The sequence below is a fragment of the Paraburkholderia sp. XV genome, assembly GCF_020177535.1.
Taxonomy (GTDB): Bacteria; Pseudomonadota; Gammaproteobacteria; order Burkholderiales; family Burkholderiaceae; genus Paraburkholderia; species Paraburkholderia caribensis.
The window spans coordinates 1-55,773 of the sequence record NZ_JAGUUD010000054.1 but is presented as its reverse complement, the minus strand read 5'-3'; the positions used below and the strand labels follow the sequence as shown (position 1 = coordinate 55,773).

The 55,773-nt window shown below is 63.3% G+C and carries 50 protein-coding genes; 28 read left to right on the top strand and 22 right to left on the bottom strand.

The features are described 5' to 3' along the window. Window positions 1-301: 301 nt before the first annotated feature. Window positions 302-1,576: an SGNH/GDSL hydrolase family protein gene (locus KFO72_RS23590; RefSeq protein ID WP_225033160.1), complete on the bottom strand. Its 1,275-nt coding sequence runs from the start codon at window positions 1,574-1,576 to the stop codon at window positions 302-304. A 160-nt stretch (window positions 1,577-1,736) separates the two neighbouring features. Between KFO72_RS23590 and paaA the strand changes: the two genes are divergently transcribed. From paaA to KFO72_RS23550, 8 genes are all read left to right on the top strand, one after another. Next, the gene (gene paaA / locus KFO72_RS23585) at window positions 1,737-2,735 is read left to right on the top strand and encodes a 1,2-phenylacetyl-CoA epoxidase subunit PaaA (protein WP_054929174.1); all 999 of its coding nucleotides are present in this window, start codon (window positions 1,737-1,739) and stop codon (window positions 2,733-2,735) included. Window positions 2,736-2,774: 39 nt separating this feature from the next. Next, window positions 2,775-3,059 (top strand): 1,2-phenylacetyl-CoA epoxidase subunit PaaB, encoded by a 285-nt coding sequence (gene paaB, locus KFO72_RS23580; RefSeq protein ID WP_007733491.1) that lies wholly within the window; start codon window positions 2,775-2,777, stop codon window positions 3,057-3,059. Between the two features lie 9 nt (window positions 3,060-3,068). Further along, window positions 3,069-3,872, top strand: a complete 804-nt coding sequence (gene paaC / locus KFO72_RS23575) for a 1,2-phenylacetyl-CoA epoxidase subunit PaaC (RefSeq protein ID WP_060599587.1) — start codon at window positions 3,069-3,071, stop codon at window positions 3,870-3,872. Between the two features lie 28 nt (window positions 3,873-3,900). Next, window positions 3,901-4,464, top strand: coding sequence for a 1,2-phenylacetyl-CoA epoxidase subunit PaaD (gene paaD, locus KFO72_RS23570; protein ID WP_054929176.1), 564 nt, complete (start codon window positions 3,901-3,903; stop codon window positions 4,462-4,464). Window position 4,465: 1 nt separating this feature from the next. Further along, window positions 4,466-5,554 carry a 1,2-phenylacetyl-CoA epoxidase subunit PaaE gene (paaE, locus tag KFO72_RS23565; RefSeq protein ID WP_054929177.1) on the top strand — a complete coding sequence of 363 codons (1,089 nt, stop codon included), beginning with the start codon at window positions 4,466-4,468 and terminating at the stop codon, window positions 5,552-5,554. Between the two features lie 191 nt (window positions 5,555-5,745). Further along, window positions 5,746-6,561 (top strand): DUF1835 domain-containing protein, encoded by an 816-nt coding sequence (locus KFO72_RS23560; protein ID WP_225033159.1) that lies wholly within the window; start codon window positions 5,746-5,748, stop codon window positions 6,559-6,561. Window positions 6,562-6,578: 17 nt separating this feature from the next. Then, the gene (locus KFO72_RS23555) at window positions 6,579-7,208 is read left to right on the top strand and encodes a TetR/AcrR family transcriptional regulator (RefSeq protein WP_035991658.1); all 630 of its coding nucleotides are present in this window, start codon (window positions 6,579-6,581) and stop codon (window positions 7,206-7,208) included. Between the two features lie 261 nt (window positions 7,209-7,469). Then, window positions 7,470-8,135, top strand: a complete 666-nt coding sequence (locus KFO72_RS23550) for a GNAT family N-acetyltransferase (RefSeq protein WP_054929179.1) — start codon at window positions 7,470-7,472, stop codon at window positions 8,133-8,135. Window positions 8,136-8,209: 74 nt separating this feature from the next. On the opposite strand, the gene KFO72_RS23545 is transcribed toward KFO72_RS23550, so the two are convergent. After that, window positions 8,210-8,725: an Lrp/AsnC family transcriptional regulator gene (locus KFO72_RS23545; protein WP_035991654.1), complete on the bottom strand. Its 516-nt coding sequence runs from the start codon at window positions 8,723-8,725 to the stop codon at window positions 8,210-8,212. Between the two features lie 150 nt (window positions 8,726-8,875). Here KFO72_RS23545 and hppD point away from each other — a divergent pair, with 150 nt between their 5' ends. Then, complete coding sequence (hppD, locus tag KFO72_RS23540; protein WP_054929180.1) at window positions 8,876-9,973, top strand: 4-hydroxyphenylpyruvate dioxygenase; 1,098 nt, start codon at window positions 8,876-8,878, stop codon at window positions 9,971-9,973. A 148-nt stretch (window positions 9,974-10,121) separates the two neighbouring features. Here hppD and KFO72_RS23535 read toward each other — a convergent pair whose 3' ends face one another. Further along, window positions 10,122-10,307: a hypothetical protein gene (locus KFO72_RS23535; RefSeq protein WP_225033158.1), complete on the bottom strand. Its 186-nt coding sequence runs from the start codon at window positions 10,305-10,307 to the stop codon at window positions 10,122-10,124. Window positions 10,308-10,651: 344 nt separating this feature from the next. On the opposite strand from KFO72_RS23535, the gene KFO72_RS23530 reads away from it, so the two are divergent. After that, complete coding sequence (locus KFO72_RS23530) at window positions 10,652-14,257, top strand: indolepyruvate ferredoxin oxidoreductase family protein (protein ID WP_225033157.1); 3,606 nt, start codon at window positions 10,652-10,654, stop codon at window positions 14,255-14,257. A gap of 70 nt (window positions 14,258-14,327) precedes the next feature. Here the strand turns inward: KFO72_RS23530 and KFO72_RS23525 are convergent, their stop codons facing one another. After that, a complete protein-coding gene (locus tag KFO72_RS23525; protein ID WP_054929183.1) occupies window positions 14,328-16,613 on the bottom strand; it encodes an NADP-dependent malic enzyme in 2,286 nt (761 codons plus the stop codon). A 297-nt stretch (window positions 16,614-16,910) separates the two neighbouring features. Then, on the bottom strand, window positions 16,911-18,143 hold the full coding sequence (locus KFO72_RS23520) for an MFS transporter (protein ID WP_225033156.1): 1,233 nt from the start codon (window positions 18,141-18,143) through the stop codon (window positions 16,911-16,913). Window positions 18,144-18,486: 343 nt separating this feature from the next. Here KFO72_RS23520 and KFO72_RS23515 point away from each other — a divergent pair, with 343 nt between their 5' ends. Next, complete coding sequence (locus KFO72_RS23515; protein ID WP_035991642.1) at window positions 18,487-19,173, top strand: orotate phosphoribosyltransferase; 687 nt, start codon at window positions 18,487-18,489, stop codon at window positions 19,171-19,173. Window positions 19,174-19,290: 117 nt separating this feature from the next. On the opposite strand, the gene KFO72_RS23510 is transcribed toward KFO72_RS23515, so the two are convergent. Then, the gene (locus KFO72_RS23510) at window positions 19,291-19,998 is read right to left on the bottom strand and encodes a response regulator transcription factor (RefSeq protein WP_225033163.1); all 708 of its coding nucleotides are present in this window, start codon (window positions 19,996-19,998) and stop codon (window positions 19,291-19,293) included. A 264-nt stretch (window positions 19,999-20,262) separates the two neighbouring features. On the opposite strand from KFO72_RS23510, the gene KFO72_RS23505 reads away from it, so the two are divergent. The 6 genes from KFO72_RS23505 to KFO72_RS23480 all read left to right on the top strand — a co-directional run bounded on the left by KFO72_RS23505 (window position 20,263) and on the right by KFO72_RS23480 (window position 27,008). Next, window positions 20,263-20,889 (top strand): YbhB/YbcL family Raf kinase inhibitor-like protein, encoded by a 627-nt coding sequence (locus KFO72_RS23505; RefSeq protein ID WP_224099444.1) that lies wholly within the window; start codon window positions 20,263-20,265, stop codon window positions 20,887-20,889. Between the two features lie 129 nt (window positions 20,890-21,018). Further along, on the top strand, window positions 21,019-21,594 hold the full coding sequence (locus tag KFO72_RS23500; RefSeq protein ID WP_054929187.1) for a flavodoxin family protein: 576 nt from the start codon (window positions 21,019-21,021) through the stop codon (window positions 21,592-21,594). Between the two features lie 179 nt (window positions 21,595-21,773). Further along, entirely contained in the window at window positions 21,774-22,721 is a 948-nt protein-coding gene (gene argC / locus KFO72_RS23495) for an N-acetyl-gamma-glutamyl-phosphate reductase (protein ID WP_054929188.1), read from the top strand. 485 nt (window positions 22,722-23,206) lie between these two features. Beyond that, window positions 23,207-24,616 carry a DUF2957 domain-containing protein gene (locus KFO72_RS23490; protein ID WP_225033155.1) on the top strand — a complete coding sequence of 470 codons (1,410 nt, stop codon included), beginning with the start codon at window positions 23,207-23,209 and terminating at the stop codon, window positions 24,614-24,616. Between the two features lie 133 nt (window positions 24,617-24,749). Continuing rightward, the gene (locus tag KFO72_RS23485) at window positions 24,750-25,997 is read left to right on the top strand and encodes a DUF2957 domain-containing protein (RefSeq protein WP_054929190.1); all 1,248 of its coding nucleotides are present in this window, start codon (window positions 24,750-24,752) and stop codon (window positions 25,995-25,997) included. A 174-nt stretch (window positions 25,998-26,171) separates the two neighbouring features. Further along, a complete protein-coding gene (locus tag KFO72_RS23480; RefSeq protein WP_098021574.1) occupies window positions 26,172-27,008 on the top strand; it encodes an OmpW/AlkL family protein in 837 nt (278 codons plus the stop codon). Between the two features lie 209 nt (window positions 27,009-27,217). Here the strand turns inward: KFO72_RS23480 and KFO72_RS23475 are convergent, their stop codons facing one another. Further along, window positions 27,218-28,147 carry a LysR family transcriptional regulator gene (locus tag KFO72_RS23475; RefSeq protein WP_225033154.1) on the bottom strand — a complete coding sequence of 310 codons (930 nt, stop codon included), beginning with the start codon at window positions 28,145-28,147 and terminating at the stop codon, window positions 27,218-27,220. Window positions 28,148-28,242: 95 nt separating this feature from the next. Between KFO72_RS23475 and KFO72_RS23470 the strand changes: the two genes are divergently transcribed. Next, on the top strand, window positions 28,243-29,550 hold the full coding sequence (locus tag KFO72_RS23470; RefSeq protein ID WP_225033153.1) for an MFS transporter: 1,308 nt from the start codon (window positions 28,243-28,245) through the stop codon (window positions 29,548-29,550). Between the two features lie 55 nt (window positions 29,551-29,605). On the opposite strand, the gene KFO72_RS23465 is transcribed toward KFO72_RS23470, so the two are convergent. Beyond that, complete coding sequence (locus KFO72_RS23465) at window positions 29,606-30,253, bottom strand: LysE family translocator (protein ID WP_060599576.1); 648 nt, start codon at window positions 30,251-30,253, stop codon at window positions 29,606-29,608. Between the two features lie 126 nt (window positions 30,254-30,379). Then, a complete protein-coding gene (locus KFO72_RS23460; protein WP_054929194.1) occupies window positions 30,380-31,249 on the bottom strand; it encodes an NAD(P)-dependent oxidoreductase in 870 nt (289 codons plus the stop codon). A gap of 101 nt (window positions 31,250-31,350) precedes the next feature. Between KFO72_RS23460 and KFO72_RS23455 the strand changes: the two genes are divergently transcribed. Together KFO72_RS23455 and KFO72_RS23450 are read left to right on the top strand one after the other, a co-directional pair. Next, window positions 31,351-32,106: a Mut7-C ubiquitin/RNAse domain-containing protein gene (locus KFO72_RS23455; RefSeq protein WP_225033152.1), complete on the top strand. Its 756-nt coding sequence runs from the start codon at window positions 31,351-31,353 to the stop codon at window positions 32,104-32,106. A 100-nt stretch (window positions 32,107-32,206) separates the two neighbouring features. Continuing rightward, window positions 32,207-32,494 (top strand): hypothetical protein, encoded by a 288-nt coding sequence (locus KFO72_RS23450; RefSeq protein ID WP_054929196.1) that lies wholly within the window; start codon window positions 32,207-32,209, stop codon window positions 32,492-32,494. Between the two features lie 148 nt (window positions 32,495-32,642). On the opposite strand, the gene KFO72_RS23445 is transcribed toward KFO72_RS23450, so the two are convergent. Then, the gene (locus tag KFO72_RS23445; protein ID WP_009769951.1) at window positions 32,643-32,852 is read right to left on the bottom strand and encodes a hypothetical protein; all 210 of its coding nucleotides are present in this window, start codon (window positions 32,850-32,852) and stop codon (window positions 32,643-32,645) included. 338 nt (window positions 32,853-33,190) lie between these two features. Between KFO72_RS23445 and KFO72_RS23440 the strand changes: the two genes are divergently transcribed. Then, entirely contained in the window at window positions 33,191-34,147 is a 957-nt protein-coding gene (locus KFO72_RS23440) for a DMT family transporter (RefSeq protein WP_060599575.1), read from the top strand. Between the two features lie 48 nt (window positions 34,148-34,195). On the opposite strand, the gene KFO72_RS23435 is transcribed toward KFO72_RS23440, so the two are convergent. Together KFO72_RS23435 and KFO72_RS23430 are read right to left on the bottom strand one after the other, a co-directional pair. Further along, on the bottom strand, window positions 34,196-34,462 hold the full coding sequence (locus KFO72_RS23435) for a hypothetical protein (protein ID WP_042314100.1): 267 nt from the start codon (window positions 34,460-34,462) through the stop codon (window positions 34,196-34,198). A gap of 460 nt (window positions 34,463-34,922) precedes the next feature. After that, on the bottom strand, window positions 34,923-36,245 hold the full coding sequence (locus KFO72_RS23430) for a YbfB/YjiJ family MFS transporter (RefSeq protein WP_405083843.1): 1,323 nt from the start codon (window positions 36,243-36,245) through the stop codon (window positions 34,923-34,925). 500 nt (window positions 36,246-36,745) lie between these two features. Between KFO72_RS23430 and KFO72_RS23425 the strand changes: the two genes are divergently transcribed. From KFO72_RS23425 to KFO72_RS23415, 3 genes are all read left to right on the top strand, one after another. Then, window positions 36,746-37,696, top strand: a complete 951-nt coding sequence (locus tag KFO72_RS23425) for a GGDEF domain-containing protein (protein ID WP_060599574.1) — start codon at window positions 36,746-36,748, stop codon at window positions 37,694-37,696. A 296-nt stretch (window positions 37,697-37,992) separates the two neighbouring features. Continuing rightward, entirely contained in the window at window positions 37,993-39,183 is a 1,191-nt protein-coding gene (locus KFO72_RS23420; protein WP_225033151.1) for a phytanoyl-CoA dioxygenase family protein, read from the top strand. 30 nt (window positions 39,184-39,213) lie between these two features. After that, window positions 39,214-40,365, top strand: a complete 1,152-nt coding sequence (locus KFO72_RS23415) for a Gfo/Idh/MocA family protein (protein ID WP_225033150.1) — start codon at window positions 39,214-39,216, stop codon at window positions 40,363-40,365. A 601-nt stretch (window positions 40,366-40,966) separates the two neighbouring features. Here the strand turns inward: KFO72_RS23415 and KFO72_RS23410 are convergent. Then, window positions 40,967-41,233, bottom strand: coding sequence for a hypothetical protein (locus tag KFO72_RS23410; RefSeq protein WP_225033149.1), 267 nt, complete (start codon window positions 41,231-41,233; stop codon window positions 40,967-40,969). Between the two features lie 697 nt (window positions 41,234-41,930). Between KFO72_RS23410 and KFO72_RS23405 the strand changes: the two genes are divergently transcribed. Beyond that, a complete protein-coding gene (locus KFO72_RS23405; protein ID WP_107203195.1) occupies window positions 41,931-42,743 on the top strand; it encodes a class I SAM-dependent methyltransferase in 813 nt (270 codons plus the stop codon). Window positions 42,744-42,883: 140 nt separating this feature from the next. Here KFO72_RS23405 and glmS read toward each other — a convergent pair whose 3' ends face one another. From glmS to KFO72_RS23380, 5 genes are all read right to left on the bottom strand, one after another. Beyond that, window positions 42,884-44,701 (bottom strand): glutamine--fructose-6-phosphate transaminase (isomerizing), encoded by a 1,818-nt coding sequence (gene glmS / locus KFO72_RS23400; RefSeq protein WP_225033148.1) that lies wholly within the window; start codon window positions 44,699-44,701, stop codon window positions 42,884-42,886. Window positions 44,702-44,761: 60 nt separating this feature from the next. Next, window positions 44,762-46,123 (bottom strand): bifunctional UDP-N-acetylglucosamine diphosphorylase/glucosamine-1-phosphate N-acetyltransferase GlmU, encoded by a 1,362-nt coding sequence (gene glmU / locus KFO72_RS23395; protein WP_054929204.1) that lies wholly within the window; start codon window positions 46,121-46,123, stop codon window positions 44,762-44,764. A gap of 130 nt (window positions 46,124-46,253) precedes the next feature. Next, window positions 46,254-47,258, bottom strand: coding sequence for a tRNA 2-thiocytidine(32) synthetase TtcA (gene ttcA, locus KFO72_RS23390; RefSeq protein WP_107203192.1), 1,005 nt, complete (start codon window positions 47,256-47,258; stop codon window positions 46,254-46,256). A gap of 3 nt (window positions 47,259-47,261) precedes the next feature. Continuing rightward, window positions 47,262-47,657 (bottom strand): dihydroneopterin aldolase, encoded by a 396-nt coding sequence (locus tag KFO72_RS23385; RefSeq protein ID WP_035991590.1) that lies wholly within the window; start codon window positions 47,655-47,657, stop codon window positions 47,262-47,264. A gap of 109 nt (window positions 47,658-47,766) precedes the next feature. Beyond that, window positions 47,767-48,597, bottom strand: coding sequence for an SDR family oxidoreductase (locus KFO72_RS23380; RefSeq protein WP_107203191.1), 831 nt, complete (start codon window positions 48,595-48,597; stop codon window positions 47,767-47,769). Window positions 48,598-48,610: 13 nt separating this feature from the next. Between KFO72_RS23380 and KFO72_RS23375 the strand changes: the two genes are divergently transcribed. Further along, the gene (locus tag KFO72_RS23375) at window positions 48,611-49,804 is read left to right on the top strand and encodes a class I SAM-dependent methyltransferase (protein WP_225033147.1); all 1,194 of its coding nucleotides are present in this window, start codon (window positions 48,611-48,613) and stop codon (window positions 49,802-49,804) included. A 22-nt stretch (window positions 49,805-49,826) separates the two neighbouring features. After that, on the top strand, window positions 49,827-50,021 hold the full coding sequence (locus KFO72_RS23370; RefSeq protein WP_007747914.1) for a DUF2905 domain-containing protein: 195 nt from the start codon (window positions 49,827-49,829) through the stop codon (window positions 50,019-50,021). A 1-nt stretch (window position 50,022) separates the two neighbouring features. On the opposite strand, the gene KFO72_RS23365 is transcribed toward KFO72_RS23370, so the two are convergent. The 4 genes from KFO72_RS23365 to KFO72_RS23350 all read right to left on the bottom strand — a co-directional run bounded on the left by KFO72_RS23365 (window position 50,023) and on the right by KFO72_RS23350 (window position 54,982). Then, window positions 50,023-51,282 (bottom strand): multifunctional CCA addition/repair protein, encoded by a 1,260-nt coding sequence (locus KFO72_RS23365; RefSeq protein WP_225033146.1) that lies wholly within the window; start codon window positions 51,280-51,282, stop codon window positions 50,023-50,025. Next, window positions 51,279-51,926 carry a glutathione S-transferase family protein gene (locus KFO72_RS23360; RefSeq protein ID WP_054929209.1) on the bottom strand — a complete coding sequence of 216 codons (648 nt, stop codon included), beginning with the start codon at window positions 51,924-51,926 and terminating at the stop codon, window positions 51,279-51,281. The genes KFO72_RS23365 and KFO72_RS23360 overlap by 4 nt, the downstream gene beginning before the upstream one ends. Window positions 51,927-51,960: 34 nt before the next feature. Further along, window positions 51,961-52,917 carry a complex I NDUFA9 subunit family protein gene (locus KFO72_RS23355; RefSeq protein WP_060599565.1) on the bottom strand — a complete coding sequence of 319 codons (957 nt, stop codon included), beginning with the start codon at window positions 52,915-52,917 and terminating at the stop codon, window positions 51,961-51,963. Window positions 52,918-53,008: 91 nt separating this feature from the next. Further along, a complete protein-coding gene (locus KFO72_RS23350; protein WP_054929211.1) occupies window positions 53,009-54,982 on the bottom strand; it encodes a lytic transglycosylase domain-containing protein in 1,974 nt (657 codons plus the stop codon). A gap of 31 nt (window positions 54,983-55,013) precedes the next feature. Here KFO72_RS23350 and KFO72_RS23345 point away from each other — a divergent pair, with 31 nt between their 5' ends. Further along, on the top strand, window positions 55,014-55,613 hold the full coding sequence (locus KFO72_RS23345) for a 5-formyltetrahydrofolate cyclo-ligase (RefSeq protein WP_412101798.1): 600 nt from the start codon (window positions 55,014-55,016) through the stop codon (window positions 55,611-55,613). Window positions 55,614-55,773: the final 160 nt, after the last annotated feature.

The following is a 55,773-nucleotide window of genomic DNA, read 5'->3' as shown; positions in this document are numbered from 1 at the left end:
GCCTCGTCATCGAGCGCCCACACTTATCGGCTGTTGATTGTTAAAGAACATTCGCGGGAAGCGCCTTGCTTTCACCACGTTGCTGCGTCAGCAGCAGAGAAACGAGATTATGAAGAACCTTTTTCGTTTCGTCAACCGGTTTTTTTAGCATCGCCTGAAAAACCTTGCTGACTTCACGACCGCGCCGTCTCTGCCGCGGCCCCGCTGCGTCGCATCCAACTGACTGCTGCTCAACGAGGACGCGAATCTTAGGCCATCCCGCGCCACGTGACAAGGGTGAGATGCAAAGTTTTTTCGGCCGTCATTTCTTCGCAGCGTTCACCACCGGCTGCAGCGGGATCGCATCCGCCATCGCTGAATAGCCTGCGTCGCTGGGATGGATCTGGTCCCCACTGTCGAACAAGCGGCGCAAGCGCGTCGCATCGGCCGGGTCGCGAAGCGCGGCGTCGAAATCCACGACGCCGTCGAACGCATGGCCTGTCCGGATCCATTGATTCACCTCCGTGCGAATCGCCTCGCGCTGCGGCGGCAGCGCCGCCGGCGTCAAGGTGGCGCCGAAAATCCGCACCCCACGAGCGTGCGCCGCCGCAATCACGCGCTTGTATCCCGCGATCAGGCTATCCACGGTCACTTGCGTATGCGGCGCATCGCAATCCAGGCCGCCATGCGCCGGCATCGCTGCGAAGTTGATGTCATTGATACCGATCAGCAGGATCACCGTCTTCACGCCCGGCTGAGCCAGCACGTCCCGCCCGAAGCGCGACGCGAGCGCGTCACCGTAGCAGGGGGAATCCGTCAACAGCCGGTTTCCGCTGATACCCAGATTCACGACCGCCACCGACCGGTCGCCGCTCTGCGCCACCCTGTGCGCCAGCGCGTCAGGCCAGCGCCGGTTCTCGTTCAGGCTCGAGCGCATTCCGTCTGTGATCGAATCGCCAATCGCCGCAATCGTCGTCGACGATGGGGCCTCGACCTGCACGCCCGTGACCCACGCGAACTGGGTGATCCGCTGCCGGTAAGCATCGGCGGACGCGTCGCCGGCATGGTTGCCCGGCATCGACAGATAGTTGACCTGGCTCGACACGCGATGCCACGCGATCAACTTTTGCTCGCGCCCCATATAACTGCTGACTGCGTACGGCACGCCGGCCGAAATCCCGACACGGACGGGGTCGCTATCGACCTCTCCGCCCGGCGGCACGCTAACCATCGGCTTTCCGCCGAAAGTCACCCGCGCCTCTGTCCCGGCCTGAACGGTCGCGCGCGCGCCGCCACCCGACCGCGCGATCCGCAGATCCTCTATGACGAGCGGCGCTTTCCCATACGCATTACTTATATGGATGCGCGCGACCTCACCCGACAGCGTCGGATACACGATCTGCCGAAGCGTCCGCCCCGCGACGTCAGGCGCCCGGTACAACGGCGGCGGGTTGGATATTTGCGGAATCGGCTGGAGCGCGGTCGCCCACGCGGTCACCCAGGGCGACGCGCTATCGGCAGCGGCAACGGGAGCCGACACCAGCAGACAGGAAGACAGAACCGCGCCACACACGACGGCGAGAGAACGAATGGTCATTGCGACTGATCGGTGAAAAATGGTTGAGAACGCGAGTCGCCCATTGTGCACGATTGCATAGTGCAAACCCCTACCGGCTCATCTCGAAAAATTTATTAACCGACCGGACGGTTGGTTTATACTGCCGAACACACCCTTACTCATGACGAGAGCGTTCGACATGTACACGCAATCCCTCGACATCCCGGGCAACGTCGCCCCGCTCGACACGGCTGCCAGTTCGCCCGAGCAGGCGCGTTTCGATGCAGTCATGGCCGCCGACGGCAAGATCGAACCGCAAGACTGGATGCCCGACGCGTACCGCAAGACGCTGGTGCGTCAAATCTCACAGCACGCGCACTCGGAAATCGTCGGCATGTTGCCGGAAGGGAACTGGATCACGCGCGCGCCTAGCCTGAAGCGCAAGGCGATCCTGCTGGCAAAGGTGCAGGACGAAGGCGGCCACGGTCTCTATCTGTACAGCGCGGCTGAGACGCTCGGCGTGTCGCGCGACCAGATGATCGACGGGCTGCACTCCGGCAAGGCGAAGTACTCGAGCATCTTCAACTATCCGACACCGACCTGGGCGGACGTCGGCGTGATCGGCTGGCTGGTCGACGGCGCGGCGATCATGAACCAGATTCCGCTGTGCCGCTGCACGTACGGTCCGTATGCGCGCGCGATGATCCGTATCTGCAAGGAAGAGTCGTTCCATCAACGCCAGGGCTTCGATGCGCTGATCGCGATGATGAAAGGCACCGACGCCCAGCGCGAGCTGGTCCAGCAAGCCGTGAACCGCTGGTGGTATCCGGTGCTGATGATGTTCGGCCCGAGCGACAAGGATTCCGTCCACAGCAACCAGTCGGCGAAGTGGGGCATCAAGCGCATCACGAACGACGACCTGCGTCAGAAATTCGTCGACGCGACCGTCGAGCAGGCGAAAGTGCTGGGCGTGACGCTGCCGGACCCGAAGCTGAAGTGGAACGAAGAACGCGCCCACTACGACTACAGCGACCTCGACTGGGATGAATTCTGGCGTGTCGTCAACGGCGACGGCCCCTGCAACAAGGAACGCCTCGCCACGCGCGTAAAGGCGCACAACGACGGCGCCTGGGTCCGCGAAGCCGCCCTCGCCCATGCCGAAAAACAGCGCCAGCGCGCGCAGCAACACGCCGCCTGAGTGGCGCCCCAAATCTGGAAGGACTGGTAGGAGATAGCGATGAACAAGGAATGGCCGATCTGGGAAGTCTTCGTGCGCAGCAAGCAGGGACTCGACCACAAGCATTGCGGCAGCCTGCACGCCTCGGACGCGTCGATGGCGCTGCGCATGGCGCGCGATGTCTACACCCGCCGGCAGGAAGGCGTGAGCATCTGGGTGGTGCCGTCGTCGGCGATCACGGCATCGGCGCCTGACGACAAGGCAGAACTGTTCGAACCGGCGGCGGACAAGATCTATCGCCACCCGACGTTCTATCAGTTGCCCGACGAAGTCAACCACATGTAAGCGCGCGTCATGACCACTACGCCTCAACACCTTGCCTACGTGCTGCGCCTCGCCGACACCGCGCTGATCCTCGGTCAGCGCAATGCGGAATGGTGCGGACACGGACCGATTCTCGAAGAAGACATCGCGCTGTCGAACATGAGCCTCGACCTGGTCGGCCAGGCACGCCTGCTGTACACGCACGCCGCCGATCTCGAAAAAACGCTGACGGGCAAAAGCCGCACGGAAGACGACTACGCGTTCTTCCGGGTCGAGCGCGAATTCGCGAACTACACGCTGGCCGAGCTGCCGCATGTCGGGCCTCTCGCCGGCACGGCGCGCGCCGACAAGGATTACGCGGTCACGATCGTGCGCAACTTCCTGTACTCGACGCTGATGCTGCACGTGTGGTCGGCTTTGACGGGTTCGTCGGATGACCAGTTAGCCGCCATCGCCGCCAAGTCGATCAAGGAAACGCAGTACCACGTGCATCACTCGCACGAGTGGCTCGTGCGTTTCGGCGACGGCACGGACGAATCGCATCGCCGTGCACAGGCTGCGCTCGATTATCTGATGCCGTACACGCGTGAATTCTTCAGCGCGGACGCGACGGAAGACGCGATCGCCGCTGCCGGTATCGGTCCGAAGACGTCCGAACTGGAAGCGCTGTGGCTCGAAGACGTGCGCGCCGCGCTCGACGAAGCGACGCTGAAGCTGCCCGAACCCGTCAAGCACATCACGACGGGTAAGCACGGCGAGCATTCGGAGCACATGGGCTTCCTGCTTGCCGAAATGCAAAGCCTCGCGCGCCAGCATCCAGGCGCAAGCTGGTAATCCGTCGATCCAACAGGTGAGTCCAACGATGACGTCGACCGCTCAAACCGCCGCCGTGGCCCCGGATCACGCGCTCGCCCAGGCGTGGGCCGTGCTCGAAGCCGTGCCCGACCCGGAAATCCCCGTCGTGTCGATTCGCGAACTGGGCATTTTGCGCGACGTGCGCCGCGCCGCCGACGGCGCGCTCGAAGTCGTCATCACGCCGACTTACTCGGGCTGCCCGGCGATGTCGCAAATTGCGGAAGACATCGGCCATGCGCTCGACGCAGCGGGTTTCGCGCCGTATCGCGTCGAAACCGTACTCGCGCCCGCCTGGACCACCGACTGGATCACCGACGACGCCCGCGACAAGCTGCGCGCCTACGGCATCGCACCGCCGACGGGCAACTGCGGCAGCGGCGACGCCAGTGCGAACGGTGGATCGAAAGAAAAAGTGATCCGCTTCGTTCCCCGCTCGCTGCCCGCGCCCGCCTGCCCGCGCTGCGGCTCGAAGCACACCGAGCGCCTCGCGCAATTCGGCTCGACAGCCTGTAAGGCGCTGTACCGCTGCATCGACTGCCGCGAACCCTTCGACTATTTCAAACCGTACTGATATGGCCACCCCGCAATTTCATCCGCTGCGCATCCGGGAAGTGCGGCCCGAAACCGCCGATGCGGTCTCCGTCGCCTTCGAAGTCCCCGCCGAACTGCGCGAGCAGTATCGCTTCACGCAGGGCCAGTTCGTCACGCTGAAGACGCATATCGACGGTGAGGAAACGCGCCGTTCGTATTCGATCTGCGTCGGCGTCACCGATTACGACCGCGACGGCGAGTTGCGCATCGGCATCAAGCGCGTGCGCGGCGGCCGCTTCTCGAACTTCGCGTTCGATACGCTGCAACCCGGCCATATGCTCGACGTGATGACGCCGGACGGGCGCTTCTTCACGCACCTGAACGCCGATCACGGCAAGCAGTACGTCGCGTTCTCGGGCGGTTCCGGTATCACGCCCGTGCTGGCCATCGTCAAGACAACACTCGAAATCGAGCCGCGCAGCACGTTCACGCTGATCTACGGCAACCGCAGCGTCGATCAGATCATGTTCGCCGAAGAGCTCGAGGATCTGAAGAACCGGTTCATGAACCGCTTCGTGTTGTATCACGTGCTGTCCGACGATATCCAGGACGTCGAGCTGTTCAACGGCGTGCTCGACCAGGCGAAGTGCGAGTCGTTCCTCCAGACCTTGGTGCCTGCGGACTCGATCGACGAAGCCTTCATCTGCGGCCCCGGGCCGATGATGGATGCCGCCGAAGCGGCGCTGAAGGCAGCGGGCGTGCCGCAGGCGAAGGTGCACGTCGAGCGTTTCGGCACGCCGCTGCCGCAAGCCGGGGTGCCCGTCGCGGAAATCACCGACGATACGCCGACCGCCGACCTCGAAATCGTCCTCGACGGCAAGAAACGCAAGCTGAAGTTGCCGTATCAGGGTTTGAGCGTGCTCGACGTGGGGCTGCGCGCCGGACTCGCGCTGCCGTATGCGTGCAAGGGCGGCGTCTGCTGCACCTGCCGCGCGAAGGTGCTCGAAGGCGAAGTGAAGATGGAAAAGAACTACACGCTGGAGGAACACGAAATCCGCGACGGCTACGTGCTGACCTGTCAGTGCCATCCCGTCAGCGACAAGGTCGTGGTTAGCTACGACGAACGCTGATGTCCGCATGGCGCAGTGCGCCATGCACCGTACGTGCGCATCGTCGCTTTCGGCACACACGCGATCCGCTTACACTAGGGGCCGCTCGTCATGGGAAACGCATTCCCTGGACGAGCGGCCTTTTCCGTTACTTGACCAACCTGCGCGACCGAGCTGCGCTCAAAGGGCGCACGAACCGCCCGTCAATGACCATGAGCACGATCCACATCACCAATGGCGACGTCGCCGCCGATTCTCTACGCGAGGCGCTCGATCAGGCGCGTCGCGCAGACATCGTGCTGGCCCTGCGCGACGATCTGGCCGTTGGTCCGCTGCATGGCATCGACGAAGCGCCGCAGATACGCGCCGACTTCTGGCGCGGCGTGACCGGCGACACCACCCGCGATTTCCTCGCCGAGCTGGAACAGCAGGCGAAGGAGCTGAAAGCGGTGGTCGACGGTACGGCGCATGTGGTCGTCTGGCACGGTCAGAGCGCCGCCGATCAGCTGACGCTGCGCCGCGTGTGCTTCCATCTGCGCGAGTTGCCGCAGCGGCTCAACGAAGTGCGCCTGTCGATCGACGACCTGACGGGCGACGCAAGCGCCCCGCTCCGCCGTTCCGATCGCGCGACGTCAGTCGGCATGTTCGCCCCCGATCTGTTGCAAAAGTACCTGCCCGAGGCCGCGCCTGTTTCGGTGCTGCGCATCGGCAGGCTCGCGCTCGAATGGCAGGAAGTGAAACTCGTCGATGCCGAACTGCGCCGCTGGCACGACGACACCTTGACGACCGGCACGTTCGCCGAACTGGACGCGCTGGTCCTCCAGTACGCCGTCGACGGCTGGCAGGCCGCCGGGCGCGTCGCGGCTTGCGTGATGGCGGCGCACAACGGCTTGCTGGTCAGCGACAAGCTCGTGCTGTGGCGGATGCGCGAGCTCGCGGCCGCGGGCCAGTTGCAGTTGCGCGGCGACGCGGATAACTGGCGTTCGCTCGAAATGCACGTCACGCGCACCACCCTTTCTCCCGTATAAGACCAAACAGAACAATCATGGCCCGTACACGAGCCCCAGACCATGAAAGCCAGCGCGACCAGATCCTCGATCTGGCCGCAGAGAAATTCGCTCAAACGAGCTATCCCAGCACGTCGATGGCCGATCTGGCTGCGGCGAGCGGCACGTCCAAAGCGCGCCTCTATCACTATTACGAGAGCAAGGAAGCGATTCTCTTCGACCTGCTCGACCGCTACACGAAGCGACTGATGCTGATCATCGCCGAGGTCGAAGGCGCGAGCCAGCGCCGCGGACTCACTGAACGCGAAACCTTCGCCGAGCTGATCCGCGCGTTCCTTTCCGAGTACGAGACGTCGCACAGCCGGCACGTCGCGCTGTTGAACGACGTCAAATATCTGGTCGAGTCGCAGCGGGAGATCATCCTGAACCGCCAGCGCGACGTGGTCGCCGCGTTCGCCCGGCAACTGGCGCGCGCGTACCCCGAACGCGTGGCGCGCGAAAACCAGACGGCCCTCACGATGATGGTCTTCGGCATGATCAACTGGACGTTCACCTGGCTCAAGCCGGGCGGCCGGATGGGTTATCGGGAATTCGCGGAACAGGTGGTCGCGATGGTGGATCACGGGCTGGCCGCAAGTGCATCGGATGGGGACGCTGGCGGTCGCTGAGATCCGCGCCGCCGCTCGCAGGGCCCCGTGCGGATGCTGTCGTGCAGCAATAACCGTGCCGTCGTTGTGACAACACGACGCAGTCCAAGCACGTAGCCATTTAAAATATTTTACTTAAAAATCAATAACATAATCAAAGCCGAGCATAATTTTAGACGTCGTGCTCGGCTTGTCTCAGGGTTTTCCCCAGTAAGACCTCGGGTTTTCCATTAGAATGCTTATTGCGGCGCGTCATGCCGCATAGCTAAAGGAGAACCCACCATGAATCTGCAAACTGTCCGCGCCGCCGAGCCGATCGTCGTCGATCGCTCGTTGAACGTCGCTGGCCGCGCGCCTGTTCTGATCCGGGAACTCAGCGAGAAAGACCGCGAGCGTCTGCTCGCTCACTTCCTCGAACTCGACGAAGACGATCGCCTGCTGCGCTTCGGTCAGGTCACGCCGAACCACGTCATCGAAAACTACGTTCGCATGCTGGATTTCAGCCGCGATACCGTGTTCGGCGTGTTCGACCGCCATCTGCAACTGGTCGGCGTTGGCCATCTGGCTTATCTGCCCGCTGAGGGCGACACGCGCACCGCTGAATTCGGCGTGTCGGTGTCGGAAAGCGTACGCGGCCAGGGAATCGGTACGAAGCTGTTCGAGCGCGCCGCCATCCGCAGCCGCAACACGCACGTCACAACGCTGTATATCCACTGCCTGTCGCGCAACACGACAATGATGCACATCGCCAAGAAGGCTGGCATGAAGATCGAGTACGCGTACGGCGAAGCCGACGCCTACCTGACGCTAGCGCCTGCGGATCAGAACAGCATCATCTCCGAGATGCTGCAGGAACAGGCCGCCGTGTTCGACTATGTGCTCAAGCGCCAGGCGCGTAACACGTCGAAGCTGATCGAATCGTTCATTCCGACCGCAATCGCCGCGTAAACTTCAGCGAAACGGAACATCCAGAAAGGGCGGCTCTTCACGGAGCCGCCCTTTTGTTTTGTCCAACGCAGGCGTCAAATCGGCAGCGCGGTCGTCTCCTTGAACTTCTCCAGCGAGAAGCTCGACTTCACATCGATCACCGACGGATGCCGCAGCAACTGGTCCTGCACAAATCGCGAAAAGTGCGCCATGTCGCGCACCTGCACGCGCAGCAGGTAATCCATATCGCCCGTCATCGCGTAGCACGCGACCACCTCTGGCCAGCCCTGCACAGCCACGCGGAACAGTTCCGAATGCGTCGCGCCCGCACGCCCCGGCGTGCCGTCGGCGCGTGCGCTGAGTGCCGGACCGCCACGCTTTTCCAGCCGCACATTGACGTAGGCGAGCAGATCGAGCCCGAGCATTTGGGAATCCAGCAGGGCGACATAACCGCGAATCACACCGATTTCCTCCAGCCTGCGGATGCGCCGCAAGCACGGACTCGGCGACAGGTTCACCCGCTCGGCGATCTCCTGATTCGACAGCCGCCCGTTTTCCTGAAGAATCGCGAGAATGCGCCGGTCGATCGCGTCTATCTCAATTTGAGCCATGTTCTGCCATCCAAGGCGTATCGCACGCCAGAAAATAGCCCGAGCGTAGTGTTCGCCGATTAATTTCGCAAGTTTTCTTCCTGAACCGGCAACTACACTGTTCTTCATCAGATCGCGCGATGCGCCCCGCACATAGTCGAGGAGACAGACATGAAGGTTTCTACCTGGGAAAATCCCGTCGGCACCGACGGCTTCGAGTTCATCGAATACACCGCGCCGGACCCCGTCGCGCTCGGCAAGCTGTTCGAGCGCATGGGTTTCACGGCGATAGCGAAGCATCGTCACAAGAACGTGACGCTGTACCGTCAGGGCGAGATCAACTTTATCGTCAACGGCGAGCCCGACTCGTTTGCACAGCGCTTTACGCGCCTGCACGGGCCGTCGATCTGCGCGATCGCGTTCCGCGTGCAGGACGCGGCGAAGGCGTATCAGCGCGCGCTCGAACTCGGCGCATGGGGCTTCGACAACAAGACGGGCCCGATGGAACTGAACATTCCGGCCATCAAGGGGATCGGCGACTCGCTGATCTATTTCGTCGACCGCTGGCGCGGCAAGAACGGCGCGGCGCCGAACAGCATCGGCGACATCAATATCTATGACGTCGACTTCGAACCGATTCCGGGCGCGAATCCGAATCCCGTCGGCCACGGCCTCACCTATATCGATCACCTGACACACAACGTCCATCGCGGACGCATGCAGGAATGGGCCGAGTTCTACGAGCGTCTGTTCAATTTCCGCGAAGTGCGCTACTTCGATATCGAAGGCAAGGTGACGGGCGTCAAGTCGAAGGCGATGACGTCGCCGTGCGGCAAGATCCGCATTCCGATCAATGAGGAAGGTTCGGAAACAGCGGGCCAGATCCAGGAATACCTCGACGCGTACCACGGCGAAGGCATTCAGCATATCGCGCTCGGCACGAACGACATTTACGCAACCGTCGACGGCCTGCGCGGCGCGAACATTTCGCTGCTCGATACGATCGACACGTACTACGAGCTCGTCGATCGCCGCGTGCCGAATCACGGCGAGCCGCTCGATGAACTGCGCAAGCGCAAGATTCTGATCGACGGCGCGCGCGAAGACCTGCTACTGCAGATTTTCACCGAGAACCAGATCGGACCGATCTTCTTCGAGATCATCCAGCGCAAGGGCAACCAGGGCTTCGGCGAGGGTAACTTCAAGGCGCTGTTCGAATCGATCGAATTGGATCAGATTCGTCGCGGTGTCGTGCAGGACAAGGCCTGACACGCTGCGCAAGGGTTAGAGCCAAATAAGAAAAAGGCGAGGAACGTACGTTCCTCGCCTTTCGCATTTTGGAACCGGCGCTCCTAACTCAACCGGCTCTCGACTGTCACGCGCCGCGGATGATCATCCGATCACCCGCCAGAGCGCGTCAGCCACGCTGCTCCGTTTCGTCGGACTCACGCCGCTGTTTCACGGCGGCCGTCGTCGCGGCGACCTGCGTGGTGCGCGTGACGGCATTCGCGAGCGCATTGGCGCTGTTCGGGCGCATCGGCGCGCTCATCGCGAAGAATGCCGCCGAGACCATCAGGAAGGTCTGGATGTGTTTCGTGTTCATGCGTACTCCTTGTTCGACTGCACAGCGAAGCTCCGCAGCATGCGGAACGTTGCGATTCGTGCAGATGGGGAGTTTAGACCGACGTTTCAAGCCCGGTTCCAAGCGTTTCAAGCTTTTACACCCTGTAACACCATCAAATGAAAAAGCTCGCGCGCGGTCATACGGGTGACATTTTGTTCGTTCGCGGTCTCGCATCGTGGTGTTTTCGACGATAGGCGGCGGGTTTTCACCAGTGCTACCATCGAACGAAAGCCGTCAACATGGCGACCCCGGCCGAAGCATTCACAAGATGCCGAGGCCAAGCAGATTTTGGTGATCCCAAACTGGGTGGAGGAGTACACATAATGAATGCCCCGCTAGACGCCGGTCAGCGAGCCTCGCTCGAAGCCGCGCTGACGTCCGTCACGCTCGACGACAAATACACGCTTGAACGCGGCCGCGCGTACATGAGCGGCATCCAGGCGCTGGTCCGTCTGCCGATGCTGCAGCAGGAACGCGACCGGGCCGCCGGGCTCAACACCGCCGGGTTCATTTCCGGCTATCGCGGATCGCCGCTCGGCGGTCTCGACCTGTCGCTGTGGAAAGCGAAGAAGCATCTCGCCGCGCACCAGGTCGTATTCCAGCCGGGCGTCAACGAAGACCTCGCCGCCACCGCCGTGTGGGGCTCGCAGCAGGTCAATCTCTATCCCAGCGCCAAATACGACGGCGTGTTCTCGATGTGGTACGGCAAAGGCCCCGGCGTCGATCGCTCGGGCGACGTGTTCAAGCACGGCAATTCGGCCGGTTCGTCGCGACACGGCGGCGTCCTGGTGCTCGCCGGCGACGATCACGCCGCCAAATCGTCGACGCTCGCGCATCAGTCGGAACATCTGTTCAAGGCCTGCGGCCTGCCCGTGCTGTTTCCGTCGAACGTGCAGGAATATCTGGACTTCGGCCTGCACGGCTGGGCGATGAGCCGCTACTCGGGCCTGTGGGTCGCGATGAAGTGCGTGACCGACGTGGTCGAATCATCGGCTTCCGTCGATATCGACCCGCACCGCACGCAAATCATTCTGCCAACCGACTTCGCGATGCCCGAAGGCGGGCTCAACATTCGCTGGCCCGATCCGCCGCTCGTGCAGGAAGCGCGTCTACTCGACTACAAGTGGTACGCCGCGCTCGCTTACGTGCGCGCGAACAAGCTCGATCGCGTCGAGATCGATTCGCCGAACGCGCGCTTCGGCATCATGACGGGCGGCAAGGCGTATCTCGACGTGCGCCAGGCGCTGACCGACCTCGGACTCGACGACGAAACCTGCTCGCGCATCGGCATCCGGCTGTACAAGGTCGGCTGCGTGTGGCCGCTCGAAGCGCAAGGCGCGCAGGCATTCGCGCGCGGGCTCGAAGAGATTCTGGTGGTCGAAGAGAAGCGGCAGATTCTCGAATACGCGATCAAGGAAGAGTTGTACAACTGGCCCGATGCGCAGCGTCCGCGCGTGTTCGGCAAGTTCGACGAAAAGGACGGTGCAGGCGGCGAATGGTCGGTGCCAATGGGCAACTGGCTGCTGCCCGCGCACTACGAACTGTCGCCCGCGTTGATCGCGAAGGCGATTGCGACGCGGCTCGACAAGTTCGACCTGCCGTCCGACGTGCGCGCGCGCATTGCCACGCGCATCGCTGTGATCGAAGCGAAAGAAAAGGCGCTCGCGCGCCCGCGCGTTCAAGCGGAGCGCAAGCCCTGGTTCTGCTCCGGCTGTCCGCACAACACGTCGACGAATGTGCCCGAAGGCTCGCGCGCGATGGCGGGCATCGGCTGCCACTACATGACCGTGTGGATGGACCGCAGCACCAGCACGTTCAGCCAGATGGGCGGCGAAGGCGTCGCGTGGGTCGGCCAGGCGCCGTTCACGAACGACAAGCACGTGTTCGCCAATCTCGGCGACGGCACGTACTTCCATTCGGGCCTGCTCGCGATTCGCGCGGCGATCGCGTCGAAGGCAAACATCACGTACAAGATTCTCTACAACGACGCCGTCGCGATGACGGGCGGCCAGCCCGTCGACGGTGTGCTGACGGTGCCGCAGATCACGCATCAGCTCGCCGCTGAAGGCGCGAAGAAGATTGTGATCGTCACCGATGAGCCGGAGAAGTACCACGCGAACGTCGGCCTTGCGCCCGGCATCACGATTCATCATCGCGACCAGCTCGACGACGTGCAGCGCGAACTGCGCGAGATCGAAGGCACGACGATCCTGATCTACGACCAGACCTGCGCGACGGAGAAGCGCCGCCGCCGGAAACGCGGCGCCTATCCCGATCCGGCGAAGCGCGTCGTGATCAACGAGGCGGTTTGCGAGGGCTGCGGCGATTGCTCGGTGCAGTCGAACTGCCTGTCCGTCGAGCCGCTCGAAACCGAGTACGGCACGAAGCGGCAGATCAACCAGTCCACCTGCAACAAGGACTATTCGTGTCTGAAGGGCTTCTGCCCGAGCTTCGTGACGGTCGAAGGCGGGCAACTGCGCAAGCCGAAGGCGTCGGGCGTTGCGGGCGACGCGATGCCGCCCGTTCCCGATCCCGAGATTCCGGCGATCGCGCGGCCATATGGCGTGCTGGTGACGGGCGTCGGCGGCACGGGCGTCGTGACGATCGGTGCGTTGCTCGGCATGGCGGCGCATCTCGAAAGCAAAGGCGTCACCGTACTCGACGTGACGGGCCTGGCGCAAAAGGGCGGCGCCGTGATGAGCCACGTGCAGATCGCGAACCAGCCCGCCGACATCCACGCAACCCGTATCGCGATGGGCGAAGCGGATCTGGTGATCGGCTGCGACTCGCTGGTGACGGCCAGCGACGAATGCGTGTCGCGGATGCAGGCCGGTCAAACGCACGTCGTGCTGAACAGCGCGCCGACCCCGACCGCGGAATTCATCAAGAACCCGAACTGGCGCTTCCCCGGCGCGAGCGCGGATGCGGACGTGCGCGCGGCGGCGGGCGACGAGCATGTGGCCGCCGTCGATGCGAATCACTTCGCGGTTGCGCTGCTCGGCGACGCGATCTACACGAACCCGTTCGTGCTCGGCTACGCATGGCAAAAGGGTTGGTTGCCGCTCACGCACGAGTCGCTGATTCGCGCGATCGAGCTGAATGCCGTGCAGGTCGAGAAGAATCGCGCAGCGTTCGAATGGGGCCGTCGCGCGGCTCACGATCTGGCTACCGTGCGCAAGCTCGCGCGGATGCAAGATCGTATCGACGAGGGCAACACCGCGAATGCCGCGAACAGCAAGATCGTTTCGCTGCATACGCCGAAGGCACTCGATACGCTAATCGACAAACGCGCGCAGTATCTCGTCGAGTACCAGAACGAAGCGTACGCGGCGCGTTACCGCAAGCTGGTCGAAACAGTGCGGGCCGCCGAAACGAAGCTCGATGCCGCCGACGGCCAGATGTCGTTGACGGAAGCCGTCGCGAAGAATCTGCACAAGCTGATGGCGTACAAGGACGAGTATGAAGTGGCGCGGCTCTATTCGGACCCGGCGTTCGTCGAGAAGCTGAAGGCGAATTTCGAGGGCGACTGGAAGCTCAAGTTCCACCTCGCGCCGCCCGCCACGTCGAAGAAGGACGCGCATGGGCATCTGGTGAAGAAGCAGTACGGTCCATGGATGCTCAACGCGATGCACGTGCTCGCGAAGATGAAGTTCCTGCGCGGCACCGCGCTCGATGTGTTCGGCAGGACGGAGGAGCGTCGCACCGAACGGGCGCTGATCGTCGAGTACGAGACGCTCGTGCATGAACTGGTCGGCGGGCTCACGGCGGAAAAGCGTGCTCTGGCTGTCGAACTGGCGAATCTGCCGGATGCGATTCGCGGTTATGGCCACGTCAAGGAGAACAACCTGAAGGGCGTGCGGGCCAAGTGGGCGTCGTTGCTCGCGAAGTGGCGCGCGCCGACGGGCGGTGTCGAGCGGCACGTGGCATAACCTTCTGCCACTCCTGAAATAAAAAGGGCACCTCGCGGTGCCCTTTTTTCATCGCATCAACGAACGAAGACTACTTCGCGACGTTACGGTCCACGTTGGCGTTCGCCGAAGCGACCGCCGTCATGTTGATGATCCGGCGCACCGTCGCCGCCGGCGTCAGGATGTGCACCGGCTTCGCAGCGCCGAGCAGGAACGGACCGACCGTCACGCCTTCGCCGCCGATCATCTTCAGCAGGTTGTACGTGATGTTCGCTGCTTCGACGTTCGGCATGATCAGCAGGTTCGCTTCGCCCGTCAGCGTCGTGCCGGGGAAGGCGGCCTTGCGCACCGCTTCCGACAATGCGGCGTCGCCGTGCATTTCGCCGTCCACTTCGAGATGCGGCGCGCGTTCCGCGATCAGCTTGCGTGCGGCCGCCATGCGTGCCGAAGACGACGACGGGACGCTGCCGAAGTTCGAGTTCGACAGCAGCGCGACCTTCGGTGCGATGCCGAACTTCTCGATCTCGCGCGCCGCGAGGATCGTCATGTCGGCGAGCTGTTCGGCCGTCGGCACTTCGTTCACATAGGTGTCGCTGATGAACAGGTTGCGGCCCGGCAACATCAGCAGGTTCATCGCGGCGAAGTTGTCCACCTTTTCCGCCTTGCCCAGCACCTGCTCGACGAATTTCAGATGCTCGTGATACGTGTCGATCAGACCGCAAATCATGCCGTCCGCGTCGCCGAGATGCACGAGAATCGCGCCGATCAGCGTGTTGAACTTGCGCATCGCGGCCTTCGCGACTTCCGGCGTGACGCCTTCGCGCGCGCCGATCTCGTGATACGCCTGCCAGCTCTTCTGATAACGCGGATCGTCTTCCGGATTGACGATCTCGACATCCTCGCCGCACTTGAGCTTCGAGCCCATCTTCTTCAAACGCATCTCGATCACGCTCGGGCGACCGACCAGGATAGGCTTCGCGATCTTTTCGAGCAGCACGAATTGCGCGGCGCGCAGCACGCGCTCGTCCTCACCTTCCGCGAACACGATGCGCGCCGGTTGCGCCTTCGCTGCCGCGAACACCGGGCGCATCACCATGCCCGTGCGGTAGACGGTTGCGCCGAGTTGCTCGCGGTACGCGTCCATGTCCTGAATCGGGCGCGTCGCGACGCCCGAATCCATCGCGGCCTGCGCAACGGCGGGCGCGATCTTGATGATCAGACGCGGATCGAACGGCTTCGGAATCAGGTAGTCGGGGCCGAATTCAAGCGAGTGGCCTTCGTACGCCTTCGCGACTTCGTCGCCCTGATCGGTTTCTTCCGCGAGTTCGGCGATCGCGCGCACGCACGCGAGCTTCATTTCTTCCGTGATCGTCGTCGCGCCGACATCCAGTGCGCCGCGGAAGATGAACGGGAAGCACAGCACGTTGTTGACCTGGTTCGGATAGTCCGAACGGCCCGTCGCAACGATACAGTCCGGGCGCACCTTCTTCGCTTCTTCCGGGCGGATTTCCGGCTCCGGGTTCGCGAGCGCGAGAATCAGCGGTTGCGTGCCCATCTCCTTGACCATTTCCGGCTTCAGCACGCCCGCGCTCGAGCAGCCGAGAAACACGTCCGCGCCCTTGATCGCGTCAGCCAGTGTGCGCGCTTCGGTGTTGGCCGCGTAACGTTCCTTCGACGGGTCCAGATTGCCGCGGCCTTCGTAGATCACGCCCTTCGAATCGACGACGAGCACGTTTTTCTTCGACAGGCCCAGATTCACGAGCAGGTCCAGACAGGCGATCGCCGCCGCGCCCGCACCCGAGCACACCAGTGTGACCTCTTCCAGCTTCTTGCCGACCACTTTCAGGCCGTTGAGAATCGCCGCCGACGCAATGATCGCCGTGCCGTGCTGGTCGTCGTGGAAAACGGGAATCTTCATGCGCTCGCGCAGCTTCTTCTCGATGTAGAAGCATTCGGGCGCCTTGATGTCTTCGAGGTTGATGCCGCCGAGCGTCGGCTCCAGCATCGCGATCGCGTCGACGAGTTTGTCGGGATCGGACTCGTTCAGCTCGATATCGAATACGTCGATGCCGGCGAACTTCTTGAAGAGACAGCCCTTGCCTTCCATCACCGGCTTCGCGGCGAGCGGCCCGATATTGCCGAGACCCAGCACGGCCGTGCCGTTCGTGATCACGCCGACGAGGTTGCCGCGCGACGTGTACTTCTGCGCGTCGAGCGGCTCGTCGAAGATGGCCATGCACGCGGCTGCGACGCCCGGCGAATACGCGAGCGACAGGTCCAGCTGGTTCGAAAGCGGCTTGGTCGGGGTGACCGAAATCTTGCCGGGCTTCGGATTCTGGTGATATGCGAGAGCGCTTTGCTTCAGTTGTTCGTCCATTTTCTAACCTGCGAGACGTTGATAATTGGGCCCGGCTCAATGTCACGTGCTGCGCTGGCCAATGTCGACGGGTTGCTCGACGGCGGCGATTCTCGCGTGCGCCGGTTAGGCGCGGCGTCAAACCTCAGCGGAAAGCAAACGGCGCTGAGCTTTTTCGGGTCGATTAGTGTACACCCCGGATGCGACGATTCGGGGTAGGTTTTGTACCGGATGGATAAGCCGCAACCGCGCCGGCGCTTGCTGCAGCGCGGCATGAAAACACTTCCACCCCGCCCTTCGCGACGTGGCGGCGGGGCCTTATTCGAGCGTTGCGCCGCGGCGTTCCGGGATCAAAAAGAGCGTGGCGAGAATGTCGAGGATGTAGATCGAAGCGAGCATGCCGAGCGCCGCCGCGAACGAAAACCGCGCGGCCAGCGCGCCGACGGCGACAGGCCCGAACCCGCCAACTGCGCGCCCGATGTTGAACAACACGTTCTGCGCGGTGGCGCGGGCCTCGGTCGGATACAGCTCGGAGATCAACGCGCCATAGCCGCCGATCATCCCGTTCACGAACATGCCCATCACCGCGCCGCCAATCAGCAGCGCGAACGGGGTGCCCAGTTGTGAGTAAACGAACACCATCACCACGGCGCCCGCCTGGTAGAACAGAAACGCGGGTTTGCGGCCGAGGCGGTCAGCCGCGACGCCAAACAGCCAGATACCGGCGGCCATGCCGAGCACCGTGACGGCCGTCCACAGCCCGGAGCGCGTCAGCGAGTAGCCGAAGGTCTTCGACAGATAACTGGGTAGCCAGATCATCAGGCCGTAGTAGCCGAAGTTTTGCACCGAGCACAGAATCGCAACGCCTACGCTTGCGCAGGTCGTGCGGGCGTCGGCGACAAGCAGTTTCATCGGAGCCTTGCGCATGCCGCGCGCGACCCGCTCGGTGAAAAGCGCCGGTTCCTCGACGCGCCGCCGCACGAAAAACGACACGACAGCAGGCAGCAGCCCGAGCGCGAACATCCCGCGCCAGCCGATCACGGGCAGCAGCAAAGGCGTAAGCAGCGCCGCCGCCAGCACACCCAGTTGCCAGCCAAGCCCGACATACGACGACACGCGCGCCCGCTGTGCCGCTGGCCAGGCCTCCGCCACGAGGGTCATGCCGATGCCGAACTCGCCGCCCAGCCCGATGCCCGCGATGGTCCGGTACGCGAGCAGATCGCCGTAACCTTGCGCGAGCGCGCACAGGCCCGTGAAGACGGCGAAGATGAGAATCGTCCACGTCAGCATGCGCACGCGGCCGAAATAATCGCTCAACACGCCGAAAATCACGCCGCCCGCGACCGCGCCGACCAGCGTCCATGTCACCAGCGACCCGGCCTGCGTCGATGAAAGCTGCAAGTCGGCAGCGATGACAGGCAGCATGAAGCCGAGGATCAGCAGATCGAAGCCATCCATCGCGTAGCCGAGCACCGACGCAATCAGCGCGCGCGCCGCATAGCCGGGACGGGCGGCCGGCGCGGCCTGGGTCGTGGAAGGGGCGATATTCATGGGCGGCAACCTTGCAGCAGACGTGAGCAGAAGGCCATCCGAAGGCCGTCTGTGAAAATTTGCCGTGAGTGTAAAGGCGCCAGATTGGCGTCACAACCCGGCCAGAATGCATAGGCGAAACGCACGTCCGGCGGCCGTGCCTATCTGGCGCCTACCCGCTTTCGCCGCCTCGCGCCCTGGGAACAGTCCGAATCGGGTAAAATATCGGGCTACGCGCGCAGCAAACCGGCCGGTTTCTCAACTCGTCCGGCATGTCTCGCCCACCAGGCGCGAAACGTTACGCCTGCTGCGCCACAGGGCCCCGCGCCCGCCCTCCAAGCTCACCACACCGAAGGATTCGCCCATGACAGGCTTCGATCGCCAGACGATCTCCGACACGACCGCCAAAATGCTGCTGGAAGTCCAGGCAGTGCATTTCAACGCGGAAAAACCGTACATCTTCACTTCCGGCTGGGCGAGCCCGGTATATATCGACTGCCGCAAGTTGATTTCATATCCGCGCGTGCGCCGCGGCCTGATGGAAATGGCAGAAGCGACGATTCTGCGCGACGTCGGCTACGAGCAGATCGACGCCGTCGCCGGCGGTGAAACGGCGGGCATTCCGTTCGCCGCCTGGCTGTCGGACCGCCTGATGGTGCCGATGCAATATGTGCGCAAGAAGCCGAAGGGTTTTGGCCGCAATGCGCAGATCGAAGGTCTGTTGACGGAAGGTCAGCGCGTGCTGCTGGTCGAAGATCTGACCACCGACAGCCGCAGCAAGATCAACTTCATCAATGCGTTGCGCACGGCGGGCGCGCAGGTGAACCATTGCTTCGTGCTGTTCCACTACAACATCTTCAAGGAAAGCGTGTCGGTGCTGAAGGATATCGACGTCGACCTGCACGCGCTCGCCACGTGGTGGGACGTGCTGCGCGTCGCGAAGCAACAGGGCTACTTCGAAACGAAGACGCTCGACGAAGTCGAAAAATTCCTGCACGCGCCTGCCGAGTGGTCGGCAGCGCACGGCGGCGCGACGGCGGCACCGCAATAAGCGAGCAACCGGACTCAGCGCGCCATACGAAAACGCCGCCTGTCTCACGACAGGCGGCGTTTTTGTTTGATCCGCCGTCCCGGTTTGAGAACCGACGGCCAGCTTCCGCGTTAGCGCTTAAGAACTTCCCTGCGACGAACTGCCAGTATCCGCCTCACCCGGCGCATACGACGACAGATTCATCAAGCCATTACTCTGCGCATACTGAAATAGTTCGGAATCCCTTTCGAGTCCGAGCTTGCGCATTGCGGTGTTCTTTTGCGTGCTGATCGTCTTAATGCTGCGGTTCAGCTGCTCGGAAATTTCCTTGATGGTCATTCCCGACACAAAGAGCCGCACGACTTCCAACTCGCGCTTCGACAGAATCACCTCCTCGCTCTTGCCGCCAGCATTCATGCGCAACGTATCGAGCGATAACTTCACCGACGGGCTCATGTATTCGATATGCCGGCTGACGTGCTGCACTGCAAGACCGATATGACTTAGGTCGTCTGATTTATTGACGACGGAAATCACACCAAGCTCGCTCAGCCGCTTCAATAGCGCGGCGTTTTCGAGCATCGTCAGGACGACTATAGGCAGGTCGGGAAAATTCCGACGCAGGTAACCGATCAACGGTAAGCCGTCGCCGTATTGTCCACCTGGCATTGCGAGATCCGTGACGAGTACGTCGCACGGCGTCGTCTGCAATATCTTCACCAGCTCAGTGGACTGCTTTGCGCGCGCGACCACACGAATGCCCTGAAACTTGAGCAACGCCTGTTCGGCACCAAAGAGAATTACTGGATGGTCATCGGCGACCACGACCCTGATTGGATCTTGCATGGCCCTCCCTTCAACTGACAATCCGCGCTCCGAAACTTCAGTCATGCAACTGTTCTTAGTTCTAAATTTCTAGGACTTGTCTGCTTGCGTGCAACTACAGACGATTGCAGCGACTATAGCCGATTTCGCGCTGTACTGGCCCCTCGTCGAGCACAAATGGCTTCGTAAGATGTAATGTTAGACTCGATTTGTCGCTTGGGCACAAAAAAGGATAACAATCCCTCGTAAGGACAATCTTTACGAGCCTGACAGGAGATTCGGCACATGCACTTGCGTTGCCCGGTCGTTCCGCCCCGTTCGTCTCGTTCGTCCCGTCCGTTTCTGCCGCCGCTGCTCTTCGCGCGATCGCGCGTTGCTTTGCTCATCGTCTGTTCATTTGCACTTCATGCCGGCGCGGCTTCTGCCGACACCGCATTCACCGTGACGAGCGCCAGCCTTCGCGCAGGCGGCACCGTCGACAACGCGCAAGTGTTCGACCGCAACGACTGCAAAGGTCTTAACCGTTCGCCGCAATTGAACTGGCACAACCCGCCCGACGGCACGCGCAGCTTCGCAGTGACCATGTTCGATCCCGATTCGCCCGGACGCGGCTGGTGGCATTGGGCCGTCGTCGGCATTCCTGCCAACGTCGACCGTTTGCCCGAAAACGCCAGCGCGTCCGGCTTTCTTAAAAATGTCGGCGCCGTCGAGGCGCGCAACGACTTCGATATCGACGGCTATGGAGGCCCCTGCCCGCCGCCCGGCAAGCCACATCGCTATGTGATCACCGTCTACGCGCTGAACACGTCCAATCTCAGGCTCGCGCAAGGTCGGCCGTCGCTGATGTTCGACCACGAGATCCGCACGGCGACGCTCGGCTACGCGCGAATGACCGTCACCTACGGCCGCTAGTCTTTCGCATCAGCCATAAGTGCGAAGTCGTTGCCGCGTCTCGAACCACTCATGCGCGGTGACAGAATGAGCTAGGCTCAAGGCCGTTCATTCCGAATCGCATCATTATTCGCAACAAGGGAGCTGGCTATGTCAAAAATCATCATCGTCTATCACAGCGGCTACGGCCATACGAAGAAGCTCGCGGAAGCCGTGCTCGCGGGCACGCTCGACGGCGCCGCCGACGCAAGGATGATCGCGGTAGGTGAACTGGACGACGCGGCCTGGGCCGAGCTGGACGCGGCCGACGCCATCATTTTCGGCGCGCCGACCTACATGGGCGGCCCGTCCGCCGACTTCAAGAAATTCGCCGACGCCAGTTCGAAACCGTGGTTCGCGCAAAAGTGGAAGGACAAGGTGGCGGCGGGCTTCACGAATTCGGGGTCGATGAACGGCGACAAGTTCTCGACGATCCAGTATTTCATCACCCTCGCGATGCAGCACGGCATGATCTGGGCAGGGATGGGCATGATGCCCGCCAACACGAAGGCGGCGACGCGCAACGACCTGAATTTCGTCGGCGGCTTCGCAGGCCTGCTGTCGCAGTCGCCTGCCGACGCCACGCCCGACGAAGCGCCGCCACCCGGCGATCTCGACACGGCAAAGGTGTTCGGCGCGCGGATCGCGGCCGTGACGGCGCGCTGGAAGGCGGGACAGCCGGGATGAACGCGCCGCGGCGCCTGGCGCGTGCGTAAAAACGCCGCCTGTCATGCCGGCGTCACTGTTGCGGCGCAACGTGTTTTTCGGCCAATTTCGCGCACGCGCCGCCTCACGGTCTTAAAATAACGTTCCGGCGCAGCCAGCGCCGCGTTTTCCCGCCGTTTTTATCAGCCAGCGAGATCGAGATGAGCACGAAAGTTTTTGTCGACGGACAGGAAGGCACGACCGGCCTGAAGATTTTCGAATACCTGTCGCAGCGCGCAGACGTTGAAATCCTCCGCATCGAAGAAGCGAAGCGTAAGGATATCGACGAGCGCCGTCGTCTCATCAACGCTTCGGACGTCACCTTTCTGTGCCTGCCCGACGTTGCGTCGCGCGAATCAGCGTCGCTCGTCGAGAATGACCGCACGGTGCTGATCGACGCGAGCACCGCGTTTCGCACCAGCGCGGACTGGGCGTACGGTCTGCCCGAGCTGGCTCGCGCGCAGCGCGAGCGCCTGCGCACCGCGAAGCGCATTGCCGTGCCGGGCTGCCATGCGTCGGCATTCGTGCTGGCCATGCGTCCGCTCGTCGATGCCGGTGTCGTGTCGGCGGAATTCGCTGCGCACAGCTACTCGATCACCGGTTACAGCGGCGGCGGCAAGAAAATGATCGCGGACTACGAAGCGGGCGGCAACGCGAAGCTCGACAGCCCGCGTCCTTACGCGCTCGGTCTGACGCACAAGCATCTGCCGGAAATGGCCGCGCACACCGGCCTGAAGAGCGCGCCTGTCTTTACGCCGATCGTCGGCAACTTCTACAAGGGCCTGGCCGTGACGACGTACTTCACCCCGGGCCAGCTGTCCAAGCAGACCACGCCGCAAGACGTGCAAGCGTTGTTCGCCGAGTACTACAGCGGCGAGCAGTTCGTGCGCGTCGCGCCGTTCAACGCTGACGACAACCTCGACAGCGGCTTCTTCGACGTCCAGGCGAACAACGACACGAATCGCGTCGATCTGTTCGTGTTCGGCAACGAAGAGCGCTTCGTCACGGTCGCGCGGCTCGACAATCTTGGCAAGGGCGCCTCGGGCGCGGCGATCCAGTGTATGAATCTCGCCATTGGCGCGGACGAAGCCACGGGCCTCAAACGTTGATCCTTCGCTAGCGGACGGCGCCCGCCGTCCTGCGCGTCACAAAGCCGGCATTCAAACGCCGGCTTTTTCTTTTTTTGCTTGTTAATCGGCAATTTGAAACGCCTCATTCAAACGCGAATTAATACCTTTCAATTTTCTCACTATCGCCAGCAGTCCTTATAGCAGGTATTTGCTGCTCCTCTCTTTATCACCATACGCATCTATTACCGCATAGGGATATTCCGGACTTTTTTACGAACGAGCGTTCGAAGATGATAGATGCGCTTTTCCGGACCCGCGTCGTTAAAGGCTTAGCGGCGACACGGAAAATCCGTCCAGTCAGAAAATGCTGTTTTGTTTTAAAAGGCGCGCTTCGAAGCGCCATGCGACTCTCCGCGAAAAAAGCGCTGTTTGAATCGGGTTATTTAGACGGTTCGTTCAATTGACAGCCTTAAATCGCGCGGCGAAATTAGCTCGCAAATTACACGAATCAGGGAGACAGCAGCATGTACGCCAATTCAAAATGGCTGGCATGTGCCATTGCCAGCATGCCGTTTTTGATCGCCTGCGGAGGAGGAAAAGCCGACGATCCCGGTGCAATCAACGCGAACCAGTGCTCGGGATCGAGCTGCGGCGTGCAAGGGCCGCCTGGGTCGACGGCCGCCGCGGGCTCGCTTTGCCCCGCCGACGCCGACATCGGCCGGAGCACCTATCTGGGCGGCGCAGGCAGCGGCGAAGTGGTGTCGTTGAACATCGACGCCGTGAAGATGACGTACACGCTGAAGTTTCTGGAGTCGCCGATCCCGGTGTCGGCGGGCCAGGTCGACAATACGCGGGCCGGCGCGACCGTTACGGGCGCCGTCAAGCATCCGCCGGCGGGCATGCTGCCGAACGCCGAGCAGACGCGCTGCGCGTTCATGCTGACGCCCGCGTCGGGCACCGCGCCGTCGACGGGCGCGACCTACACGACGCCCTTTTCGTCCACCAATCCGCCCATTGTCTTCGTCGGCAAGGGCGTGGCGGGCGGCGGCATTCCGGGTGCCGACGTCTCATACGCTGGCAAGACGTTTCTCACATTCCAGAACGTCGGCGCTGTGACGCCGAGACATTTCGACTTCTATCCGTTCCTCGGCTTTGCAAGCACGACGACGAACATCTCGAAGCTCGCCGGCAACTATAACGGGCTGCTGTATCACATCGTCCCGTCGGGCAATTACGCGGCGGCGGCCACCCAGACATCCGAAACGTTCGATGCAAACGGCGCCTGCTCGTCAGCGACGAACAGCCCGCCCGCGAACGGCAACGCAAGCCCGACGCACTGCCTGTCGATGGGCGACACGCCGACGCTCAACGCGAACGGCTATTTCGACAGCACCAATGCGCCGCGCATCGAAAACCAGCTGGTGCTGCCGCTGCTGGGCGCGAAGGGCAGCTCATCGGCCCACATGATCATCGGGCAGGTAAACGGCGCAACCGTCCCGGTCGTCGTCAGGACGGGGCACGTGTTCACGGGCACCGGCGCGATTCCGCTCGACGCCGAAGTCGACGACGAATCCGGCATCGCGCTGCTGGAAAGCGCGACTCCGCTCGCTTCGGGCGGATTCGACGGCGGCTATGTCGGCGCGGACTCGAACTTCAAGTACACCGCTTCGCTGATCCAGGGCGGCCTCGGGACCTTCATCAATCCGTCCACGCAGGCGGCCGAAAGCGGATTCGGTCTGGGATACGGCGGCAGCGTTCCGGGCCTCGTCAGCGTCACCGACAAGCAGGGCAACACGGGCTACGCAATTGCAGGCGGCGGCCTTTACGCGATCTTCATCAACGGCACCGAAAACGGCGGCCTCACGCCGAGCTCCGCCAATGCCGACACCGCCAGTTCGCCGTACTTCAGCGTCGGCGCGCAGATCAGCAAGTAAGCCTCACCCGGATCGACAGAAAGGGCCGTGCATGGCAGGGAGGCAACACGCGCAACAGCAGCATCGCTAGATCAACAAGACCGAGAGGCGGCTGGACTGGGAGCTGGCCGCCCATAACAAGACTGGAGGCACGATGAACTGGAAGATCCTTTCGGCGCTGGCGTTTGCGGCGCCCTTGCTCGGCGCGTGCGGCGGTGGGAGCAGCGAAGGCGCGCCGCCCGTGGAAGCGCGCTTGTGCCCCGCCTCACTCGATTACGGCACGACCTTCACGGGCGGCGGCGGCGACGGCGAACTCGTCAAACTGCAACTCGATACGACGAAGATGACCTGGCAGGTCGCTTACATCGAATCGCCGATTCCCGCCACGACGGGCACGGTCGCACCGACCCGCAAGGGCCAGACCGCCTCGGGCACGCTGACCCAGGAAACGCTGCTTCCTACCAACAAGCTCAACCAGTGCGCGTTCCGGCTGAACGGCGCGAGCCTCGACCCGAACCGGCCGGCGCGCATTTTCGTCGGTGAAGGCGTGGCGGGCGGCACGATTCCAGGCGCCGAGATTTCGTTCGGCGGCATTCTCGGGCAAGGCGCCGTCCCTGACACGAAATTTCCGTACTACCCGTTCATCGGCTTTTCCACGATCGAGACGAATCTGGCGAACATCGTCGGCACGTATAACCAGCTTGGCTATCACCAGATTCCGTCGCAGAACTTCGCGCCGACTGTCGTCGATACGAAGATCACGATCAACGCCGACGGCACCTGGACCGAGTGCGATAACGCTGGCGTCAATGCCGGCAAGTGCCAGCAGCCGGGTACGAACTGGACGCAAGCGTCGAATGGCAGCGGCGCATTCGAAACCGACAACTTCCAGGGCCAGGGCAAGCCGACGCTCGCGACGTCGCCCGTCGGCAAGGGCTTCATGATCGTCGGCAAGCTGCGCAACCAGAACGTGCCGATCCTCGTTCGCACGGGCGTCGCGAACTCGACGCTGACGCCGAACCCGCAGAACGGCATCAGCGGGCCGGTCGCCGACGACGAATCGGGCATCTCGATCCTCGCGCCGCAGTCGAACATCGCCGTCAACTCGCAGAACGGCGAGTACATCGGCGTCGACAGCGAGTTCAACTACCGCACCAATGCGCTCGTCGGCACGCAGGCGACGCTGCTCGATCCGTTCAACGCGTCGCAGGCGTCGCTGACCAAGGCGTTGAATCTCGATTTCACGCAGACCGTGCCCGGCGTCGTGACGTCGACGTACACGAACGCGGCAGCGGGCAGCGCGCCGACCGGCAAGTTCATCTTCACGGGGGGCGTGTTCGGCTTCCTGGACTTGTCGAACGCGTCGTCGCCGTACTTCACGATCGGCGCCTTCGTCCAGTAACGGACGCGAGGTCCACCGCATAGAACGCAACGAGGCGACCGCCGCCCGGCCGCTTCCCTGCTCGCGCAGGAAAGCCGCAACCGGGAAGCGCAGCAGACGGCACGGATAACGCCGTCGCGCGAGGCAGGCCGCCCGCTCAGGAGGAACAGAATGAGAAAGCCCTTGGACGCGGCAATGCCCCATGCATTCGCCGCCGTATGCGCGGCTGCGCTGGCCATGTTCGCGATGACGAATGCTCATGCGCAAAAGGCGGGCGACAACCTCGTCTCGCTCGGCTGGTTTCACGTGATGCCACAGGATTCGAGCACGCCGCTCACGACGCACGTCGCGCCCGTGCCGATCAACACGCCGCTGCGTCTGCCGAACTCGTTCACGTCGGCTGGCACGAGCCTGTCGACGAACAGCGCCGATACGCTCGGCCTCGTGTTTTCGCACTTCGTCACGGATCATTTCGCGGTGACGTCGGTGGCGGGCGTGCCGCCCAAGTTCAAACTGTACGGGCACGGCACGATCCAGCCGCCCGGCCCGGCAGGCGCGCTGGGCAAGCAGGATATCGGCGACCCGGCCGTCAACCCCATTGTCAAAAGCGTGCGGCAATGGAGCCCGGCGCTGATTTTCCAGTACTACTTCGGCGAATCCACGGCGAAGTTCCGGCCGTTTGTCGGCATTGGCGTGTCGTACAACTGGTTCAGCGACATTCAGCTGAATGAGAATTTCGTCACGTCGACGCAGAACAACCTCGGCGCGATTCTGGCCGCAGGGGCGGGCAAGACGGGAAAAACGACCGTGGAGGCGAAAGCGTCGTCGTCGTGGCAGCCGGTCTTCAATGTGGGCGCGATGTACAGCATCACCGACCGCTGGGGCGTCATCGCGTCCGTCACCTACATCCCGCTGAAGACGACCTCGTCGACGATCATCAAGGCAGCGGACGGCACGGAACTGGCCGTATCGAAAGCCGAACTGAAGGCCGATCCGATCATCACGTACCTCGCGCTGTCGTACAAGTTCTGAGCGCGGTGGACCGGCAAATGCAGGGCGAAAAAAAAGCCCGCCATGGTGGCGGGCTGAATCCATATCAGAGGAGACATGGAGGAGACAAGACGAACTATAGCAAATCGCTTGGTGCGTTGCAACATGATGCGTTAGAGCGCCGGTTCTACGTTACTAAAGGGTGACAAAACGTCGCATGAATCGTTTTTGGCGGCATTTTGTGCTTTGCGTCATGCGACGGAATGGACCAGCGCCAGACAGGCCGCATCCTTTTCCAGCTTGTCGACCAGCGCGTCGCGCATCAACGCGACGGGACGCACGAGGCGTCCGGGCAGCGCGCCATGCACGAGCCACACGTTCAGGCCGTTCCGGAAGTCCTGCACGTCGATGACCTGCAGCGCCTCCCGATGCGGACTGCGAGCGAGCACTTCCGGCGTCGCCAGCCCCACCCCTAGCCCACGCGTCACCAGCGACAACTGCAGTTCCGAGCCGAACGCCTCGACAGCGACGTTGAACGGCAAACCCGCCGCCGCCATCGCGCGACTCAGCGCGGAGCGCATCCCACAGCCGTCCTGATTCAACACCCACGGGTAGGCTGACAAGCTCGCGAGCGTCGCCGGCTCGTCGGCAATGCCGAACGAGCGCGGCGCGACAACCACGGTCGGCTTGTAAGCGAGGAGCTTCGATGTCAGCCCTTCCGGCAACGGCACGCTTTCCGGTAGCAGCACCACGGCGGCATCCACTTTCGCCTGCTCGACAATCTGCAACAAACCCGGCGACCAGCCCGCCGTCACGCGCAACGTCAGGTTCGGGAAGGCGCTGCGCAAACGGTCGATAGGCTGCTCCAGCGCGAGCTCGGAAAGAAACGGCGGCACGCCGATCCTGAATTCGCCCGTCGGCTCGCTGTCCGGCGACGCGACCGACATCAGATCGTCGACGGCGCGCAGCACCGTGCGTGCGAGACCGTACACCTCGTTGCCTGCTGCCGTCGGCTTCAGTGGCTTGCTCTGCCGGTCGAGCAACTCGATACCGAGCATCGCTTCCAGGTTCTGCACGCGGCGCGTCAGACCCGGCTGCGTCAGGAACAACCGCTCCGACGCCCGCACCATCGATCCGCTTTCGACCACCGCCACGAAAGCCTGCAAATCACGCGTGTTCAAAACAACCTCGCATAAACATTATCGAGATAATTCAATTGTCGCATAACGTCGGCATCCCTACGATGGGGCGGATCGAAATCTTCCGAAGCCGAACCATGAACCAGCCTGCCGACACCTGTCCGCGCCGCCTCGCCGCCCCCTCACCGCCGGAGTCGGCGCAGTCGCCGCCGCCACACCCATCGGCGCCGGCCGGCACGACGTTGAGCACGCCGCTGACGCTTTTCTTCGCCGCAGCCGTCGGCGTGATCGTCGTCAATCTGTCGGCAGCGCAGCCGTTGACGGGGCCGGTCAGCCGCGCGCTGGGTCTGCCGCCCGCGCTGGCCGGCCTCATCGCGATGCTCCCGCAACTCGGCTATGCAGCAGGTTTGCTGCTGCTCGTGCCGCTGTGCGATCTGCTCGAAAATCGCCGGCTCATTGTCCGGACGCTCGCCTGCTGTGCCGTGTTTCTCGCGCTGTCGTCGTTCGCGCGCTCGGGTTGGATGTTTCTGGCGTCGGTGTTCATGGCGGGCGCGACGTCGAGCGTGATCCAGATGCTCGTGCCGATGGCGGCGTCGATGGCGCCCGAAAGCCGCCGCGGGCGCGCCGTCGGCAACGTCATGAGCGGACTGATGTCCGGCATTCTTCTTTCGCGTCCGCTTGCTAGCGTGATCGCCGGAACATTTGGCTGGCGCGCTTTCTACGGCATCGAAGCGTTTGCGGACGCGTTGCTGGCGGTCGTGCTGTCCATCCAGTTGCCGAACCACGCACCGCCCGCCACCGCGCGCTACGCTGAGTTGCTGCGCTCGCTCTGGACGTTGCTGCGCACTGAACCCGTGCTGCAACGTCGCGCTACGCTGGCCGCCCTTGCGCTTGGCGCATTCAGCGCGTTCTGGACGGCCATCGCATTGCGGCTCGCGCAGCCGCCGTTCTCACTCGGCATGCAAGGCGTCGCCGCGTTTGCGCTGGCGGGCGCGACGGGCGCGATCGTCACGCCGTTTGCCGGTTATCTCGGCGATCGCGGCGCGGGCCGGGCGACGCAGATCGTCGCGCATCTGGCGATGATCGCGGCCGTCCTCGTGCTGGGCGTCGCGGGCGCTGGCTGGGGCGGATTCTCGCCGGCGGCGCATTCTGTGGCGGCGCTGGCGTTGCTGGTCGCCGGCGCGGCAGCGCTCGACGCTGGCGTCATCGCCGATCAAACGCTCGGACGACGCGCAATCAATCTGATCAACCCCGCTGCACGCGGCCGGTTGAATGCACTTTTTGTGGGAATTTTCTTTGTCGGCGGCGCAATCGGCGCGGCGCTGTCAGGCGTTGCGTGGGCCAGGGCAGGATGGAGCGGTGTGTGCGCAGTCGCGCTGGGATTCGCGGTTGCCGTATTCCTGTTCGGTTTCGTCGATCGAGCCGCGCAAACAGGCCGCCATTGACGAACAAGCGCTCGCCGCCGCGCCATGAGACGCAGCGAGCGCTGAAAGGCGAGCGTCAGTGCCGCATCAGCGCCATCATCGCGCCGAAGCCGACGAACACGCCGCCCGTCAACCGGTTGAAAGCTTTCGCGACGCTGCTGCTTCTCAACTTCGCCCCGATCTGCGTGCCGCAGCCCGCGTAGACGGCGTACCAGCTGACTTCCATCACCGCTGTAGTGGCGACGAGCACCGCGAACTGCGGCAGCGTCGGGCGCGAAGCGTCGATGAATTGCGGCAGCAGCGCAGCCGAAAACAGAATCGCCTTCGGGTTGCTGCTTCCGACCAGAAAGCCATTACGCATCAGCGCACCGCGCGACGGCGCGCGCTTGCCACCCATCGCGTCGGCGCAAGCGTCGACTTGTGCCGCCGCCGCTTCGCTCGCGGGCGCGCGCCACGCCTTCACACCTAGCCAGATCAGATAAGCCGCGCCAAGCAGGCGCAGCGCGTCGAACGTCGTCGGCCACGCTTTCAGCAGCACACCGAGGCCGGCGACGGAAACAGCCAGCATCAGCATCAGTGACATCAGGCAGCCGGCCATCGTGGCCGTTGTTTGACGCATGCCGTGACGGGCGCCGTGCGTCATCATCAACAGCATGTTCGGGCCGGGAATCGCGCAGACAACGAAGATCGTCGCGAGGTAGAGCCACCAGGTATGCAGACTCATGATGCGTATTGCTCGATGAAAATGAAAAACGGGCGGGACGAGCATTATGCTCGCCCGCCCGCTCCCATGCAGTTGCGCGATGCCGGCCTGCGCGAATGAGCGCAAGCAAAGACAAGCGCCGCGCCCTCAACGCCCCGCGCGACGCGATGCGACCTGGCCCAGCACGGCGAAATCCTTCTCGCCGTCGCCGTGCGCGACGGCTTCGATCAGACTGTCGCGCACCACGCTCGCAACGGGCAGCGGCGTCGACACCGACTCGGCTGCCGCCAGCGCGAGGCGCACGTCCTTCAGGCCGAGACGCGCCTTGAACAACGCCGGCTCGTAGCGCTGCTCGGCGATCATCTTGCCGTAGCCCTGATACACGGGACCGGGGAACACGCTGTTCGTGATCACATCGAGAAAGTCCTGCATGGCGACGCCATGACCGCCCAGCAAGGCCGACGCCTCGCCAAGCGACTCCACCGCCGACGCCAGCATGAAGTTCGCCGCCAGCTTCACGACGTTGGCCTGCTGCGGCAGCGAGCCGATCCGCCATGTCTTCTGGCCGATCGAATCGAACACGGGCTGAACACGGTCGATCGCTTCGGCGGGCCCGGCGGCGACGATGGTCAGCTTCGCGGCCGCCGCGACGTCCGGCCGGCCCATCACGGGTGCCGCGACGTAGTTCAGGCCGCGCCCGGCGTGCGCCGTCGCCAGTTCTTCCGCCAGCGCGACGGAAATCGTCGCCATGTTCACGTGAATCAGTCCGCGCGGCGCGTGCTCGAGCAACGGCGCGCTGATGACGTCGCGCAGCGCGGCATCGTCGGCGAGCATCGAGAAGACGGCGTCGCCCGTGAAAGCTTCGGCGGGTGAGCCGACGATCTGCGCGCCCAGTTCGACGAGCGGCTGCGCCTTGTCCGGCGAGCGGTTCCAGACGCGCACACTGTGCCCGGCTTTCAGCATGTTTGCCACCATTGCGGCACCCATTTCGCCGAGACCGATAAAACCGATGTCCATCAATCACTCCTGTTCAAGAACCCGAAGTAGAGCATAGCCGCGCGCGTCGTGCAGGTAATTGCCCATCGGCGCTGCGTGAGGCGCGGTGCCATACTGGCGTCATGGTTACGGCCACCTTCCGCTTCTACGAAGAATTGAACGACTTTCTGGCGCGGCCGCTGCGCCGGCAGTCGTTCAGTTGCGAGTGTGCGCGCGCGGCCAGCGCAAAGCACATGATCGAGGCGCTCGGCGTGCCGCATACGGAAGTCGAACTGATCGTCGTGAACGGCGAATCGGTCGGTTTCGATCATCTGTTGCAGGAAGGCGACCGCGTTGCCGTCTACCCGAAATTCGAAGCGCTCGACATACAGCCGATTCTGCGCGTGCGCGAGCGCCCGCTGCGGGTGGTGCGCTTCGTCGCCGACGCGCATCTCGGTGGACTGGCGCAACTGTTGCGGCTGGCCGGCTTCGACACACTTTACGACAATCACTACGCCGATTCGCATATCGAGTCGATTGCATCCGATGAAGGCCGCATCGTGCTGACGCGCGACCGCGAACTGCTGAAGCGCCGCACGATCACACATGGCTGCTATGTCCGCGCCCTGAAACCCGAGGCGCAACTGCGCGAGATTTTCGACCGGCTCGATCTGGCGCGCAGCGCGCGGCCGTTTCGCCTGTGCCTCACGTGCAACGCGCCGGTGCGGCGCATTGCGAAAGACGAGGCGGTCGGACGCGCGCCCGAAGGCGTGCTCGAACGGCACGCACAGTTCGTGACCTGCGACGTGTGCCAGCGCGTTTTCTGGGAAGGCTCGCACTGGCGGCGCATGCGCGCGCTGATGGACAGCGTGACGAACGCGGAAGCGTCGGCGAAATAGCTGCGGCATTCCCCTTCAGCGAATCGGCATCAATCGGGCATTCACGCGCCGCGCGATGCGTACAATGGTGGATTGCTTACCTGTTTAGAGGCCTTTCCGCATGGCAATGAAGAAATTCGACCTTGAGAAAAACAAGGCGCTGAAACTCGGCAACGAGATGAAACAGTCGCTCTCCGCCGATCGCTTCGGCAAGGCGTCGTCGCTACAGCCGCAACTTGACCGGCGCGAGCAGCGCAAGCTCGATCAGGCCAAAGGCCTCGTGCCGTTCGCGTGCAAACTGCCGGGTTCGCTGGTCGATCAGTTGAAGGAGCGCGCCGCGAGTCATCCCGAAGGCATGAACGGATTGATCGCCGAACTGCTGGTCAACGGACTCGCAGCAGGCGTTTGAGCGGCGTTGCGGGCGTCGCGCAGGTCGATGCGCGGGCGCGCGGACCGGATGCGCCACGGGCGTGTCGAAGGCGCGTCAAGAGCGCGCCACAAAAGCAAAAGGCCGAAGCATCGCTTCGGCCTTTCTTTTTGCTGCGCGAACGGGCTGCTTAGTTCTGCGTGCCCTTGTCGTTCGTGCCTGCAGCCGATGCTGCCGACGACACACCAGCGCGCTTGCCGTGGGTCTTCAGTTGCTTGTGCGCATGCTTCGGCTTCGCGGCGCTAGCTGCTGCCGGCGCTGCGTCGGATGCCTGTGCGAAAGCTTGAACGGACACCAGCGCGAGCGAGGCGGTGACGAGCGAGGCGATGATCTTCTTCATGTGTGTTATCCCCAAACCTGACGACTGTAAGTCAAATGTTGAATTGGAACCGCATGATGGCGAAGCCTGCCGGGCCACACAGCGCCCGGCGGCTCCCCGCGGGGAGTATCACGCAGCGTTGGCTGTTTGTCATCCCATAAGCTTCGATATGTATTTTCCGGGAGACAGCTTCCTTACCGATTGCTTTCAATTGCAGAACGCTTCGCCGACGGTCAACAGGTATCATATCGGCTGCCATTTAACGGCCGTCGTTTCGTCTAAACAGAAGGCGCGCAACGTGCCTGCGCGGCCTCGAAAGCCTGCCGCGAAACGCGCCCGGCCCTGTCAGGAATTTCCGCTTGAAAACCGCCACCCGCCAACACCTGCGCGCGAATCTGCTGATGCTCGTCGCCGCGATGATCTGGGGCAGCGCGTTCGTCGCGCAACGCTTGAGTCTCGATTCGATCGGTCCGTTTCTCTTCACGGGGCTGCGCTTCCTGCTGGGCGCGTTCGTTGTCCTGATAGTGTGGTCGATTGCGCGGCGGCGGCGCGGCAAGCACGCGGGCGCGAACGACGTCCCCGCTTCTCCTGCGCCTTCCCGCGCAGCCACGCTATGGCGCGATGGCGCGCTGCTCGGCCTGCTCGTCGCCGTGTCGATCTCGTGCCAGCAGATCGGCCTGCAATACACGAAGGTCGCGAATGCGGGGTTCATCAGTTCGCTCTATGTCGTGATCGTGCCGCTGATCGGCGTATTGCTGCGCCATCAGACGGGCATCGGCGTATGGCTCGGCGCGCTGCTGGCCGCGCTCGGCATGTATTTCCTGAGTGTCGATGAACATTTTTCCATCCTGTATGGCGACTGGCTGCAACTCGCGGGATCGATCGTCATTTCGGCGCAGGTGGTGCTCGTGAGCCGCTTTGCGCGCCGTCACGATCCGCTCGCGCTCGCGCTGGTGCAGTTCGTCGTTTGCGGCGTGGTGAGCCTTGCGGTGGGACTTGCCGTGGACCCGTTGCGCATTGCCGACATCGTGCGTGCCGCGCCGACCATTCTTTACGGTGGCGCACTTTCGGTGGGCGTGGCGTACACGATCCAAGTCGTTGCGCAACAAGATGCGGCGCCCGCGCACGCGGCCGTCATTTTCAGCATGGAAGGTGTGTTCGCCGCGCTCGCCGGCTGGCTGGTGCTGGGTGAAACACTGGCGCCGCGCGCGCTGCTCGGTTGCGCGCTGATGCTGGCGGGATTGATCGTCTGTCAGGTGATGCCGATGTGGACGGCGCGGCGCGAAGTCTCGTCAGACTCGGCGGAACCCGCCTGAAACGCGGCTGGCGGACTGGCGCACATGGGCCAGCCGTCGCGGACGATGCTACGCGGCCGCCTGTGCCGCCACCTGGCGCCAGCTTTCGACGGGGCGACGGCGGTTCGACGTCGGCGGAAACACGCACCAGCATCCGTCGTCGTGACGGAAGAAGAACAACGAACGCAAACCATCGGGCGCGGACGTTTCGACGCGCACGTAGCGCGTGTGGTCCCATTTGGTGCGCCCGAACTGCGTGACGTGCACCGGCGCGGAAACCGGCCCAAGCCATTTCTCGACCAGAAAACGCAGCGATTGCTCGGTGGCGTTTCTCATGACGTTCTCCACGTCGTCTTGTCGCAAGTGCTCTCGCGGGCGGTGTCGGGCTTCTCCTGCTCGTCTTGCGCCTCTTGCGCAGCAAGCTCGATGGCCCGTTGCGTCGCAGCTGCGCGCAGTGCCCTGCAATCTGCCGCATGCCGTATGTCCGACAGCATCCGGACCAGTTGTCGCGCGTTCCTGCGTTTCATAAGCACCCCCGCACCGCACAAAAGACTTGAGAAAGCACTTTAACTCTAGGCGTTGATCTCGCGTCTCTCTAGTCGTTTTGACGAAATAGCAACAGTCAAATTCGAATTCGACGACTGAGTGTTTCATCGGTTTCCATCCTGCTCCCGGCTGTGCGTGCAATCTGTACGCTGGCGACCGCAACGCAGCAACTGTGTGACCCAAATGACACCTGGCATGGCACCGAATATGCGGTCGTACGTTGTGCATTGCTTTCGACCAAACCATCAGTTCACCGAATGGGCGTCCGCAGCAAGCTTGTCTGTAATGCAGCAAGCATCGCGCCAGCGGCAAGCAAGCCTGCCGAATAGATGAGTCCACGTTCCAGTCCGACGCCGTCGGACACCAGGCCGATCACGGTCGGCCCGACGATCTGTCCGAACGCGAACACGATCGTGAATGCGCTGATGCCGCGGCCCCAATGCGCGGCGGGCAGATTGTGACGCACGAAGGCCGTCGTCGACGCGACGGCCGACAGGAATGTCGCGCCGAACAGCACACCCGACGCAAACGCCACGACAGGATGCGCGACGATCGCGGGCATCAGCGTCGCCAGCGCGAGCAAGGCGTTGAGCAACGCGAGCGCCTGGCCGCCACGCATGCGGTCGAGCAGCCCGGACCAGATGCGCGCCGACACGATCGTTGCAACACCGAGCAGCAGATAGAACCCGGTCACGACGCCCTCGCTCATGCCACCGTTGCGCAGCAGCGCGATGATGAACGTCATGTAGCCGATGTAGCCGACTCCAAACAGCCCGTAGCCGGCGAGCGCGAACGCATAGCGCAGCATCGGCGCGGCGGGCTGCGCAGCCGCCGCGTCATCGGACGTGGCCGCGCTGATCGCGTGCTGCCTGTCGATGCGCCGCGCGGCACGCCCAGCGACCAACGACAACGCGACGCACGCCACAGCAAGCGCGAACCACGCCATCTGCCAGTCATGCGCGCGATGCACGAGCGCGAAGGAAGCGAGCGAAACGGGAACCAGCAGTGCCGACGCGACGATGCCCCATCCGGTGCCGCCGTAATACAGACCGAGCACGAGGCCTGCATCGCGCGGGTGCGAGGTGGCGAGGCGCGCCGCCAGTACGCCGCCGCTCACGAAAATGAATGCGCTCGCGATGCCCGTCGCCACGCGCTGCGCAAGCAGCGCGCCCGTATCGGACGACAGACCCGTGATCGCCATCAGCAAGGCTGTCGCAACGCATCCGCCGACGAACAGCGCGCCCGCCGACCAGCGACGCGACAGACGCGGAAACGCGAGCGCGCCGAGCAGATAGCCGAGCGCGTTCGCGGTGTTCATCGCCCCCGCCTGCGCGAAGCTCCAGCCGAGGTCGCTTTTCATCGGCGGCAACAGCAATGCATAGGAAAAGCGCGCGAGCCCCAGCGCGATCGCGCTGCCCATCGACAGACACACGGCCAGCCAGAGCGTCGGCCCGCGGCCTGGTGAGCGGGTGGCATGGGCGGCATCGGCGGCTTCACCCGTTGGTGGCGCCGCGCGTGATGGCTGTCGCGCGTTGCTTGCCGTAATGCTGCTCAGGACGCAGGTCCAGACCATCACGCGTCGGGCGAAACCAGTCGTCATGTCGTTGTTCGTATGGATCGATTGGGCTATCACTGTACATCGCGAACGTTCGTTCGGCGTGCGCGTCGCATGCGAAGCAAGCGCGACGAGCCAAACGTATTCCTCGGCGTCGCTCGTGACGAGACCGCGCCGTGCTTGCCGCGCGCTCAATCGTCCACTGCTCACGGGAGCCGTCAGACCAGGCACCACGCGTGAGCATCGCGACACGCCGAACCTCGCAGCGATGCACAACGCCCGCACGACCCGCAGAATTGCGGGCAAAACTGCTCACTGTTCACGCGATGGCCGCGCTCTGCGTCCAGGTAGACTTGATTCCGTCTCCACGTTCTCCGTGATTCTTCACGCAGTCGGAATCATTGGAACGCTTCGCGCCACGGCTTCGTCCGTGGCGCTTTTCTTGAGCGACACGGCGGACTTGGGACGCAAGCCGCGCTTCGACGACGCGGCGAGTTCGGAGACCCATCTGCACCGATATGAAATCGATTCAGGATCTGCGTACCGACGACATCGCCTGTGAAGCATTGCTCGGCGCCCTCGACGGCAAAAACAAGCTGGTCGCGATCTACGATACGAGCGACCGGCTCGTGTTCGCGAGCAGCGCATTCAAGCACGCCTTCCGCCTCAACCGCGAACGCGGCGAAATCACCTTCGCCGATCTCGTGATGCGCGGCATCCTCGGTCAATGCGGCACGCGCATCGAGGGCGACAACGCCGCAGCCGTGATCGGCGACGCGATCGCCTTACGCCGCGAACGCGCCGGGCAACGCAGCTTCGCGACCGAGCTGATCGACGGGCGCTGGTTCTGGATGACGGAAACGCTGCTGGAGAACGACTGGATCGTGCTGATCGGCACGGACATCTCGGCGTTGCGTTCCAGCGAGCAGGCGTGGATCGGCGCGCACGAACGCGCGGTGCAGGAAGCGCGCACCGACGTGCTGACAGGCCTGTCGAACCGGCGTCATTCGATGTCGGCGCTCGAACTCGCGATCACGGCCGCCGTCGGTACGGAAACGCCTCTCACGGTCGCGCTCGTCGACCTCGATCATTTCAAGCAGATCAACGACGCGCACGGCCACGCCGCCGGCGACGCCGTGCTGCGCGACTTCGGCGAAGTCTGCCGGCATGCGACGCGTCAGACGGATATCGCGGGGCGCATCGGCGGTGAGGAATTTCTGGTGGTATTTCCATCGACGCCCGTCGAGCATGGCGTGTCGGCGGTCGAGCGGATGCGCCGCCAGGTGATGACCCGCCGTGTGCAGGTCGCTGGCGACCGCGCGATCCGTTATTCGTTTTCGGCGGGCGTTTGCAAGGTCGAAACGAGCGACGATCTGAACACGACGCTCGCGCGCGCCGACAGCGCGCTTTACTCGGCCAAGCGCGAAGGGCGCAACCGCACTGTAGCGTGGACGGCGCCGCTGCAGTGAAGCACGGCCGCTGAGGACGCGCCGCGAACCGCGCGAGCCCATCGTGCGGAGTAGTCTCCATCGTCAGTGTGCAGCAGGTGCTCGCGCAGATGTGCACGTCCGTTCAGCGCGCGGTCGACGGTCAACATGCAGAGGCCCATCCGCCAAGCGATTTCCTCGAAGACTGGCGACTCGCCATGCAAATCCGCCGCCCCCTCTTGATGTGTTTTTGATGTTTCGTTGATCACTCAGCGCAGGAGATTGCGGATAAGCTGGTTCGCAACATCGGACCACCCGATGGCATCGGAGGAGACGAGATGAACCCACGGCCTCTGCCTTCAGGCGGACACACATGGTTTCGCGAAGCCGACTGTTCCGTCGACGACTTCGCGACGCTGATCGAAACCTCACGTGAAATGCGTCCACGCCCGCGCCTTGCGGCGGACATCGCGCAAGGCATACCGGTCTACGACGGCGATGCGCTGCGACCCATCGTGGCCGACGCGGCGCGTCGCCCCGAGCTGCTCGCCGAGTGGGCCAGCGTTCTGCTCGACGGAGCGGGCGTGTTCGTGCTGCACCGCGCATACGACGACACGACCGCCATCGACGACGCGACCGCGATCTTCGAATCGATCATTCGCAGCGAGCGCAAGGCGGGCGGCGGCGCCGATCACTTCGCGAAGGCGGGCGCGAACGACCGCATCTGGAACGCGCAGGAAAAGCTGTGTCTCGCCGCACCCGACGTGTTCGTCCGCTATTTCGCGAATCCCGTTCTGGTGGCGGCCGCCGAAGCCTGGCTCGGGCCCGCGTATCAGATGACCTCGCAGGTGAACGTCGTGCGGCCGGGCGGCGAAGCGCAGCAGGCGCACCGCGATTTCCATCTCGGCTTTCTCACCGTCGACGAAGCGCAGCGTTTTCCCGCGCATGTCCACACGATGTCCGCACTGCTGACGCTGCAAGGCGCCGTCGCACACACCGACATGCCCGTCGAGAGCGGCCCGACCAAGCTGCTGCCGTTCTCGCAGCGTTATCCGCAAGGTTATGTCGCGTGGCGCCGCGAGGACTTCCGCGCGTATTTCGAATCGCACTACGCGCAGTTGCCGCTGCAAAAAGGCGACGCGCTGTTCTTCAGCCCCGCACTCTTTCACGCAGCGGGTTCGAACCTCACGCGCGACGTGCAACGGATGGCGAACCTGTTGCAGGTGTCGTCGGCGTATGGGCGCGCGATGGAATCGCTCGACCGGACTCGCATGTGCAACGCCGTGTTTCCCGTGCTGCGGGCGATGCGTGCGCAACAGCGTCTCGACGCGGCGCAAACGGCGGCCGTTGTCGCGTCGTGCGCGGAAGGCTATGCGTTCCCGACGAATCTCGACCGCAATCCGCCCGTGGGCGGACTCGCCCCCGCGAGTCAGCAGCAGATCCTCATGATGGCGCTCGACGAATGCTGGTCCGACGAGCAATTCGCCGACGCGCTGCGCAACCTCGAATTTCGCAACGCGACGCACTAGCCCCGCACATTCGACAACGACGGAGACGATATGGTGACAAGCACGATTGGCCGGCGCATCCGGCTGGGTCTGATCGGCGGCGGGCCGGGCTCGATCATCGGCGAGACGCATCGCATTGCGGCACGCCTCGACGGTCAGTACGACATCGTCGCAGCCGCGCTGTCGTCGAATCCCGAGCGCGCGCGGCAGGCGGCACGCGACCTCGGCATCGGTGCAGAACGCGCGTATGCATCGTGGCAACAGATGCTCGAAGCGGAAGCGGCGCGCCCCGATCGCATCGACGCCGCCGCGGTGATGACGCCCAACGACTCGCATCACCCCATCTGCATGCTGGCGCTGGAGCGCGGCTTTCACGTGATCTGCGACAAGCCGCTGGCCAGCGATCTCGCGCAGGCGCGTGAGATCGCCGCGCGCGTGAAGACCACGAACGCCGAGTTCTGCGTGACCTATTGCTACACAGGCTTTCCGATGGTGCGCCAGGCGCGCGACATGATTCTCGCGGGCGAGCTTGGCGAGATTCGCCAGGTGCATCTGCAATATGTGCAGAGCTATCTGGCCGGCCACGATCTGCCCGCGGGCTGGCGTACGGAAGGGCGCGCGGGCAGTTCGCTCGTGCTGATGGACATCGGCACGCATGCGTTTCATCTGGGCGCGTTCGTGACGGGGCTGGACGTGACGCGCCTGTGCGCGGACGTCGGGTCCGCGATTCCAGGCCGCACCATCGACGATTACGTGTCCGCGTTGCTGCGCTACGAGAACGGCGCGCGCGGCTCGCTATGGGTCACCAATGCCGCGGCGGGCTCGGAGCATGGATTGAGCTTCCGCATTCACGGCGACAAGGGCGGGCTCGAGTGGCATCAGGAGGAGCCGAACCGGCTGGTCCATCGGCGGCAGGACGCTTTCGAAGAGATCATCACGCGCCGGCTGGGACCTGCGACGAGCGCAGGCGCGCAACGTTCGACGCGTATCGCGATCGGTCATCCCGAGGGTTATCTGGAAGCGTTCGCGAATCTCTATACGGAGTTCGCGCAGCGCGTGGCGACACGGATAGCGGGAGCCCCTGGCGACGACCAGCCGATACTCTTCCCCGGCGTCACCGATGGCGTGAAGGGACTGGCATTCGTTGCCGCATCGGTGAAGAGCATGACGACGGGCGGCTGGCAGGAGGTCGAGCGTATGTGAGAAACGCTCGCTGCACGAAAAAAAGAGCCCTGTTCCGCGGGGAACAGGGCTCGGTGGATGAGTCATATCGAACAGGCGCGTGGATGCTTGCCGACTGCTGCTCATCACGAGAAGCTGTTATTAGTAGAACATCTTTTTGCTTCGATTGGCCCCGCGCCTACTCCTTGCTGCTAACCCCAACTGCATTCGATGAACCGGTCTTTCGACTGCCTGTTGTTTGTGTTGCTTATGTTGCTTGTGCTGCGACTGCAACTTCAAACCACCCATTCAAACTGCTGATTCCAGTGCTGCGCGTACTTCGTTTGCTGCATGAACTTCCGTTGCTGCGCGTACGGCCACTTCGTCGACTGCCACTGCCACTGCCACTGCCACTGCCGGTGCTTCTGCTGCTTCTGCTGCTTCTGTTACGACTGCTGGCAACCTGCGGTCTTGCGCAACGCGGAGGGGAACCGCGTCGATGGGCTGTTGAATCGTCGCGCCATGGAAAGAAGTATAGGAGCGAGCACGCGCATTCAATCGGCGGAAGCGAGGGCGAATCGTGGCTCAGTTCGGCCGTTTGTCCGGACGGCCGTCAGCGCGCCAGCAAGGCTCCGTGTCGTGTTTAGCTCGCGTAGCGGCTGCTGATCGCGTTCGACCGATAGTAGCTGCCGAACAGCACATCCGGATCGGCGCGTTCTTCGACAGGCGTTTCGCTCAGTTCGCGGAAGGTCGCGACGAGGCTTTGCCACGACGCGGACCAGCGTGTTTCTCTTAGACGACTGCCCGTGCTGTCGGTGATGCGCAGAACGCTGGTGTCGGGGAAAAAGGTCAGCGTGACCGCGATTCCATCGATGACACATGTCGCAGTACACGGTTTTGTTGCCAGCACGAGCGCCTCCGGGGGTTTTGGTGAAGTCCGCTTCATTGAGCGGGCGCGCCTTCTAACAGCAATGTGTATGCCCGTTTGCGGCTCGCAGACCTTGCGGCTTGCCACGCATGCTTTGGCGGCGGATGAGACGCGTGTGATCGCGCGCGGCAAACGACTTTTGGCGCAGAACTGTCGGCTCGCGGCATACACATGGCCCGCGTGCCGAAGGCGAATTCCGACAACGCGTTTTTCCAGACCGATGCTGTTGATCGCGCTGTTCATCGCTCTGTTCATCGAACAGGCAGATTCATCGCCCTGCCGTACATGCAGGCGGCACGCGCGGTTTGTTTACCGTCTTTGAAGTTATAGATATGTATACGTAGTAGCAGTTAACAAGGGCATCCACTTTCTGTGGACAAGCGCCAAATCCGCTTTGCGCTCAACGCATTGCGAAACGTATACCCTTGCGTATAAGCGTGGGACCGTTCGCCGCAAGTTTGAATAACTTGTCCCATGTTCGAGCACGCCTCGTGTTTACCCAGAAACCGCCCACAGCAATCGCCTCCGTGATATCCCCATGTTGTCCATAGCATCGTGTGGACATCTCGGTGTGGAGAGAATCGCCGGGTGGTCTGGCGGCGGTTGGTCGTGATTGGTCGTTGACCTCTGACGCGAGGGTCCTATAACGGAAGTGACTTGAAGCACTAAGGGGACGGCCATGAAAGAAGACCAGTTCAGTGCCTTCGAACATCGAGGCTGGGAGCGCGTCGCGCAGCCTTATCACACGTTTTTCGGCAACCTGACCATCCAGTCGCACTGCGCGTTGCTCGATGCGCTCGCCGTGCGCCGTGGCGTGCGTCTGCTCGATGTCGCCTCGGGCCCGGGCTATCTCGCCGCGGCGGCTGCGCAGCGCGGCGCGGATGTCGTCGGCGTGGACTTCGCGGATTCGATGGTCGATCAGGCAAGGCGCATCTATCCCGCGCTGACGTTTCGCATCGGCAGCGCGGAAGACCTGCCGTTTCCCGACGACGATTTCGATGCCGTCGGCATCAGCTTCGGCATGCTGCACTTCTCGCATCCCGAGAAGGCAATCGAGGAAGCGTTCCGCGTGCTTCGGCCGGGTGGCAAGGTGGGCTTCACGGTTTGGGCGTCACCGGACAAGGCGGTCGGCTTCTCGATCGTGCTGAAGGCAATCGAGACGCACGGCCGGACGGACGTCCAGTTGCCGCCCGGGCCGCCGTTCTTCAGATTCAGCGACTGGGCCGAGTGCGAGCGCGTACTGCTGGACGCAGGATTTCGCGAGCCGCGCATCGAGGAAGTCGGGCAGACTTTGCACGCGCGCTCGCCGGATGCGCTGTTCGAGATGCTGTTGCGCGGCGGCGTGCGGGTGTCGGCGATCCTGAACGCGCAGACGCCGGATGCGCTGGCTGCGATCAGCAAGACGGTGCGCGACGGCGCGGCGGCCTATGCCAGCGACGATGAGGTGAGGATACCGATGCCCTGCGTGCTGGCCTATGCGACGAAGCCTTGAGGGCCGCGCGAGGGAAACATCAGGGGAAGAGAAAGGACATGTGACTGGTTCTGGATACGTCCGCGAGCGCGGCGCCGTATCCAGAACGCGGGTGAGACGGTTACGGCAAAAACAACGACATCAGCACGAAGCGAACCGCCTCACTCCACCGTCACCGATTTCGCGAGATTACGCGGCTTATCCACATCCGTGCCGCGCGAGCAAGCCGTGTGATACGCGAGCATCTGCAGCGGCACCACATGCAGGATCGGCGACAGCAAGCCGTAATGCTCCGGCATGCGGATCACGTGAATACCTTCATCGTTGACGATCTTTGTATCGGCATCCGCGAACACATACAACTGGCCGCCGCGCGCGCGCACTTCCTGAATGTTCGACTTGAGCTTTTCGAGCAGCGCATCGTTCGGCGCGACTGTCACCACCGGCATCGCTTCCGTCACGAGCGCCAGCGGCCCATGCTTCAGTTCGCCCGCCGGATAAGCCTCGGCGTGGATGTACGAGATTTCCTTGAGCTTGAGCGCGCCTTCCAGCGCGATCGGATAGTGCAGGCCGCGGCCGAGAAACAGCGCGTTTTCCTTGCGCGAGAACTCTTCCGACCACGCGATGATCTGCGGCTCCAGCGCCAGCACGCTATTGAGCGCAGCAGGCAAGTGACGCAACTGGCGGATGTAGTCCGCTTCCTGCGCAGCGCTGACATGACCGCGCATCTTGCCGAGCGTCGCGGCGAGCACGAACAGCGCGACCAGCTGCGTCGTGAAGGCCTTCGTCGAGGCGACGCCGATTTCGCGGCCAGCATGCGTGAGGAACGACAACTCCGTCAGACGCACCATCGCGCTCGTACCGACGTTGCACACCGACAGCGTGTGCTTGTGTCCCAGCGACTGTGCGTGCTTCAACGCTGCGAGCGTGTCGGCCGTTTCGCCCGATTGCGAAATCACGACGACGAGCGCCTTCGGATTCGGCACGGAATCGCGATAACGATATTCGCTCGCGATCTCAACCTGCGTCGGAATCTTCGCGACGGATTCGAGCCAGTACTTCGCCGTCAGCCCCGAGTAGTAGCTCGTGCCGCACGCGAGAATCAGCAGGCTGTCGATCTCCGAAAACGCCTTCGGCGCGTTTTCGCCGAACAGCGCCGCATCGAATGCGTCGGCTTGCGGGATCGTGTCGGTGATCGCGCGCGGCTGCTCGAAGATTTCCTTCTGCATGAAGTGGCGATACGGTCCGAGTTCGACCGCGCCGCCGTAGGCCGCCACCTGGCGCACTTCGCGCCCGGCGGGATTGCCGTCGCGATCGAACACGCGCACCGTTTCCAGCGTCAGTTCGCAGACGTCGCCTTCTTCGAGGAAGATGAAGCGGTCAGTGCTGCCCGCCAGCGCGAGCGCGTCGGATGCGAGGAAGTTCTCGCCCTCGCCCAGCCCGACGACGAGCGGCGAACCTTGACGCGCGCCCACCACCGTATGCGGCTGATTCTTGTGCAGCACGGCGATGGCGTATGCGCCATGCAGTTGCGCCGTCGCTTCGCGCACGGCCGCGAACAGATCGCCGCGATACAGGCTATGCACCAGATGCGCGATCACTTCCGTATCGGTCTGCGAGACGAACTCGTAACCCTTGCCGCGCAGCATCTCGCGCAACGACTCGTAGTTCTCGATGATGCCGTTGTGCACGAGCGCGAGTTCGTTGCGCGAAAAGATGGGATGCGCGTTGTCCGTGACGGGCGCGCCGTGCGTGGCCCAGCGCGTGTGGGCAATGCCCGTCGCGCCTTCGAGGTGCGTCTCGCGCACCTGGTCGTCGAGATCGGCGACGCGCGCCACGCTGCGAGCCCGCTTCGGCTCGCCGTTCGCCAGCACGGCGACGCCGCACGAGTCATAGCCGCGATATTCGAGGCGACGCAGTCCTTCGATCAGGACGGGAACGATGTTTCGCTGCGCAACAGCGCCGACAATGCCGCACATATTGAATGATCCTTTGCAGAGTTAGGGGTCGAGGCGCGCGCCTCGCGCACGCGGTTCCCTTCAGCTTTTCTTTTTCGTCGGGCGCACGTAGCCCGTCTTGCCTATCTGGGTCTTTTCGTTGAGCACCAGCAGACCTTCTTCGACATCCTTCCAGACCGTCGTGCCCGCCGCGATCGTCGCGCCACGGCCGACGCGCACGGGCGCCACCAGTTGCGTATCCGAGCCGACGAACACATCGTCTTCGATGACCGTGCGGAATTTGTTCGCGCCGTCGTAGTTGCAGGTGATCGTGCCCGCGCCGATGTTCACGCGCGCGCCAACATCCGAATCGCCGATATACGACAGGTGATTCGCTTTTGAGCCGTGACCGAGAACTGCGTTCTTCACTTCGACGAAGTTGCCGACGTGCGTTTCGTCCGCCAGTGTCGCGCCCGGACGCAGGCGCGCATACGGGCCGAGCACGGCCTGCGCGCCGACCTGCGCGCCTTCGATATGCGTGTATGCGTCGATGCGCGTACCCGCGCCGACCGACGCATTGCGGATCACGCAGTTCGGCCCGATCGAAACGTTGTCGGCCAGCGTGACCTTGCCTTCGAACACGCAATTGACGTCGATCGAGACATCGCGGCCGCATTCGAGCGTGCCGCGCACGTCGATGCGCGCCGGGTCGGCGATCGTCACGCCCGCGACGAGCAACGCATCGGCGACGTTGCGCTGATGGATGCGTTCGAGTTCCGCGAGTTGCTGCTTGCTGTTGACGCCCAGCGTTTCCCATTCTTCGTCGGGCTGCGCGGTGACGGCTTCGATGCCCGCTTCGATGGCCAGTTCGACCACGTCGGTCAGATAGAACTCGCCCTGCGCATTGTCGTTCTTCAACGACGACAGCCAGCCTTCGAGACGCTTCGTCGGCATCACGACGATGCCCGTGTTGATCTCGGCGATCTTCTGCTGTTCCGGCGTCGCGTCTTTCTGCTCGACGATGCGCTCCACCTTGCCCTGCGCATCGCGCACGATGCGCCCGTAACCGGTGGGATCGTCGAGCGTGACGGTCAGCACGCCGTAGCCGTCGTGGCCCGCCGCGTCTGTCAGACGCTTGAGCGTGCTGGCCTTCGTGAGCGGCACGTCGCCATACAGCACGAGCGTGGGCGCGGACGGATCGAGCAGCGGCAATGCCTGCTGTACTGCGTGCCCTGTGCCGAGCTGCTGTTCCTGCAAGGCGAACTGCACATCGGGCGCCGCGACGGCTTCGCGCACCTGATCCGCGCCGTGACCGATCACGACGACGAGACGCGTCGGATTCAGTGTGCGGGCGGTGTCGATGACGTGAGCAAGAAGCGGCCGGCCGGCCAGGGGATGAAGCACCTTTGGCAATGCCGAGCGCATGCGCTTGCCGGTGCCTGCCGCCAGAATCACGATGTTCATGACGTGGGCGTATTTGACGAGTTTGGAGTGGGCGATTCTAGCACGCTGAGTGTGACTGCAACGTGGCCCTCCAAACCGGAATCACCCCGCAAATGCCTGTTTTAAAAGGCTTTGCGGGATGGATAAAGCGTCAAACATCGTCGAATTGCACGAAGGAAATCGTTTGCGATGCCGGCTGCGTCCCTTCCGATGCGGAATCGGTCGAACACGGCTCTTCGTCGAACGCGATATCGCCTTGTGCGTCGGCTTCGCCCGTGGCGCGCAACGACGCAAACGGAAACAGCTTGTGATCCATCAGATGCGACGGCACGACGTTCGTTAAAGCGTTAAACATGTTGTCGACGCGGCCAGGAAAACGCTTGTCCCATTCGCGGATCAGCGCCTTCATTTCCGCACGTTTCAGATTGGGCTGGCTGCCGCACAGGTTGCACGGAATGATCGGGAACTGACGAAGTTCCGCGTATTTCTCGAGATCGGTTTCCTTCACGTACGCCAGCGGCCGGATCACGACGTTCTTGCCATCGTCGGATTGCAGCTTGGGCGGCATGCCCTTCAGCTTGCCGCCGTAGAACATGTTCAGCAGCAGCGTCTGCAGGATGTCGTCGCGATGATGGCCGAGCGCGATCTTGGTCGCGCCGAGTTCGCCCGCCACGCGGTAGAGGATGCCGCGCCGCAGGCGCGAGCACAGCGAACACGTCGTCTTGCCCTCCGGCACCAGCCGCTTGACGATGCTGTACGTGTCCTGATTCTCGATATGAAACGGAATGTCGAGCTTGCTCAGGTACTCGGGCAGCACGTGCTCCGGAAAACCCGGCTGCTTCTGGTCGAGATTCACAGCGACGATGTCGAAGTTGATGGGCGCGCGCTCGCGCAGCCGCATCAGGATCTCCAGCATCGCGTAGCTGTCCTTGCCGCCCGACAGGCACACCATCACCTTGTCGCCGTCCTCGATCATGTTGAAGTCGCCGATCGCCTGGCCGACCTGGCGCGCGAGGCGCTTGAACAGCTTGTTGTTCTCGTACGCCTCTTTCTGCTCGCGGCGCGTCAGCGCGCGCTTGGGCTCGGCGGCTTCGACGGCAGCTTCGGCAATCGGCGCGGCCGCGTCGACGCCCGTCAGCGTTTCGGGAGCGTTCATCGCTCAGACCTCTTTGATATGGAAGACTTCGACGCCCACGGCATCGCAGTCGGGATAAACATCGGGCTTTTCCGTCGACAGACGCACGGCGCGCACTTGCGGATGCGCGAGCAGCGCTTTCGCCAGGTCGTCGCAGAGCGTTTCCTGCAGATGGATGTGCCCCTGGCTCACGCGCTGCGCGATCGTCGAGCGCATGAAGTCGTAATCGACGACTTCGCGCAGCTTGTCTTCGACGGGCGTGGACAGCGCGAGCGGCACGAACAGTTCGACGTTGATCACCACGCGCTGCTCGCCGCGCTTTTCGAAGTCATGCACGCCGATGTTGATGTGCACCTCGTAATCGCGCAGAAAGAGCCGGCGGCAATCAGCGAGCCGGGGATGAAGCAAAGCGGCAGACATGTTCGTTCCAGTACAAAAAAGGGTGCGTGCGAACGCGCACGCAGTTGCAATTGGGCGCGCTGTGCGGCGCGCCGGAGGGCGCAACGTCTAACGGCCGATAACTGTCGGGCTATCGGTCGGCGCCCGTCAAAAACATCACGTCGCGCGGCAGCGGCACCAGGTGCTGGCCGCCGTCGACCACCAGCGTCGTGCCCGTGACGCCGCGCGCATCCGCGAGATACAACGCCGCCGCGACGAGATCTTCCACGCGCGACGCATGGCCGAGCGGGGTCACCTTGTGCGCGGCCGCGAAGCTTTCCGGGGTCTGATCGCCGGATTGCAGCGTCAGGCCCGGCGCAAGACCGACGACGCGCACCTTCGGCGCCAGCGCCTGGGCAAGCGCGACGGTCGCCGTGCCGAGCGCGGCCTTCGACAGCGTGTACGACAGGTAATCCGGATTCATGTTGTACAACTTCTGGTCGAGCACGTTGATGACGGCCGCGCGCAGCGATTCGTCATGACGCGCTGCCTCGGGCGTGACCTCATGCAACATCCGCGCGAGCACGAGCGGCGCGCCGACGTTGATCGACGTCAGGTGCAGCAGCTTCGCGTAGCCGACGTCGAGCGCGGTGTCCTCGTCGAACATCGACGCATTGTTCACGATGCACGACGGCCGCCCGAGCGCCGCCGTGCAATCGGGCACGAGCCGCTCCACCTCCGCCTCGACGGACAGATCCGCCTTCAACGCGACGGCGCGCCGCCCGAGCGCGGCGATTTCCGCGACGACTTCGTCGGCTTTCGCCTTCGACGAGCCGTAATGCACGGCCACGTCCCAGCCCGCCGCGGCAAAGCCCAGAGCCAGCCCACGGCCGATCCGGTGGCCGGCGCCCGTGACCAGCACGGTGCGGACGGGCCGGTCGGGACGGCCGCTGGCGGCGAAAGTATCGTTCGAGGCGGTCATTTACAATGCGGGGATGAATCCGAAAGCTCACCAACCCGATAGTTTACCTGCTCCCGGCCCGACCGCGCTCGCGCAGTCGGAAGCGCTGGTTTCGCAGATTCGCGCGGAGATCGACGCAAACGGCGGCTGGATGCCGTTCGATCGCTACATGGAGCGCGCGCTCTACGCGCCGGGACTGGGCTATTACAGCGGCGGCGCGGTCAAGTTCGGCCGGCGCGCCGAGGATGGCAGCGACTTCGTGACGGCGCCGGAACTGTCGCCGCTGTTCGCGCAGACGCTCGCCCGGCCCATCGCGCAGGCGCTGGACGTGAGCGGCACGCGTCACGTGATGGAGTTCGGCGCGGGCACGGGCAAACTGGCTGCCGGCCTGCTGAATGCTTTGGATGAACTGGGCACGCAGTTCGACACGTATTCGATCGTCGATCTGTCTGGCGAATTGCGCGAGCGCCAGCGCGAAACGATCGAAGCGCAAGCGCCCGGCATGGCCGCTCGCGTGCGCTGGCTGGACGCGTTGCCCGAGAAATTCGAAGGCGTCGTAGTCGGCAACGAAGTGCTCGACGCGATGCCCGTGCGCCTGTTCGCGCGCATCGACGAAGCGTGGCACGAGCGCGGCGTGGCGATGAAAGACGGCGCGCTGCAATTCGAAGACCGCCCCGTTCAATCGACGCACGATGCCGCCTTCCTGCGCGATCTGGAGATCGAAGGCGACCACGATTATGTGACGGAAACCCACGACGCCGCCCTCGCCTTCACGCGCACCGTCTGCACGATGCTCACGCGCGGCGCCGTGCTGCTGATCGACTACGGCTTTCCGCGTCACGAGTTCTATCATGCGCAGCGCGCGCAGGGCACGCTGATGTGCCACTACCGGCACCGCGCGCACGGCGATCCGTTTCTCTACCCCGGCTTGCAGGACATTACCGCGCACGTGGAATTCACCGGTATCGCCGAGGCGGGCGTCGATGCGGGCGCGGACCTGCTCGGCTTTACGTCGCACGCGCGTTTTCTGATGAACGCGGGTATCACGGAAGCATTGAGCACGATCGATCCCTCCGACATCCCCAACTTCCTGCCCGCCGCCAACGCGGTGCAGAAGCTGCTGTCGGAAGCCGAGATGGGCGAGTTGTTCAAGGTGATCGCGTTTTCACGCGGCATCGACGGCACGCTCGACGCGTTCGCGCGCGGCGACCGCTCGCATACGCTCTGAGCGTCGAACCGAGGCCCATACGATGATCCGCTGGCTGCTGACTACCTTCATCGCCGTCGCCGTGCTGTCGGCGTGCTGGCCGTGGCTGCGCAAGCTGGGCATCGGCAGGATGCCGGGCGATGTCACGCTGCGGCTGTTCGGGAAGGAATATCCATTCCCGTTCATGTCGACGCTGGTGCTGTCGATGCTGCTGTCGCTGCTTGCGCGGTTGCTCTGAGCTACTCCGCCTCTTCCTCCGACGCCGTTTCGCTCAACGCCTGCGCAACCGCCCGCACGCGCTCGCGATGCACGGCATCCTTGATCTTCGCCGGCTCGCTTTCGTAGGCTTTCGCGACTGCGCCCGCATCGACGGCACGCGCGGCGACCAGAGCCTGGCGCAGACGCTCCGCCTGCGGATAGGCCCTGGCTTCGAAGCCGAGCCGGCCGCGCGCATCGGCCTCACAGGCCTGAAGCGCTTCGGCGAAACGCGCGGGTTTGCGCAGCGCGTCGCTGCGCTCGAAAAGCCGCACGATGCCCGCCGCCTTCGTCTCCATCACGCGATGAATATTGCCGTGCTCGCGCGCCACCAGCAGCGCAAGATCGCGGCATTCGTTCGGCACCCGCAGGCGCTCGGATAAAGGCTTCAGCAGATCGACACTGCGCCCTTCGTGGCCGATGTGACGCGGCAACACGTCTTCTGGCGTGGTCGCCTTGCCGAGGTCGTGCGTGAGCGCCGCGAAGCGCACGGCGAGCGCATAGTTCTGCGCGGCGGCGTGATCGACGACCATCATCACATGCACGCCCGTATCGACTTCGGGATGATAGTCGGCGCGCTGCGGCACGCCGTAGAGCGCGTCGATTTCCGGCAGAATGCGCGCGAGCGCGCCGCATTCGCGCAGCACGTCGAACATCCGCGACGGCTTCTTTTCCATCAGTCCGCGCGACAGTTCCTGCCACACGCGCTCGGGCACGAGCGCATCCACTTCGCCCGCCTCGACCATCTTGCGCATTAGCGCCAGCGTATCGGGCGCGACAGCGAAATCCGTGAAGCGCGCCGAGAAACGCGCGACGCGCAGAATGCGCACCGGGTCTTCGAGAAACGCATCGCTGACATGCCGGAACACGCGGTGCTTCAAATCGTCCTGGCCGTCGAACGGATCGATCACGGGGCCGATCAACTCGCCGTCGGGCGTGACTTCGCGCGCCATCGCATTGACCGTGAGGTCGCGCCGCGCGAGGTCTTCTTCTAGCGTCACATCGGGCGCATAGAAAAACTGGAAGCCGTGATAGCCCGCCGACGTTTTGCGCTCGGTTCGCGCAAGCGCGTATTCCTCATGCGTGTCGGGATGCAGAAAAACCGGAAAGTCCTTGCCGACGGGACGAAAGCCCTTTGCGACCATCTGCTCGGGCGTCGCGCCGACCACGACGTAATCGCGGTCCTGCACGGGCATGCCGAGCAGCTCGTCGCGGATCGCGCCGCCTACTGCGTAGATATTCATGCGCAGGTGTCTTGATAGGGGATGCGATGTGTCTCTTGCAGCGCGTCGTCGATCCACGCCTTGACCGCGGGCAGCGACGTCACGCGGCGTGAATAGGCGAGCGCCGCTTCCGACAGCTTGGGTTGCCACGTATTGAAGCGCATCACGACGGGCGCATACATTGCATCGGCAATCGTGAATTCGCCGAACAGGAACGGGCCGCCATAGGTTGCCAGGCATTCGCTCCAGATCGCGTCGATGCGCGCGATATCGGCCAGTGCTTCGGGCGTCGCGCCCTTGCCCGGAAACGACGCGCGAATGTTCATCCACATGTTGTTGCGCAGCGCGCCGAAACCGGAATGCATCTCGGCGCTGACGCTGCGCGCACGGCCGCGCGCGATTGCGTCGCGCGGCCACATTGCGTGTTGCGGATAGCGTTCGGCGAGCGTCTCGCAGATGGCGAGCGAATCCCACACGGTGACGCCGTCGTCGGCAATCAGGCACGGCACTTTGCCCGAAGGCGAATGCTCGAGGATCGACGCTCGGGTCTGCGCCTCGTTTAGCCAGATGATCGCCTCTTCGAATGCAATGCCGAAGTGTTTGAGCACGAGCCACGGCCGCATCGACCACGACGAATAGTTCTTGTCACCGATAACGAGTTTCATGCTTCGCCATAAAGTGGAGTGAACGACAAAAGTTTTAGCGGCCCGCGCTCGCGCGGAACGCGTTGAAGCGCGAACGGAACGACGAACCCGTCAGATACACGGGCGCGATCGTTTCGATGCTGGCCGGCTCGATATCGAGCTCGGGCGCGAGCGGCGCGCTCAGCACGGCGTCGATTTTCATCGAATCGAGATTGTCGCGCGAAATCACGGGTTCGCCGGGCGCCAGCTCGAACGACAGCGCCTGCAATCGCGCCAGCGAATCGGGCAAGCGGATGATGCGCGCATGCTTGCCGATCACGTCGCCGCAATACTCGACGAGCGCTTCGAGCGTGTACACCGACGGCCCGCCAAGCTCGTAGGTACGGCCCGTCGACGCATCGAGATCCAGCACGTTGACGATTGCCTTCGCGACATCGCCGACAAAGATCGGCTGAAAGCGGGCGTTGGGTTTCGCCAGCGGAATGACGGGAAACATGCGCTGCAGGAACGCGAACTTGTTGAGGAACGCGTCTTCGGGGCCGAACACGACGGACGGGCGAAAGATGGTCGATGCGAGCATCGACGAAGCGTGCACCGCGCGCTCGCCGTCGCCCTTCGAGCGCAGATACATGCTCGGCCCGCGCGGGTCGGCGCCGATCGCGCTCATATGGATCAACCTGTGCACGCCCTTGCCTTCGCAGGCGGAGACGATCTTTGTCGGCAGCTCGACATGCGCTTTCGCGAACTCGGGCCCGTATGGATCGCCGCGATGGCCATGCAACACGCCGACAAGATTGACGACGGCATCCGCGCCCTCGACGAAGCGCGCAAGCTGGATGGGATCGAACACATCGGTTTCGATCACGTCGATGGGAAGCAGTGTGAGATGTCGCGCGTGATAGCGGCGGCGGGTCGCAATGCGCACCGTTTTGCCGAGTTCGACGAGCGCGTTGACGAGATGACTGCCGATAAATCCAGAACCGCCGACGATTGCGATGGTTTGATGTCGCATTTTTCGACTCCCTGATGGAAGCCGCAGCAACGGCTGAGGTCGTGCTCCGCCGCCTGCGTGACGGATCACGCGGCGGCGGCATGGCGCATCGTTACTGCAACGGCTGGATATAACCCAGACGCGCCTTCAGCGATTGCGGACGGCCTTCGAACAACGCTGCATAGTAGACCGTGTTGGACAGCACGTTCTTCACGTAGTCACGCGTTTCCTGGAACGGAATGGCTTCCGCGAAAATCGCGCCTTCGACACCGCGCGGCAACGTTGAGCGCCAGTTGCGCGGACGGCCCGGACCTGCGTTGTAACCTGCCGTGGCGAGCACGGCGGACCCGTCGAACTCATTGTAGATCATCGACAGGTAGTTCGTGCCGAGCAGGATATTGGTGTTGATGTCGTTCATCTGCGCCCGCGAAATCGGGCCGAGACCGATCTTCTTCGCGACCAGTTGCGCGGTGCCGGGCATCAGCTGCATCAGGCCGCTCGCGCCGACTTCCGAGCGCGCGTTCATGATGAAGCGCGACTCCTGACGGATCAGACCATAGGCCCATTCGACGTCGAGACCATTCGACTGCGCGTCGCGCTCGACGATATCGCGGAACGGCGACAGGTAGCGCAACGAAAAGTCATGCTCGGTCTTCGTGCGGTCGGCCGTGTTCACCGCGCGGTCATACAGTTCGATACGGCGCGCGTATTCGGCTGTCGCGATCAGCTGACGGTCTGTCATGCTGCGCAGCGGCCAGTTCCATTCGCGGTTGCCTTCCAGACGCAGATTCAATTGATAGAACTTCTGCGCAAGCGCGAAGCCCGGCGTGTTGCCGGCCTGTTCGACTTCGGCGTCCGTGACGGTGGTTTTCGGCGGCACGACGATTTTCTGGCCGAGTTCTTCAGCGGCAAGCTGGCCGTAGAAATTGAACTGCGGCGCGATCGACTCGAATTCCTGGTTGGCCGTAACGACATCGCCTGCCTGTTTCAGGGCCCGCGCGTGCCAGTATGTCCACGTGGGCTGGCTGCGCAGCGCCGGCGGCATCTGTTCGATCGACCAGCGCACCATCGTCCAGTCGCCATTGAGCAGCGCGAGGCGCGTGCGCCATTCGTATGCGGGATTCGACAACGGCGCGTTCGCCGACAGCCGGTACCAGTCGATGGCGCCCGGCATCTGCTTGGCGGCTGCCTGGTAGGCGATCGTGCCCCAGCCGATGGCGCGTTCAGGCGAAGTCAGCGACGGTGCGACGGAACCGAAGGTAGCGGCGGCCATGGCGGGATCATTGCGGGCCATGCGCGTGATCGCGAGGAGCGCGAGCTGATGCGATTGCGGATCGCCGCCGACGCCGCGCGCGAGCAGCAGCGGCGGCGTAGTCGCGGCCTGGTCGAACAGCGTCGGATCGGGACGGTTATTGCCGAGCGCGTCGACGAGCTTGGCGCCCGTGCTGGTCTGGTTCTGTTCGTATGCGAGACGGATCTGCTGCCAGACGTCGTCGGTGGTGAACTGCTGGTTGATGGCCAGCGACGTGATCAGATCGACACAGCCGTCGCCATAGTTGCGCGGATCGACGAGCAGCGCGCGCGCCGCATCGACCACGTTCTCACCTTTCGCCGCGCGCGATTCGAGCGCGTAGCACTTCACCTGTGTGTCGTCGTTCAGCACGAAGCGTGCGTATTGCTGGTCGAAGTTGCGCCAGTCGTGACGCGCGCCGAGCACGACGAGGTAGTCGTTGCGCATGCGGTCGGCGATAGCCTGGCCGTCGTAGCGTTGCAGGAACGACAGCACGGGCGCGTCGGGCGCGTCGATGCGCGGATGGCCCGAGCTGTCGAACAACTGTGGCTTCAACTGGAAATATTCCAGATACGACGGCGCCGGGTAATCCGGAATCATCGCCGCGAGCTGGGCGGCGCGGCCTGCGTCGTTATTGCGCGCTGCCTCGCGCAATTGCACGAAAGTCTGGTCGTCGTTGGTGAGTTGGGAAAGCGGGATCGGCTTGACGGCGGAGGCCGTGCTGCACGCGACGAGCGCCGCCGCGGCGAGGGCCAGGCTGGCCGCGCGATATACTCGGAAGAGGCGTTTGGACATCGTTATTTCTAGAGCGTTTCTGGAGCGCGAATTGAACTCAAGCATAGCATGCAACCCCAACGCGAAATCGAAAAAGGAACTGCGCGCCGCGCTGCTGGAAGCGCGTCTGCATGCGGCTCTCGATGCGGCGGGCAATGATGCCCTGAGGCGTCGGGTGCTGGATGTGTTAACGGTTTATTCGCCTGCGAGTGTAGGGTTGTACTGGCCTTTGTCAGGCGAGTTCGACATCCGGTCTGTGATTGCCGCGTGGCTCGCTGGCGATGGTGCGCGGCGCGCGAGCCTTCCCGTTATTACTGGCCGTGACCGGCCGCTGGAATTTCATGTCTGGACGCCTGATATGGCGATGCAGGTCGGGGCGCATCGGATTCATGAACCGACTTCCGGCGAAGTGATTACGCCTGATTTGCTGTTTGTGCCGTGTGTCGGGTTTGATGTCGATGGTTATCGGCTCGGGTATGGCGGAGGGTATTACGATCGGACGCTCGCCGGTTTTCGCGCGCCGGGGAAGGTGCCGGTGACTGTCGGTGTCGCGTATGAGGTGTGCCGGATCGGCACGATGCAGCGGGAAGCGCATGATGTTCCGCTTGATGTTGTTGTTACTGAGGGGGCTTGTTATCCTGGTTTGTTGTAGTGGTTTTTTTTGCTGGTAGCGGAGGGGTGGTTTTTTGGGCTTTGCGTGGGCATCCGCGATTCGTTGCGCCTGCTTCAAGCGTTGCTGTTCGGTGTTTTAAGGTTTGCGCTGGCATCCGCTCTACGTTAGCTCGCTTCAAGCGTCGCCCCTGTGCGGGGCG

What these genes read in the sequence shown, in the direction of transcription:
- KFO72_RS23590 (WP_225033160.1), bottom strand. Translation starts at nt 1,576, where the DNA reads ATGACCATTCGTTCTCTCGCCGTCGTGTGTGGCGCGGTTCTGTCTTCC.
- paaA (WP_054929174.1), top strand. Translation starts at nt 1,737, where the DNA reads ATGTACACGCAATCCCTCGACATCCCGGGCAACGTCGCCCCGCTCGAC.
- paaB (WP_007733491.1), top strand. Translation starts at nt 2,775, where the DNA reads ATGAACAAGGAATGGCCGATCTGGGAAGTCTTCGTGCGCAGCAAGCAG.
- paaC (WP_060599587.1), top strand. Translation starts at nt 3,069, where the DNA reads ATGACCACTACGCCTCAACACCTTGCCTACGTGCTGCGCCTCGCCGAC.
- paaD (WP_054929176.1), top strand. Translation starts at nt 3,901, where the DNA reads ATGACGTCGACCGCTCAAACCGCCGCCGTGGCCCCGGATCACGCGCTC.
- paaE (WP_054929177.1), top strand. Translation starts at nt 4,466, where the DNA reads ATGGCCACCCCGCAATTTCATCCGCTGCGCATCCGGGAAGTGCGGCCC.
- KFO72_RS23560 (WP_225033159.1), top strand. Translation starts at nt 5,746, where the DNA reads ATGAGCACGATCCACATCACCAATGGCGACGTCGCCGCCGATTCTCTA.
- KFO72_RS23555 (WP_035991658.1), top strand. Translation starts at nt 6,579, where the DNA reads ATGGCCCGTACACGAGCCCCAGACCATGAAAGCCAGCGCGACCAGATC.
- KFO72_RS23550 (WP_054929179.1), top strand. Translation starts at nt 7,470, where the DNA reads ATGAATCTGCAAACTGTCCGCGCCGCCGAGCCGATCGTCGTCGATCGC.
- KFO72_RS23545 (WP_035991654.1), bottom strand. Translation starts at nt 8,725, where the DNA reads ATGGCTCAAATTGAGATAGACGCGATCGACCGGCGCATTCTCGCGATT.
- hppD (WP_054929180.1), top strand. Translation starts at nt 8,876, where the DNA reads ATGAAGGTTTCTACCTGGGAAAATCCCGTCGGCACCGACGGCTTCGAG.
- KFO72_RS23535 (WP_225033158.1), bottom strand. Translation starts at nt 10,307, where the DNA reads ATGAACACGAAACACATCCAGACCTTCCTGATGGTCTCGGCGGCATTC.
- KFO72_RS23530 (WP_225033157.1), top strand. Translation starts at nt 10,652, where the DNA reads ATGAATGCCCCGCTAGACGCCGGTCAGCGAGCCTCGCTCGAAGCCGCG.
- KFO72_RS23525 (WP_054929183.1), bottom strand. Translation starts at nt 16,613, where the DNA reads ATGGACGAACAACTGAAGCAAAGCGCTCTCGCATATCACCAGAATCCG.
- KFO72_RS23520 (WP_225033156.1), bottom strand. Translation starts at nt 18,143, where the DNA reads ATGAATATCGCCCCTTCCACGACCCAGGCCGCGCCGGCCGCCCGTCCC.
- KFO72_RS23515 (WP_035991642.1), top strand. Translation starts at nt 18,487, where the DNA reads ATGACAGGCTTCGATCGCCAGACGATCTCCGACACGACCGCCAAAATG.
- KFO72_RS23510 (WP_225033163.1), bottom strand. Translation starts at nt 19,998, where the DNA reads ATGCAAGATCCAATCAGGGTCGTGGTCGCCGATGACCATCCAGTAATT.
- KFO72_RS23505 (WP_224099444.1), top strand. Translation starts at nt 20,263, where the DNA reads ATGCACTTGCGTTGCCCGGTCGTTCCGCCCCGTTCGTCTCGTTCGTCC.
- KFO72_RS23500 (WP_054929187.1), top strand. Translation starts at nt 21,019, where the DNA reads ATGTCAAAAATCATCATCGTCTATCACAGCGGCTACGGCCATACGAAG.
- argC (WP_054929188.1), top strand. Translation starts at nt 21,774, where the DNA reads ATGAGCACGAAAGTTTTTGTCGACGGACAGGAAGGCACGACCGGCCTG.
- KFO72_RS23490 (WP_225033155.1), top strand. Translation starts at nt 23,207, where the DNA reads ATGTACGCCAATTCAAAATGGCTGGCATGTGCCATTGCCAGCATGCCG.
- KFO72_RS23485 (WP_054929190.1), top strand. Translation starts at nt 24,750, where the DNA reads ATGAACTGGAAGATCCTTTCGGCGCTGGCGTTTGCGGCGCCCTTGCTC.
- KFO72_RS23480 (WP_098021574.1), top strand. Translation starts at nt 26,172, where the DNA reads ATGCCCCATGCATTCGCCGCCGTATGCGCGGCTGCGCTGGCCATGTTC.
- KFO72_RS23470 (WP_225033153.1), top strand. Translation starts at nt 28,243, where the DNA reads ATGAACCAGCCTGCCGACACCTGTCCGCGCCGCCTCGCCGCCCCCTCA.
- KFO72_RS23465 (WP_060599576.1), bottom strand. Translation starts at nt 30,253, where the DNA reads ATGAGTCTGCATACCTGGTGGCTCTACCTCGCGACGATCTTCGTTGTC.
- KFO72_RS23460 (WP_054929194.1), bottom strand. Translation starts at nt 31,249, where the DNA reads ATGGACATCGGTTTTATCGGTCTCGGCGAAATGGGTGCCGCAATGGTG.
- KFO72_RS23455 (WP_225033152.1), top strand. Translation starts at nt 31,351, where the DNA reads ATGGTTACGGCCACCTTCCGCTTCTACGAAGAATTGAACGACTTTCTG.
- KFO72_RS23450 (WP_054929196.1), top strand. Translation starts at nt 32,207, where the DNA reads ATGGCAATGAAGAAATTCGACCTTGAGAAAAACAAGGCGCTGAAACTC.
- KFO72_RS23445 (WP_009769951.1), bottom strand. Translation starts at nt 32,852, where the DNA reads ATGAAGAAGATCATCGCCTCGCTCGTCACCGCCTCGCTCGCGCTGGTG.
- KFO72_RS23435 (WP_042314100.1), bottom strand. Translation starts at nt 34,462, where the DNA reads ATGAGAAACGCCACCGAGCAATCGCTGCGTTTTCTGGTCGAGAAATGG.
- KFO72_RS23430 (WP_405083843.1), bottom strand. Translation starts at nt 36,245, where the DNA reads ATGGTCTGGACCTGCGTCCTGAGCAGCATTACGGCAAGCAACGCGCGA.
- KFO72_RS23425 (WP_060599574.1), top strand. Translation starts at nt 36,746, where the DNA reads ATGAAATCGATTCAGGATCTGCGTACCGACGACATCGCCTGTGAAGCA.
- KFO72_RS23420 (WP_225033151.1), top strand. Translation starts at nt 37,993, where the DNA reads ATGAACCCACGGCCTCTGCCTTCAGGCGGACACACATGGTTTCGCGAA.
- KFO72_RS23415 (WP_225033150.1), top strand. Translation starts at nt 39,214, where the DNA reads ATGGTGACAAGCACGATTGGCCGGCGCATCCGGCTGGGTCTGATCGGC.
- KFO72_RS23405 (WP_107203195.1), top strand. Translation starts at nt 41,931, where the DNA reads ATGAAAGAAGACCAGTTCAGTGCCTTCGAACATCGAGGCTGGGAGCGC.
- glmS (WP_225033148.1), bottom strand. Translation starts at nt 44,701, where the DNA reads ATGTGCGGCATTGTCGGCGCTGTTGCGCAGCGAAACATCGTTCCCGTC.
- glmU (WP_054929204.1), bottom strand. Translation starts at nt 46,123, where the DNA reads ATGAACATCGTGATTCTGGCGGCAGGCACCGGCAAGCGCATGCGCTCG.
- ttcA (WP_107203192.1), bottom strand. Translation starts at nt 47,258, where the DNA reads ATGAACGCTCCCGAAACGCTGACGGGCGTCGACGCGGCCGCGCCGATT.
- KFO72_RS23385 (WP_035991590.1), bottom strand. Translation starts at nt 47,657, where the DNA reads ATGTCTGCCGCTTTGCTTCATCCCCGGCTCGCTGATTGCCGCCGGCTC.
- KFO72_RS23380 (WP_107203191.1), bottom strand. Translation starts at nt 48,597, where the DNA reads ATGACCGCCTCGAACGATACTTTCGCCGCCAGCGGCCGTCCCGACCGG.
- KFO72_RS23375 (WP_225033147.1), top strand. Translation starts at nt 48,611, where the DNA reads ATGAATCCGAAAGCTCACCAACCCGATAGTTTACCTGCTCCCGGCCCG.
- KFO72_RS23370 (WP_007747914.1), top strand. Translation starts at nt 49,827, where the DNA reads ATGATCCGCTGGCTGCTGACTACCTTCATCGCCGTCGCCGTGCTGTCG.
- KFO72_RS23365 (WP_225033146.1), bottom strand. Translation starts at nt 51,282, where the DNA reads ATGAATATCTACGCAGTAGGCGGCGCGATCCGCGACGAGCTGCTCGGC.
- KFO72_RS23360 (WP_054929209.1), bottom strand. Translation starts at nt 51,926, where the DNA reads ATGAAACTCGTTATCGGTGACAAGAACTATTCGTCGTGGTCGATGCGG.
- KFO72_RS23355 (WP_060599565.1), bottom strand. Translation starts at nt 52,917, where the DNA reads ATGCGACATCAAACCATCGCAATCGTCGGCGGTTCTGGATTTATCGGC.
- KFO72_RS23350 (WP_054929211.1), bottom strand. Translation starts at nt 54,982, where the DNA reads ATGTCCAAACGCCTCTTCCGAGTATATCGCGCGGCCAGCCTGGCCCTC.